At 67.1% G+C, this 56,896-nt stretch carries 52 protein-coding genes and 1 pseudogene (1 of these 53 only partly in view); 13 read left to right on the forward strand and 40 right to left on the reverse strand.

Annotation, left to right across the window (positions count from 1 at the left end):
- Positions 1–200, forward strand: the final stretch of a protein-coding gene (locus tag F7Q96_RS13315) for a FadR/GntR family transcriptional regulator (RefSeq protein ID WP_053823510.1). 640 nt of this gene lie to the left of the window's left edge; only the last 200 of its 840 coding nucleotides appear in the window; its start codon lies beyond the left edge, outside the window; the stop codon is at positions 198–200.
- A gap of 26 nt (positions 201–226) precedes the next feature.
- Here the strand turns inward: F7Q96_RS13315 and F7Q96_RS27485 are convergent, their stop codons facing one another.
- The gene (locus tag F7Q96_RS27485; protein WP_236902095.1) at positions 227–367 is read right to left on the reverse strand and encodes a hypothetical protein; all 141 of its coding nucleotides are present in this window, start codon (positions 365–367) and stop codon (positions 227–229) included.
- A 77-nt stretch (positions 368–444) separates the two neighbouring features.
- Positions 445–1,413, reverse strand: a complete 969-nt coding sequence (locus F7Q96_RS13325) for an Rpn family recombination-promoting nuclease/putative transposase (RefSeq protein WP_053823509.1) — start codon at positions 1,411–1,413, stop codon at positions 445–447.
- Positions 1,414–1,679: 266 nt separating this feature from the next.
- Here F7Q96_RS13325 and F7Q96_RS13330 point away from each other — a divergent pair, with 266 nt between their 5' ends.
- The gene (locus F7Q96_RS13330; protein ID WP_053823508.1) at positions 1,680–2,408 is read left to right on the forward strand and encodes an SDR family oxidoreductase; all 729 of its coding nucleotides are present in this window, start codon (positions 1,680–1,682) and stop codon (positions 2,406–2,408) included.
- Positions 2,409–2,536: 128 nt separating this feature from the next.
- Here F7Q96_RS13330 and F7Q96_RS13335 read toward each other — a convergent pair whose 3' ends face one another.
- The 3 genes from F7Q96_RS13335 to F7Q96_RS13345 form a co-directional block, all read right to left on the reverse strand.
- Positions 2,537–3,520, reverse strand: a complete 984-nt coding sequence (locus tag F7Q96_RS13335) for an NAD(P)H-dependent flavin oxidoreductase (RefSeq protein WP_151022816.1) — start codon at positions 3,518–3,520, stop codon at positions 2,537–2,539.
- A 41-nt stretch (positions 3,521–3,561) separates the two neighbouring features.
- Positions 3,562–4,179: a 2-hydroxychromene-2-carboxylate isomerase gene (locus F7Q96_RS13340; protein WP_053823507.1), complete on the reverse strand. Its 618-nt coding sequence runs from the start codon at positions 4,177–4,179 to the stop codon at positions 3,562–3,564.
- A gap of 147 nt (positions 4,180–4,326) precedes the next feature.
- Positions 4,327–4,776, reverse strand: coding sequence for an Lrp/AsnC family transcriptional regulator (locus tag F7Q96_RS13345; protein WP_053823506.1), 450 nt, complete (start codon positions 4,774–4,776; stop codon positions 4,327–4,329).
- A 162-nt stretch (positions 4,777–4,938) separates the two neighbouring features.
- Here F7Q96_RS13345 and F7Q96_RS13350 point away from each other — a divergent pair, with 162 nt between their 5' ends.
- A complete protein-coding gene (locus F7Q96_RS13350) occupies positions 4,939–5,808 on the forward strand; it encodes a DMT family transporter (RefSeq protein ID WP_053823505.1) in 870 nt (289 codons plus the stop codon).
- Positions 5,809–6,096: 288 nt separating this feature from the next.
- Positions 6,097–7,335 carry a Na+/H+ antiporter NhaA gene (gene nhaA, locus F7Q96_RS13355; RefSeq protein ID WP_053823504.1) on the forward strand — a complete coding sequence of 413 codons (1,239 nt, stop codon included), beginning with the start codon at positions 6,097–6,099 and terminating at the stop codon, positions 7,333–7,335.
- Between the two features lie 173 nt (positions 7,336–7,508).
- Here nhaA and F7Q96_RS13360 read toward each other — a convergent pair whose 3' ends face one another.
- On the reverse strand, positions 7,509–8,033 hold the full coding sequence (locus F7Q96_RS13360) for a carboxymuconolactone decarboxylase family protein (RefSeq protein WP_053823503.1): 525 nt from the start codon (positions 8,031–8,033) through the stop codon (positions 7,509–7,511).
- Positions 8,034–8,082: 49 nt separating this feature from the next.
- On the opposite strand from F7Q96_RS13360, the gene F7Q96_RS13365 reads away from it, so the two are divergent.
- A complete protein-coding gene (locus F7Q96_RS13365; protein WP_174780590.1) occupies positions 8,083–8,220 on the forward strand; it encodes a hypothetical protein in 138 nt (45 codons plus the stop codon).
- Between the two features lie 19 nt (positions 8,221–8,239).
- Here F7Q96_RS13365 and F7Q96_RS13370 read toward each other — a convergent pair whose 3' ends face one another.
- The 6 genes from F7Q96_RS13370 to F7Q96_RS13395 form a co-directional block, all read right to left on the reverse strand.
- Positions 8,240–9,292, reverse strand: a complete 1,053-nt coding sequence (locus tag F7Q96_RS13370) for an asparaginase (RefSeq protein ID WP_053823502.1) — start codon at positions 9,290–9,292, stop codon at positions 8,240–8,242.
- 157 nt (positions 9,293–9,449) lie between these two features.
- Positions 9,450–10,004 (reverse strand): thioredoxin family protein, encoded by a 555-nt coding sequence (locus F7Q96_RS13375; protein ID WP_144425925.1) that lies wholly within the window; start codon positions 10,002–10,004, stop codon positions 9,450–9,452.
- Between the two features lie 100 nt (positions 10,005–10,104).
- Positions 10,105–10,539 carry an organic hydroperoxide resistance protein gene (locus tag F7Q96_RS13380; RefSeq protein WP_053824546.1) on the reverse strand — a complete coding sequence of 145 codons (435 nt, stop codon included), beginning with the start codon at positions 10,537–10,539 and terminating at the stop codon, positions 10,105–10,107.
- 66 nt (positions 10,540–10,605) lie between these two features.
- Positions 10,606–10,956, reverse strand: coding sequence for a hypothetical protein (locus F7Q96_RS13385; RefSeq protein WP_053823501.1), 351 nt, complete (start codon positions 10,954–10,956; stop codon positions 10,606–10,608).
- 284 nt (positions 10,957–11,240) lie between these two features.
- Complete coding sequence (locus F7Q96_RS13390) at positions 11,241–12,542, reverse strand: sensor histidine kinase (RefSeq protein WP_151022818.1); 1,302 nt, start codon at positions 12,540–12,542, stop codon at positions 11,241–11,243.
- The gene (locus tag F7Q96_RS13395; protein WP_053823500.1) at positions 12,539–13,282 is read right to left on the reverse strand and encodes a response regulator; all 744 of its coding nucleotides are present in this window, start codon (positions 13,280–13,282) and stop codon (positions 12,539–12,541) included. The genes F7Q96_RS13390 and F7Q96_RS13395 overlap by 4 nt, the downstream gene beginning before the upstream one ends.
- Positions 13,283–13,508: 226 nt before the next feature.
- Between F7Q96_RS13395 and F7Q96_RS13400 the strand changes: the two are divergent.
- Positions 13,509–14,243, forward strand: a pseudogene (locus F7Q96_RS13400) (cytochrome c biogenesis CcdA family protein); the annotation flags it as partial.
- A 91-nt stretch (positions 14,244–14,334) separates the two neighbouring features.
- Here the strand turns inward: F7Q96_RS13400 and F7Q96_RS13405 are convergent.
- The 9 genes from F7Q96_RS13405 to F7Q96_RS13445 form a co-directional block, all read right to left on the reverse strand.
- Positions 14,335–15,015, reverse strand: a complete 681-nt coding sequence (locus tag F7Q96_RS13405) for a DUF3299 domain-containing protein (RefSeq protein WP_249041678.1) — start codon at positions 15,013–15,015, stop codon at positions 14,335–14,337.
- A gap of 3 nt (positions 15,016–15,018) precedes the next feature.
- The gene (locus F7Q96_RS13410; protein WP_053823498.1) at positions 15,019–16,302 is read right to left on the reverse strand and encodes an ABC transporter permease; all 1,284 of its coding nucleotides are present in this window, start codon (positions 16,300–16,302) and stop codon (positions 15,019–15,021) included.
- A complete protein-coding gene (locus tag F7Q96_RS13415) occupies positions 16,299–17,027 on the reverse strand; it encodes an ABC transporter ATP-binding protein (RefSeq protein WP_053823497.1) in 729 nt (242 codons plus the stop codon). Before F7Q96_RS13415 ends, F7Q96_RS13410 begins: the two co-directional genes overlap by 4 nt.
- 5 nt (positions 17,028–17,032) lie before the next feature.
- The gene (locus F7Q96_RS26825) at positions 17,033–17,566 is read right to left on the reverse strand and encodes a DUF2796 domain-containing protein (RefSeq protein ID WP_158507278.1); all 534 of its coding nucleotides are present in this window, start codon (positions 17,564–17,566) and stop codon (positions 17,033–17,035) included.
- A gap of 161 nt (positions 17,567–17,727) precedes the next feature.
- Entirely contained in the window at positions 17,728–18,819 is a 1,092-nt protein-coding gene (locus F7Q96_RS13425; RefSeq protein ID WP_053823495.1) for an alpha-hydroxy acid oxidase, read from the reverse strand.
- Complete coding sequence (locus tag F7Q96_RS13430) at positions 18,816–19,502, reverse strand: Fe2+-dependent dioxygenase (protein WP_053823494.1); 687 nt, start codon at positions 19,500–19,502, stop codon at positions 18,816–18,818. Before F7Q96_RS13430 ends, F7Q96_RS13425 begins: the two co-directional genes overlap by 4 nt.
- Positions 19,503–19,604: 102 nt before the next feature.
- Complete coding sequence (locus F7Q96_RS13435; RefSeq protein WP_226995022.1) at positions 19,605–21,809, reverse strand: TonB-dependent receptor; 2,205 nt, start codon at positions 21,807–21,809, stop codon at positions 19,605–19,607.
- A 342-nt stretch (positions 21,810–22,151) separates the two neighbouring features.
- Positions 22,152–23,525, reverse strand: coding sequence for an ATP-binding protein (locus F7Q96_RS13440; protein WP_151022820.1), 1,374 nt, complete (start codon positions 23,523–23,525; stop codon positions 22,152–22,154).
- Positions 23,522–24,259: a response regulator gene (locus F7Q96_RS13445; RefSeq protein WP_053823491.1), complete on the reverse strand. Its 738-nt coding sequence runs from the start codon at positions 24,257–24,259 to the stop codon at positions 23,522–23,524. Before F7Q96_RS13445 ends, F7Q96_RS13440 begins: the two co-directional genes overlap by 4 nt.
- 211 nt (positions 24,260–24,470) lie before the next feature.
- On the opposite strand from F7Q96_RS13445, the gene F7Q96_RS13450 reads away from it, so the two are divergent.
- The 4 genes from F7Q96_RS13450 (at position 24,471) to F7Q96_RS13465 (ending at position 28,519) form a co-directional block, all read left to right on the forward strand.
- Positions 24,471–25,067: a GbsR/MarR family transcriptional regulator gene (locus tag F7Q96_RS13450; protein WP_053823490.1), complete on the forward strand. Its 597-nt coding sequence runs from the start codon at positions 24,471–24,473 to the stop codon at positions 25,065–25,067.
- Positions 25,068–25,073: 6 nt separating this feature from the next.
- Entirely contained in the window at positions 25,074–26,453 is a 1,380-nt protein-coding gene (locus F7Q96_RS13455; protein ID WP_151022822.1) for a cytochrome ubiquinol oxidase subunit I, read from the forward strand.
- Positions 26,450–27,472: a cytochrome d ubiquinol oxidase subunit II gene (locus F7Q96_RS13460; RefSeq protein ID WP_151022824.1), complete on the forward strand. Its 1,023-nt coding sequence runs from the start codon at positions 26,450–26,452 to the stop codon at positions 27,470–27,472. Before F7Q96_RS13455 ends, F7Q96_RS13460 begins: the two co-directional genes overlap by 4 nt.
- A gap of 99 nt (positions 27,473–27,571) precedes the next feature.
- Positions 27,572–28,519 (forward strand): oxygenase MpaB family protein, encoded by a 948-nt coding sequence (locus tag F7Q96_RS13465; protein WP_151022826.1) that lies wholly within the window; start codon positions 27,572–27,574, stop codon positions 28,517–28,519.
- A 282-nt stretch (positions 28,520–28,801) separates the two neighbouring features.
- On the opposite strand, the gene F7Q96_RS13475 is transcribed toward F7Q96_RS13465, so the two are convergent.
- Positions 28,802–29,602, reverse strand: coding sequence for an AraC family transcriptional regulator (locus F7Q96_RS13475; protein WP_053823488.1), 801 nt, complete (start codon positions 29,600–29,602; stop codon positions 28,802–28,804).
- A gap of 67 nt (positions 29,603–29,669) precedes the next feature.
- Between F7Q96_RS13475 and F7Q96_RS13480 the strand changes: the two genes are divergently transcribed.
- Positions 29,670–30,374 (forward strand): class I SAM-dependent methyltransferase, encoded by a 705-nt coding sequence (locus F7Q96_RS13480; protein WP_053823487.1) that lies wholly within the window; start codon positions 29,670–29,672, stop codon positions 30,372–30,374.
- Between the two features lie 24 nt (positions 30,375–30,398).
- Here the strand turns inward: F7Q96_RS13480 and F7Q96_RS13485 are convergent, their stop codons facing one another.
- The 14 genes from F7Q96_RS13485 to F7Q96_RS13550 form a co-directional block, all read right to left on the reverse strand.
- Positions 30,399–31,385 carry a Bug family tripartite tricarboxylate transporter substrate binding protein gene (locus F7Q96_RS13485; protein ID WP_053823486.1) on the reverse strand — a complete coding sequence of 329 codons (987 nt, stop codon included), beginning with the start codon at positions 31,383–31,385 and terminating at the stop codon, positions 30,399–30,401.
- Between the two features lie 223 nt (positions 31,386–31,608).
- A complete protein-coding gene (locus F7Q96_RS13490; RefSeq protein WP_053823485.1) occupies positions 31,609–33,114 on the reverse strand; it encodes an aldehyde dehydrogenase in 1,506 nt (501 codons plus the stop codon).
- Positions 33,111–34,043: a DMT family transporter gene (locus F7Q96_RS13495; protein ID WP_151022828.1), complete on the reverse strand. Its 933-nt coding sequence runs from the start codon at positions 34,041–34,043 to the stop codon at positions 33,111–33,113. Before F7Q96_RS13495 ends, F7Q96_RS13490 begins: the two co-directional genes overlap by 4 nt.
- A complete protein-coding gene (locus tag F7Q96_RS13500; protein ID WP_053823484.1) occupies positions 34,040–35,284 on the reverse strand; it encodes a Zn-dependent hydrolase in 1,245 nt (414 codons plus the stop codon). The genes F7Q96_RS13495 and F7Q96_RS13500 overlap by 4 nt, the downstream gene beginning before the upstream one ends.
- Positions 35,285–35,308: 24 nt before the next feature.
- The gene (locus F7Q96_RS13505) at positions 35,309–36,379 is read right to left on the reverse strand and encodes a histone deacetylase family protein (protein WP_053823483.1); all 1,071 of its coding nucleotides are present in this window, start codon (positions 36,377–36,379) and stop codon (positions 35,309–35,311) included.
- A gap of 57 nt (positions 36,380–36,436) precedes the next feature.
- Positions 36,437–38,179: a thiamine pyrophosphate-binding protein gene (locus F7Q96_RS13510; RefSeq protein ID WP_053823482.1), complete on the reverse strand. Its 1,743-nt coding sequence runs from the start codon at positions 38,177–38,179 to the stop codon at positions 36,437–36,439.
- Complete coding sequence (locus F7Q96_RS13515; RefSeq protein ID WP_053823481.1) at positions 38,176–38,514, reverse strand: cupin domain-containing protein; 339 nt, start codon at positions 38,512–38,514, stop codon at positions 38,176–38,178. The genes F7Q96_RS13510 and F7Q96_RS13515 overlap by 4 nt, the downstream gene beginning before the upstream one ends.
- Positions 38,515–38,580: 66 nt before the next feature.
- Positions 38,581–40,038, reverse strand: a complete 1,458-nt coding sequence (gene gabD / locus F7Q96_RS13520) for an NADP-dependent succinate-semialdehyde dehydrogenase (protein ID WP_053823480.1) — start codon at positions 40,036–40,038, stop codon at positions 38,581–38,583.
- A 33-nt stretch (positions 40,039–40,071) separates the two neighbouring features.
- Positions 40,072–41,334 (reverse strand): 4-aminobutyrate--2-oxoglutarate transaminase, encoded by a 1,263-nt coding sequence (gene gabT, locus F7Q96_RS13525; RefSeq protein ID WP_053824544.1) that lies wholly within the window; start codon positions 41,332–41,334, stop codon positions 40,072–40,074.
- A 79-nt stretch (positions 41,335–41,413) separates the two neighbouring features.
- On the reverse strand, positions 41,414–43,078 hold the full coding sequence (locus tag F7Q96_RS13530; RefSeq protein ID WP_170265848.1) for an ABC transporter ATP-binding protein: 1,665 nt from the start codon (positions 43,076–43,078) through the stop codon (positions 41,414–41,416).
- Positions 43,079–43,089: 11 nt separating this feature from the next.
- Entirely contained in the window at positions 43,090–43,929 is an 840-nt protein-coding gene (locus F7Q96_RS13535; RefSeq protein ID WP_053823479.1) for an ABC transporter permease, read from the reverse strand.
- Positions 43,926–44,930, reverse strand: a complete 1,005-nt coding sequence (locus tag F7Q96_RS13540) for an ABC transporter permease (RefSeq protein WP_053823478.1) — start codon at positions 44,928–44,930, stop codon at positions 43,926–43,928. Before F7Q96_RS13540 ends, F7Q96_RS13535 begins: the two co-directional genes overlap by 4 nt.
- 95 nt (positions 44,931–45,025) lie before the next feature.
- On the reverse strand, positions 45,026–46,630 hold the full coding sequence (locus tag F7Q96_RS13545; protein ID WP_082371680.1) for an ABC transporter substrate-binding protein: 1,605 nt from the start codon (positions 46,628–46,630) through the stop codon (positions 45,026–45,028).
- 144 nt (positions 46,631–46,774) lie between these two features.
- Positions 46,775–48,094 carry an ArgE/DapE family deacylase gene (locus F7Q96_RS13550; protein ID WP_053823477.1) on the reverse strand — a complete coding sequence of 440 codons (1,320 nt, stop codon included), beginning with the start codon at positions 48,092–48,094 and terminating at the stop codon, positions 46,775–46,777.
- A 135-nt stretch (positions 48,095–48,229) separates the two neighbouring features.
- Here F7Q96_RS13550 and pdxR point away from each other — a divergent pair, with 135 nt between their 5' ends.
- Positions 48,230–49,825, forward strand: coding sequence for a MocR-like pyridoxine biosynthesis transcription factor PdxR (gene pdxR / locus F7Q96_RS13555; RefSeq protein ID WP_170265847.1), 1,596 nt, complete (start codon positions 48,230–48,232; stop codon positions 49,823–49,825).
- A 62-nt stretch (positions 49,826–49,887) separates the two neighbouring features.
- Positions 49,888–51,330, forward strand: coding sequence for an FAD-binding oxidoreductase (locus F7Q96_RS13560; protein ID WP_053823476.1), 1,443 nt, complete (start codon positions 49,888–49,890; stop codon positions 51,328–51,330).
- Positions 51,331–51,429: 99 nt separating this feature from the next.
- Here the strand turns inward: F7Q96_RS13560 and F7Q96_RS13565 are convergent, their stop codons facing one another.
- From F7Q96_RS13565 to F7Q96_RS13580, 4 genes are all read right to left on the reverse strand, one after another.
- Complete coding sequence (locus F7Q96_RS13565; protein WP_151022830.1) at positions 51,430–52,914, reverse strand: MDR family MFS transporter; 1,485 nt, start codon at positions 52,912–52,914, stop codon at positions 51,430–51,432.
- A 274-nt stretch (positions 52,915–53,188) separates the two neighbouring features.
- On the reverse strand, positions 53,189–53,863 hold the full coding sequence (locus F7Q96_RS13570) for a nucleotidyl transferase AbiEii/AbiGii toxin family protein (RefSeq protein WP_053824540.1): 675 nt from the start codon (positions 53,861–53,863) through the stop codon (positions 53,189–53,191).
- A complete protein-coding gene (locus F7Q96_RS13575) occupies positions 53,860–54,354 on the reverse strand; it encodes a helix-turn-helix transcriptional regulator (RefSeq protein WP_006577177.1) in 495 nt (164 codons plus the stop codon). Before F7Q96_RS13575 ends, F7Q96_RS13570 begins: the two co-directional genes overlap by 4 nt.
- A gap of 113 nt (positions 54,355–54,467) precedes the next feature.
- Positions 54,468–56,309, reverse strand: coding sequence for a methyl-accepting chemotaxis protein (locus tag F7Q96_RS13580; RefSeq protein WP_053823475.1), 1,842 nt, complete (start codon positions 56,307–56,309; stop codon positions 54,468–54,470).
- Between the last annotated feature and the right edge of the window lie 587 nt (positions 56,310–56,896).

Raw genomic sequence — 56,896 nt, forward strand, 5'->3', positions numbered from 1 at the left:
ACAAGAAGATCGTCGCGGCGGCGCGCGCGCGCGATGCCGAGCAGGTGCGCAAGCTGATGGCAGCGCATATGCAGGACTGCACGCGCCATATCACGCGGATGAACGGCCGAGTGCATGGCCGGCTGGTGCTCGACTCGGAATTGCCGCGCCGTTCGCTGGTGGTGCGCCCGCGCGATCGCGAGCCCGAGCAGGCCGGTTGAAGGCGCGGTCGGCCCGCGCCGCAGCGCTAGTCGGCCTTGATGCCGGTTGCGCGGATCAGCTCGCCCCAGCTCGCGGTTTCTCCCCGGATCCGCGTCGCCAGCGCTTCGGGCGTGCTGGCCCGCGGCGCCAGCATCGCGTACCACGAACTGACCTCGATACCGGCCATGCCCTGCTCCGCCATCGAGGGAATATTCGGCGCGGCCGGCGAGCGTTTGGCGGGGCCTGTGTGAAAAAGCCGGGCGCTCATGCCGGGTTGTCTTCGAATACTTCGGCCAGGGTTTCGGCGCGAAGCAATCGCGTTGACCAGTGATCGAGCTGCTCTTCCGTTGCGCACTGAATCCTGGCTACCGCATATTCCGGCAACGTTCCGAAGCGAATGGTAAGCTGCCGCTGCAGTATCCGGGCCTCGCCCTCCAGCCGTCCCTCAAGCCGGCCTTCGGCCTTCCCCTGTTCAATGTACTGACGCTCCCACACCTTGAAGCTCTGACTCAGTTTCATATTCATCTCCTTAAAATCGTTGACCACCGCTATGTCCAGCGTGTTGCCACTACGCCGGCCAATGAGCTCCGGCAACACGTTAAGGAAGATTCGCTGCAGCTCCGCGTCGCCCTTCACGATGTCGGCGAGTTTGTCGACCAATTCGCCGACCTCCTGCGGGGTTTCCGCCTCTTCCAGCTGCATCAGTACCGCAACCGGGTTGCGCATCGCGCGCAACTTTTCCTTGCTGATACGTCCACTATCCAACAGCAGGTATTTAAGCTTGGGCAGGTAGTCACCGACAAGTCCAAGCATCTCCGGCAGCATCTCCGCAATGTCGGTCGGCGCATCCCATGGCGTTTCGCCGTTGTAAAGCACAATCGGCAACACCGGCGGGATGCCAAGCCGAGGCTTGACGTATTCCTTGCGGATCAGACTTTGATAGAGCAGTCCAAGATAGGACATGATCCGCACCGGCATGCCGTAATCGACTGTGCTCTGGAACTCCATCATCAGATAAAGGTAGACCCAATCGTCATTGGCGCGAAGCCGCCAGACGATGTCATTGGCCCGCTGGCGCAGATCGTCTGCGACATAGTGGCAAGGGATACTTTCTAGCGTGCCGAAGTCGAGCCTGCGGAGCCATGGATCTGGAATGAATCCCGAGACCAGGTTGCGGACCATCGATGGAGAGGAGAACAACTGCTTGTAGCTGGCGTCTTCGAGTTGGACCATGGTTGGCATCGAGGAGTATCGAGGCCGACAGCATCCTGCGCGCGGGCTCTCGATGCTTCACAGAAGGACACGCATTTTGCGTTTCATGCCACCGTCGGCCGACATTGAGAATCGTCTTAGCGATGGGCGCGCCGTGGCCCATCAGGCTGACCTGGCCGCCAGCAGCCTTCGGCAAAATCGCGGACACTATCCGGCGTTGCAAATACAACTCGATCGGCTTGCCGCCGGGATGAACGGCGGTGCCAGGCCGCCCCGAAGGAGACACCATGCCCCAAAAGAAGGCCATCCTTGTCATCGGCGCCGGCGATGCGACCGGCGGTGCAATTGCGCGGCGCTTCGCCCGCGAAGGCTATATCGCCTGCGTGACCCGGCGCAACGCCGACAAGCTGGCGCCGCTGGTCGCGCAGATCGAAGCCGAGGGCGGCATCGCCCATGCCTTCGGCTCGGACGCCCGCAAGGAAGAGGAAATGACGAGCCTCGTCCAGCGCATCGAGGCGGAGATCGCGCCGATCGAGGTGGCGGTGTTCAACATCGGCGCGAACGTCCGCTTCGACGTGCTGGACACGACGGCCCGCGTCTACTTCAAGGTCTGGGAGATGGCCTGCTTCGCGGGCTTCCTGATGGGACGCGAGACGGCGCGGGTGATGGTGCCGCGCGGCCGCGGTTCGATCTTCTTTACGGGAGCGACCGCCAGCCTGCGCGGACGCGCCGGATTCGCGGCGTTTGCGGGCGCCAAGCACGGCCTGCGCGCGTTGGCGCAGTCGATGGCGAAGGAGCTGGGACCGCAGGGCATCCATGTTGCCCATCCGATCATCGACGGCGCGATCGACACCGCGTTCATCCGCGAGAACTTCCCCGAGCGCTATGCGCTGAAGGATCGCGACGGCATCCTGAATCCCGAGCACATCGCCGACGCCTACTGGATGCTGCACCAGCAGCCGCGCGACGCGTGGACGCACGAGCTCGATCTGCGGCCCTGGATCGAAGGCTGGTAACGGACTGAGTCGCTCGGTCCCGGCGCTGGCGGGAACGATAGCGACGCTTGCACGAGGCGAGCTACGTCGCCCCGCGCACGCGGAAACCCAGTGGCCTGGACGCCTGGATACCCGCAGCCGCCTGCCGCTCAGCGCCCGCTATCGAACATCCCCGCCAGCCGCTGGAACGTCAGCTGCTCGGCCTCGTTGACGATCCGGTCGATCAGCGTCTTGACGCTCGGGATGTCGTGGATCAGCCCGGCCACCATGCCGCAGCTCCAGGCCCCCGCCTCGACATCGCCCTCCACCATGACCTTCGGATAGATACCGGCGACCTGGTCGTAGATATCCGAGATCTTGAGGTCGGCGCCCTTCTCGCGCTCGATCTGCAGCAGCCGCTCGACGCCGCCATTGTTCAGCACCCGCTCGGTATTGCGCAGCGCCCGCATGATCAGCCGCGTATCGAGCTCGCTCGCTTCGACGATCGCCTGCTTGACGTTCGCATGCACCGGCGCTTCCTCGGTAGCCAGGAAGCGCGTGCCCATGTTGATGCCGTCCGCGCCCAGCGCCAGCGCGGCCACCAGGCTGCGGCCGTCGGCCATGCCGCCCGACGCGACGAACGGAATCTTCAGTGCTTCGGCGGCCCGTGGCAGCAGGATCATGTTCGGCACGTCGTCCTCGCCCGGATGGCCGCCGCACTCGAAGCCGTCGACGCTGGCCGCATCGCAGCCGATCTTCTCCGCCTTCAGCGCGTGACGCACCGACGTGCATTTGTGAATCACCTTGATGCCGGCCGCCTTCAACGCCGGCATGTACTGTTCGGGACTGCGGCCCGCGGTCTCGACGATACGCACGCCACCTTCGGCGATGGCCGCAATGTACTCCGCGTAGGGGGGCTCCGAGAACGTCGGCAGAAAGGTCAGGTTGACGCCAAACGGCTGGTCCGTCATCTCGCGGCAGCGCGCGATCTCCCTGGCCAGCAGCTCGGGCGTGCGCTGCGTCAGCGCGGTGATGATGCCCAGGCCGCCGGCATTGGAGACGGCCGCCGCCAGATCGGCAAGGCCGACGAAATGCATGCCGCCCTGGATGATCGGATAGCGGATCGCGAACAGTTCAGTGATGCGTGTTTTCATGGGCAGGAAGCCTCCGAACGGGTGGAAAGGCAGGGCGCGAATCAGGCGGCGCGCACGCGGATGATTTCCTCTTCGACATCGCGCAGGCTGTCCTTGCCGAAGAAGATCTCGTCGCCGACGAAGAAGGTCGGCGCGCCAAATGCCCCACGCTCGAATGCGCGCTGCGTATTGCCGAGCAGCGTTTCCTTGACGGCCGGCTGAGTGATCGCCTCCAGCAACAGGGCACCATTCAGTCCGGCTTCGTTCAGCACGGATTCGATCACGGCTGGATCGTCCATTTTCAATCCACGCTCCCACATCGCGCTGAAGACCGCATCGACATAGCGCGCAAAGCTGCCATCGCGATTTGCCGCGATTGCGCCTCGCATGATCTGCAGCGTGTTGACCGGAAAGTGGGGATTCATTCGAAACGCGGTCAGGCCATGTCGCCGGATAAAGCGCTGCATTTCCAGCTGCCCGTATTCCGGCTTGTTCCTGATGCCGGCAAACGCCTCCATCGGAGAACGGTTGCCGGTCAGCCGAAACAGGCCACCGAGCAGAATCGGCACGTATTCGAAGGTCACCCCGGTGCGCGCTTCCATGGCCGGAAGGACCTTGTGCGCCAGATAGGCGTTGGGACTGCCGAAATCGAACAGGAACTGTGCGTTGACGGTACGCATTGCTTGTCTCCATCTCCGATGGTGGTTCTTTTGCCGATCGGCTTCGCCGGCTCGTTCTCCGCCAACAATGTACCGTCGTGCGGGTGTTTGGCAAGGCTTTCCGCGTCCGTTCCACCATGCAGTCCGGGCGCACCAGCCGCGCAGGCGTCAGCCGCGGCTCTCCCCGATCGGCGCGCCGCGCTTGGGCACCACCTTGGCCTTGACCACCGAGGTATTGGTCTCGGCCATTTGCGCGACCCGATCCAGCAGACCATCCAGTTCCTCGATTGAACGCACATACAGGCGGGCAACAAAGCAATCCTCGCCGGTCACCTTGTCGCATTCGCCGATCTCCGGAATGTCGGCGATCAGCTTTTGCACGATATGGAGCTTGCCGGGCAGCGGGCGGATACGAACGATCGCCTGCAGCGGATAACCAAGCGCGGCCGGATCGATATCGATGGTGAAGGCACGAATGACCTTGCGTTCTTCCAGGCGTTTGAGCCGTTCCGAAGTGCTCGGCGAAGACAGCCCGACACGGGCGGCCAGTTCCTTCAGTGAAATCCGGGCGTCCTCTGCCAGCACGGCAAGGATGCGCCGATCGACATCGTCGAGCATTTTTATCTTCCTTAGGCGATCAGGCGATATGCCTTCCAAATACAGGAATGGACCCCATCCAGCCTAACAAACCATATAGAATCGCGGCCCTCCTCATGCGATTCTAAACACCATTCAGCCTTCAGGAGAAAGACGGTGAATTCCCTACGCGGCACTGCCGAAATGACGGCCTCGATGGTGTTGTCCGGCACCATCGGCTGGTTCGTGGTCGAGTCCGGACAGCCGATCCGCGACGTCGTGTTCTGGCGCTGCCTGTTCGGCGCGCTGACGCTGCTGGCGGTCTGCGCCGCGCTGGGCATGCTGCGTCAGCTGACCTGGCGCACGCTGGGCCTGGCGGCACTGGGCGGCGTGGCCATCGTGATGAACTGGCTGCTGCTCTTTGCGGCCTATCCGCGCGCATCGATTTCGATCGCGACGGCGGTCTACAACACGCAGCCGTTCATGCTGGTGGCATTGGGCGCGCTGCTGTTTTCCGAGCGCATCACGCTGACCAAGCTGGCCTGGCTGCTGATCGCCTTCTCGGGCGTGCTGATGATCGTCCAGGCCAAGCCGGACCACGGCCATGGTGCCACCGACTATCTCGGAGGCATCGCGCTGGCGCTGGGAGCGGCCTTCTTCTACGCGGTGGCGGCCATCATCACGAAGCGCCTGTCCGGCGTGCCGCCGCATCTGATCGCGCTGATCCAGGCCTGCGTCGGCATGGCGATGCTGGCACCGTTCGCCAATCTGTCGGACCTGGCGGCCTATGACGGTTCGTGGCCGATGCTGGCGACGATCGGCGTGGTCCATACCGGGCTCGTCTATATCCTGCTGTATGGCGCAATCCAGAAGCTGTCGACGGCGATGACGGCGGCGCTGTCCTTCGTCTATCCCGTGGTCGCGATCGTCGTCGACATGGTCGCCTTCGGTCTGCGCCTCGATTGGGCGCAGTGGGCCGGTGCGGCGGCGATCCTGATCGCGGCCGCGGGCATGACGCTGGGATGGCGGCTGCCGTTTGCCGGCAAGCGCGGCGCCGCCGCGGCCAAGGGCTGATCCCTTCGGCGACGCCTCTGCCCTCCTGCCACCCCGTTCCGGTATACTTCGGCCCGGGTGCTCACCCCACGGGGTGGCAGGATTAGCGTCGGTCGGGCCGCCACGCGGCTTTTCCGCGACCGATGCATGCACCACCCTCATCCGGACCATTCCCCTGGTCGACTCACCGCTCCCACGCGCTGTCACGTAACGCCGCCTTCCGCGCCTCCCGGCAACGGAAGCCGCGGCGTCTGCGCGCGCGCAATCCCATTCGCTTCCATCCCGGTATAGCTTCCCAAGAGAGGTCCCATGGCAATCGTACAAAGACGACTCTCCAATACGTTCCAGCGCTTTTTCGAGTCCGAGAAGGCGGGCGGCATCCTGCTGATCGCCTGCACCGTCGTTTCGCTGATACTGGCCAATTCGCCGGTCGGCGATCAGTACCTCCACCTGTGGCATGTGAAAGTCGCGGGCCTCAGCGTCGAGCACTGGATCAATGACGCGCTGATGGCCATTTTCTTCCTGCTGATCGGCCTCGAACTCGAACGCGAGCTGTACAACGGCGAACTGTCCAGCCTCCGCAATGCCCTGCTGCCCATCGTCGCGGCGGCCGGCGGCATAGCGGTTCCCGCACTGATCCACTTCGGATTCAACGGCGGCACGCCGACGCAGGCTGGCATCGGCATTCCGATGGCGACCGACATCGCGTTCGCGCTCGGCGTGCTGGCGCTGCTCGGCAGCCGCGTGCCCGCGTCGCTGAAGATATTCCTGACCGCGCTCGCCGTGATGGACGACCTCGGCGCCATCATCGTGATCGCGCTGTTCTACACGGCCGAGCTGGCATTCGTCTATCTGGCCGGCGCCCTTGCGGTATTCGGCGCGCTGCTGTTCATGAATCGCGTGCTGCGCGTGATGTCGCTGATTCCCTATCTGCTGGGCGGCGTGCTGATGTGGTTCCTGATGCTGAAGTCCGGCGTGCACGCGACGATTGCCGGCGTGCTGCTGGCCTTCGCGATTCCGTTCTCCGGCCGCCAGGACGACGCCGCATCGCCATCGCATCGGCTCGAGCATTTCCTGCACCGGCCGGTGGCCTTCGTGATCCTGCCGATCTTCGCGTTGGCGAATACCGGCATCGTGATCGGCGGCGACTGGGCGCAGGAGCTGGCCTCGTCGAACAGCCTGGGCATCCTGGCCGGACTGATGGTCGGCAAACCGCTGGGCATCACGATCCTGAGCTTCGTCGCGGTGGCCGTCGGCATCTGCAAGCTGCCGCTGGACCTGCGCTGGCGGCATGTCTTCGGCGCGGGCCTGCTGGGCGGTATCGGCTTCACGATGTCGATCTTCATCACCAACCTGGCCTTTACCGGCGAGCCGGGCGTGATCAATGCATCGAAGATGGCGATCCTGCTGGCATCGCTGAGCGCGGGCGTGCTGGGCTTCGTCTGGCTGAAGCTGTTCGGCAAGCCGGTGGCGTCCGATGTCGATATGGATACGATGGACTTCGAGGCCGATCCGGTATCGCAGCCGGACGCCCCCTCGGGGCGCTGAGCCCCAGAGGGGTTGTTCCGCCCTGCCCACTGCGGCCCCTCTCCCGATTGCGGGAGAGGAAGGCCGCGCAGCGGCGGAGCGGCACCCTTGTCCCATGAGTGTGCTCGAGGTTTTCTCACCTCTCCCGCTCGCGGGAGACGGGCGGGGGGAGAGGGCAGCCCCCAGGCACAACGCTACCTCTCGTCGTGCGAATGCACCTGCAGCGCCTCCAGGAAGCGCGACACCATGTTGTACGCCGCGATGGTCGCGGTCAGCTCGACCACATGCCGGTGCGAGAAGTGCCGCGCGATCTCCGCAAACACAGCCGGCTCGACACGAATGTCGCGCGTCATCGCGTCGGTGTAGGCGAGCACCGCGCGCTCGACATCGGCGAACAGCGTGCTGTCGCGCCAGGCGGGCAACGCATCGAGCTGGGCTTGCGTCATACCCTCCTTCAGCGCGATCGGCGCATGCTGGTCGGCCTCGTACGACGCGCCGTTCAGGATCGCCACGCGCATGATCACCATTTCGCGCAGCGCGCCGGGCAAGCTCGATTTCTGGCGGATCGCGGTCAGATAGGTCAGCCAGCCTTCGGCCACCGGCGGCGCGTGCAGCAGCATCTGATAAAGATGCAGCACGCTGCCACGCTCGGCGGCAATCCGCTCGGCCAGCGGCTGGATGTCGGGCGCCGACAGATCGGCGTAGGGAATGGCGGCCATATTGATGTTCGTAGTGGCGTAGTGAAATGGCGAAGCTTGAGACCGACCGGTGCGGTCCGTTGGCCTGGTCAGCCGCAAGACCTCGCCGCCGTCGGAAATTGCGGCGCAGGCCATGGTGGAGGTCGGCATCGTCGCCGACCGGCTGAAGCGGCGGTGGCCGGGATGGATCTGGCCACCGGCCGCGTAGCGTTGCTGCGGTCCTGCCCTTACCGGCTGAACGCCGCCTGCAGGTCGGCCTGGCTGGTCACGCCTCGTTGCAACAGCAGCATCAGCAGGATGCGCGCCTTGGCCGGCTTCAGATCGTCGGCCATTACTGCGCCGGCGTCGAAGCTGGTCTTGCCGCCGCCGACGAAGCCGTAGTTCGGCAGGACGCGTCCGTTGTGCACGCGGGTCGAGATCACGACCGGCACCTTCTTCGACAGCGCGTATTTGACGGCTTCGAACATCGGCTGATTCATGTTGCCCATGCCGAGCGCCTGCACCACGATGCCCTTGACGCCACGGTCGACGGCGTTGCGCAGCGCCGCGCCATCGGCACCGCCGTACATCGCGACGATTTCGACTTCGGGCATCTTGTCGGTCTGGATCGGAATATGCTGGCGGCGCGATGGCGTGCTGCTGTAGATGACCCGATCGGGATACACCTCGCCGATAAAGCCGAAGTCGCCCGAGTTGAACGTCTCGACGTTCGCGGTGTGGGTCTTGGTGACGTAACGGGCGGCATTGATCTGGTTGTTCATCGCCAGCATCACGCCCTTGCCCTTCGATTGCTCGTCGACGGCGATGCGCGCGGCGTTGAGCAGATTGCGCGGCCCATCGAAGTCGGGCGACGAGGCATTGCGTTGCGCGCCGATCAGCACGACGGGCTTGTCCGAGCGCACGGTCAGGTCAAGCCAGTATGCGGTTTCTTCCAGCGTATCGGTGCCGTGCGACACGATGACGCCGGCCACGTCCGGCCGATCCAGCGAAGCCTGCACGGCCCTGGTCAGCGCGATCCAGCGCGGCGGATCCATGTAGTCGGACGGCACGTTGGACAGATTGTTGACCTGGATGGTGGCGTACTTGCCGATGTCGGGCACCGTGGCCAGCAGGTCGTCGCCCGAGATCGCGGGTACCGGTGCATTCTTGACCGGGTCGATCTTCATCGCGATGGTGCCGCCGGTGGCGATGAACTGCACGACCGGCTTGTTCTGCGCGAACGAAGTGGTAGTGGCTGACGCAAACAGCAGCATGCTGAGCAGGGCGCGGCTTGGCTTCATTCGAAGTCTCCTGGGATGTGATTATCGGAACCCGGCTCAGTCCCTTGGGGGACGGACGGGTTCGCTTGCATTGGGCCACATCTTGCCGCCCCGCGCCATCCGGGCGACTCCCCGGATTCCCGGGGCGCTGCTCGACGCCCCGGCGGGGACAGGACCGCTATTGCTTGCGCTGCGCCAGCGCATTGCGGATCGCCGCCTCCGTTTCCGCGTACTGCCCCTCGCCGAAATGCTGGTAGACGATCTTGCCTTCCGCATCGACGAGATAGAGCGCGGGCCAGTACCGGTTGTGATAAGCCGACCATGTCGCATAGCCATTGTCCTGAGCGACCGGATAGCGGATATCGAAGCGCTTGATCGCGGCCTGGACGTTGGCGGTCGACTTTTCGAACGGAAACTCGGGCGTATGCACGCCGACCACGACCAGCCCCTGGTCCTTGTACTTGTCGTGCCACTGCTTGATGTAGGGCAGCGTGTTGATGCAGTTGATGCAGGAATAGGTCCAGAAGTCGACCAGCACGACCTTGCCGCGCAGGCCCTCCATCGACAGCGGCGGCGAGTTCAGCCAGCGGTCGATGCCGACGAATTCGGGCGCCCTGGTTTGATGGGGAATAGTGGCGCCACCGGTGGAACCCACGGCGTTGGCGCCATTGCCGATGAAACAGACCGCGGCGATGCCGGCGGCGGCCAATGTGGAAGCGAGGAGCGTGCGCATGATATGTCGGACGGATCGAAATGGATGAGAGGAGGCGGGTTGCGGACTGGGCTGGCAGGCCACTGCCGGTCAGTTGACCGGCAGGAAGGCCGTTACACGCTCAAACCAGCACGGTCTCCACGTGGATGTTTCCGCGCGTTGCCTTCGAGTACGGGCAGATGCCGTGCGCCGTCTCTACCAGAGCCCGCGCCATGCCGCTGTCGACGCCGGGGATATGGACGTGCAGACGGGCCTGCAGCAGGAAGGCCTCGCCGGCCATGGCCAGGTCGACCTCGGCGTCGACCGACGGTGCGGACGGCAGCGCGACGTTCAGCTTGCCGGCGGCCTTGCCCAACGCGCCGATGAAGCAGGCGGACCAGCCTGCGGCGAACAACTGCTCCGGGTTGGTGCCGGCGCCCTTGCTTCCCGGCGGCGACAGCTTGATGCTCAGCCGGCCGTCGTCGCTGTGTGCCTCGCCGTCGCGTCCGCCGGTGGTGCGGGTCTTGCCGGTGTACAGCACCTTGTCGATCGGGGCTGCGTGGGTCGTCTGGGTCATTTCGGTTTCCTCGCTGGTTCGATCCATGGGTTGCGTTCGATGATGGTGATTTCGCTTGCCGGACGGTCAGGCGTAGGCGCCGTCCAGATACGGATCGACACTGCGCGCAGGTTCGGCCGAGACGCCGGTGCGGTCCTGTCCGGCCAGCGTACGGGCACCGTCGGTGTACAGGTCGAACTGACGGGCACCGTCGCTGTACGGGTCGGTCTGGCGCGCGCCGTCGCTGTAGACGCTGCGCGGCTCCTGCGCCGAGCGGGCGCCGCTGCTGTACGGGTCGCGTGCATCGGCCACCGAACGGGCGCCTTCGGTGTACGGGTCCCGAGCACCGGGCTGGGCGAAGCCGGCGGCTTGCGCGCCGACGGCAGCGGCGGCGAGCGACAGGGCGAGAACAAGGCGCTTGGCGAATTGGGCGGTCATGATGGTTTCCTTTGAAAGAGAGATTGCGTTGAGGCTTGGTATCGCGCGGTCCGGATCGCTTCGTTGTCGTTCAGCGCCGGGCCACGGATGTCATTCAAGGCGACCCACGTATCGCGCCCGTAGCGGGCAAGGGCCGTTTTTGTCTGGGTGCGTATCGCCGCGCAGGCGAGATACAAAAGCATACAAAGCGGGCAAAAAAATCGGCCCCGAAGGGCCGATCGAATTGCCTGCGCTCTTGGTCGTTCCCGCGTTCGCGGGAATGACGGGTGAGACGGGCCAGGGCGTCAGCCCAGCCTGACTTCGGCCGCCAGGCCGCCCCCCTCGCGATTGCGCAGCGTCAGCGTGCCGCCGATGGCGGCAGTCAGCTCGTGGGCGATCGCCAGACCCAGGCCGGTACCGCCGGTTTCGCGGCTGCGGGACTGTTCCAGGCGCACGAAGGGCTTGAGCACGGCCTCGAGCTGGTCGTCGGGGATGCCGGTACCGCGATCGAGCACCTCGATGGCCACGCGGTCCCCGTCCCGGCGCACGCTCAATTCCGCCGACCCGCCGAACTTCAGCGCGTTGTCGATCAGATTGGTCAGCACGCGCCGCAATGCATGCGGGCGCGTGACGATGGCCCCGCCGGCGTTCTGCAGCACCGTGACGGCCTTGCCGGTGTCCTGGTAATCGTAGGCCAGGCTCTCGACAAACGAGCCCAGGTCGAGCCGCGACGGCTTCTCGCCGTCGCCATGCGCGCTGCGGGCATACGCCAGCCCTTCCTGGACCAGCGTCTGGATCTCGGACAAGTCGTTCAGCATCTTGCGCTTGTCGTCCGAATCATCGGCCATCTCGGCACGCAGCTTCATCCGCGTGATCGGCGTCTGCAGATCATGCGAGATCGCGGCGAGAATCTGCACCCGTTCCTCGACAAAGCGCGCGATGCGGCCGCGCATCGCGTTGAACGCGCGCGCGGCGCGGGCCAATTCCGTGGGGCCGGTCTCGTCGAGCGGCGCCGGCTGGGTGTTCGGATCGAGGGCGTCGGCGGCATCGGCCAGCGCGACCAGCGGCCGGATCGCCAGCCGCACGGCGAACCAGCAGCACAGGATCAGCAACAGCAACTGCAGCACCAGCACATAAGGCAGCCATTGCGCGATCGGCGTCATGCGCGGATGCACGTCGATGGTCAACGGGCTGCCGTCGCTCAGCGTCAGATGGGCCTGCACGCGCTTGCCGTCGCCGGGAATCGATTCCACCCGCACCGGAAAGCGGCCTCCGCTTGCTTCGGTGATCCGCTCGGCGATATCCCTGCCGCGCGCGGTCATCTCGGGCACGCCCGGCAGCCCGGTGCCAAGGATGTACTGATAGTTGCCGCGATTGACGCGGGGCAGCCACTGGGGCCGCTCCGCCGCCGGCACCCGGTCGAGGATCGCGATCGACGTCGCGACATCGGTCTCCAGCGTGCCGAGCATCACCTGCCGCGCCGACATATAGCGCTCGGAGAACAGCACGGCGAACGACAGGCCGTGGGCGACCACCAGGCCGGCCAGCAGGATCAGGAAAAGCCGCGATCGCAGCGTGCGCGGCCACGCCCAGCGGGGCGCGCTCACTGCCGGGCCTCGCGGATCTCCACCGGCGAGGCAAAGACATAGCCCTCGCTGCGCACCGTCTTGATATAGCTCGGCTCGCGCGCATCGTCGTTCAGGCGCTGGCGCAGCCGGCTGACCAGCAGGTCGATCGAACGCTCGAACATCTCCGCCTCCCGGCCCTGCGTCAGATTGAGCAGCTGGTCGCGATTGAGCACGCGCTGCGGATGGTCGACGAACACGCGCAGCAGCCGGTATTCCGCGCCGCTCAACGCGACGATCGTGCCCTCGGCGTCGATCAGGTGGCGCGCGGTGGTATCGAGCTGCCACGTGCCGAAGGCGAGGATCTGTCCTGCCTCGGTGATCTGCAGATTGGGCGGCAGCATGCGGGTACGGCGCAGCACCGCCTTGATGCGGGCCAGCAGCTCGCGTGCGGCGAACGGCTTGGCGAGGTAATCGTCGGCGCCCATTTCGAGACCGACGATGCGGTCGGTCTCGTCGTCGCGCGCGGTCAGCATCAGCACCGGCGTGGCCTTGTGCTTGCCGGCGCGCAGCTCGCGGCATAGCACCAGGCCGTCGTCGCCCGGCAGCATCACGTCGAGCACGATCAGGTCGACCGTGTTGGCATCCAGGAAGGCACGCATATGGCGGCCGTCGGGCGCCACGGTCACGCGCAGACCGTTCTTGGTCAGATACGTCGAGACCAGTTCCCGGATTTCCCGGTCGTCATCGACGATGAGGATATGGTCGACGTGAGCGTCCATTGTTGTCACCGGCAGATTGAAGGAGAGCGAGCTGTGCGCGACCGGCGTGCCGCCATGCCTGCCGCCCCGGCATTGTATGGGGACGGCAAATCCGCGTGTATCGCAATGTATCCGGCCGGCGTGGCCTCACACTGCGGTACAAACTCGCCGCTTCACGACACATCGCAGCGACGCGGGCCGGGTCTGATCGAGGGCAAGCCAACCCCTTTTTCCTGGAGATACGATCATGACCCTGCTGATTCTCGCCTACCTTGGCGGCGCCCTGACCATCCTCAGTCCCTGCATCCTGCCGGTGCTGCCCTTTGTGCTGAGCCGGTCCGGACAGCCCTTTCTGCGCGGCACGCTGCCGATGCTGGCCGGCATGGCACTGACCTTCGCCGCCGTGGTGTCGCTGGCGTCGGCCGGCGGCGCCTGGGTCGTTCAGGCCAACGAATACGGACGCATCGCCGCGCTGGTACTGCTGGCGGTCTTCGGGCTGGCGCTGCTGCTGCCCCGGCTGGCGGATGCGCTGGCGCATCCGCTGGTGGCGCTCGGCAACCGCCTGGCCGACGGCAGTGGCGCTGGCAGCGGCAGGGGTGGTGGTGGCAGTGCCGGCACCATATGGGGCTCGCTGGGCCTTGGCGCCGCCACCGGCATGCTGTGGGCCCCGTGCGCGGGCCCGATCCTCGGGCTGGTACTGACCGGCGCCGCGCTGAACGGCGCCAGCGTATCGACGTCGCTGGCGTTGCTGGCCTACGCCGCCGGGGCCGCGACCTCGCTGGCCGCGGCGCTGGGCATCGGCGGCCGCGTGCTGGCGGCAATGAAGCGTTCGATGGGCGCCACCGAATGGCTGCGCCGCGTGCTGGGCCTGGCCGTGCTGGGCGGCGTGCTGGCAATCGGCACCGGGGCGGACACGGGCTTGCTCGCCCGCCTGTCCACCAACGGGCCGGCGTGGCTGGAACAGGTGTTGGTCGATGCGGTCGGGCTGCCGGCCGGTGCGCACTAGCGCTTGACCAGGGAACGAGGCCCAGTGGCGCCCAACGAGGTCCGCCCCTTGGGCGATCGACCTCCGATCAGGGCCGCTCGCGCCTCGGTTCCAGGTACGGCTCCACCCGCGCGTCGCGCATCGCGTAGCCGCTGTCGCCCATTGCCGTCTCGGCGCGCTCGACGCGCAGCAGGCCCTCGATCCACACGGTGTCCATCGTGCGGATACCCTGCAGCGGCGCCTTCGCCTGGACGTGGACGACCTGATTGGCGGGCGGCGGCGGCACGTGGATGCAGGCGCCGAAGTACGGCACCAGCAGGAATTCGCGGATCGCCTCGCCCTCGCCGCCCAGCGACACCACAAAGCCGGGCAGGCGCACCGGCGATCCATCGAGGGAAGGTTCGACCGGCGCTTCCTGCCAGTATTGTTTGGCCTTCTCCAGCGCTGCCTGCGCCCGCGGATCGCCATCTTCCATCTGTGCCAGATCGAGGCCCTTCAGCGGCGCCAGCGGGTCCCAGCCCTTCGGCAGCAGGGCGTCCCATTCGATTTCGCGATAGGTCGTGGGCGCGGGCGTCGTGGGCGGCGGCTCGCGGTGCAGCGTTTCGCCGATCGCGTATTTCCGCTGCGCCGCAGACGGCGGCCCGGCCGAATCGCCGCGGCCGCGGATCGACCAGAGCCCCGCGGCGCTCAGGCCCGCCACCCCCGCCACGCCGCCTGCCGCGAGCAGCCACTTGCGGCGCCGCGGATTGCCTGGCGTTTGCCCTGTCATCTTTTATGTCCTCGGATTGAGCCCGTCCGCCAGGCTCAGGCGGTAGGCCCGCCATGCCGGCAGCAGGCTTGCTGCAAACCCGGCCACGACCAGCGCGGCCAGCAGCGGCAATTCCGCCAGGCTGGGCCACGATACCGGCAGCGCCACGCCCAGGCGCGCCTCGAGCCAACCGGCCAGCAGCGCGCTGGTCAGCGACAGCAGCGCCACGCCCGCGGCGACGCCGGCCAGCATCAGCATCATGCCCTCGATGGCGAGCAATGCCAGGATATCGCGCGGCCGCGCCCCGGCCGCCCGCAGGATTGCCAGCTCGCGCCGCCGCTCGCCCAGCGCGGCCAGGATCGACGAGGCCAGTCCGGCCAGTCCGATCACCGCGACCATCGCCGACACGGCGCGCAGCGCATTGCCGGCGATATCGACGAGGTCCCACAGCGCGTCGAGCGCCACGCCGGGCAGCACCGCCATCAATGGCTCGCGCGTGTCCTGGGCGATCTCCCGCTGCAGCGCGAAGACGCGCGAGCGCAGCTTCAGGCCGACCAGCACCGCGGTGACGCTGTCGGGCGTCAGATCGAAGCGGCGCAGGTGTTCCGGAGCGATCGCCGCGCCGGGCACCCGTGTGCCGCCCTGGAAATCGAGATGGATCGCCTGCATCGCCTCCAGGCCGATATGGATGGTGCGATCGACCGGCGTTCCGGTTGGCGCCAGGATACCGACCACGGTAAAGGGCTTGTCCTCGTGCTCGAGGCGCAGCGCGCCCGGGGCGGCCGCATCGCCATGGGTCAGCACGATCTTTTCTCCGATACGATAGCCCAGCCGACGGGCAACCTCGGCGCCGAGCACCGCGTCGAACATGCCATCGAGGCGGTCGTCGAAGGGCCGGCCCCGCGCGAGCCGCAACGCGCGGCCGTCGCCATGGCGGAAATGCTCGAAATACCCGGCCGTGGTCGCCAGCACCGGAAAGCCGCGATGCGAATCGCCAAGTGAAAGCGGGATCGTCCATGCGACCTGCGGGTGGGCGGCAAGGCGTCGCACGCTGTCCCAACCGATGTTGTTGGTCGCGCCGCCGAGCCGGAAGACCGCGTACAGCACCAGCTGGATCGGACTGGTGCGGGCGCCGACGATCAGGTCCGTGCCCGACACCGACTGCGCGAAGCTCGCGCGCACCTGATGCCGGACCCGCTCGATGCCGAGCAGCAGCGCGGTCGACAAGGCGATCGCGATCACCATCCAGACCAGGTTGGCGCGGCGGTTCCAGGCGCTGCGCGCGGCGATCGACATCAGCGCGATCATGCCGGCTCCTCTTCGCGCGCCGCCGGCATCGCGAAGCGCCGGTCGAAGCCGGACGCCAGCCGGTCATCGTGGCTGACCATCACCAGCCCCGCGCCGGACGCACGACACTCCCGCTGCAGCAGCGTCATGAAGGCGGCCTGCCGGGCGGCATCCAGCGACGACGTGGGCTCGTCGGCCAGGATCAGCGCGGGCCGGCCCAGCAGCGCGCGCGCCGCGGCGACGCGCTGCTGCTGCCCCACCGACAGCTGTGCGGCGGGACGCCGCCACAAGCGGGCCGGCATATCGAGCCGTTGCAGCAGCATGCCGGCCGCCTCGGTCGCGCCACCGGCCTGCTCGCGGGCGCGCGCTTCGCGGCTCGCGGAGAAGCGGCACGGCAGCAGCACGTTGTCGAGCACGGACAGATAGGGCAGCAGGTTCAGCTGCTGAAAGACGATGCCGATGTGGTCGGCGCGAAAGCGGTCGCGCCCGGCCGCCGGCAGCGCCGCCAGGTCGATTCCGGCGACGCGGATGATGCCCTGGCGTGGCGACACCACCCCGGCCAGCAGCGACAGCAGCGTGGTCTTGCCGCTGCCGCTGGGGCCGGACACGAACAGATGCTCGCCGTGGGCCAGTTCGAAGGCAGGCAGCGACAGCGCGCCGCCTTCGCGCCCGGGCCAGCGAAAGACCACGTTCTCGGCCACCACAAGCGGCTCGCCGTGCTGCGCGTGCGCGATCGCTTCAGCCATGGCCCTCACCAGCGCAGGCGCGGCTGTGCCGGCGTCAGCGTCGCGCCCGACTGACGCGTCTCGGCGGCAAGCTGGGCGGCAATCCGGCTGACGCCTGGAAACAGGCGGAACACGCGCACCTCAAGCGAGCGCAGTGCCTCGGGCCGCGCGCAGCGGAAGCGGTAATCCGCATCGAGATCCGCATGCTGGTGCCCCGCCTGCGGCTGTCCGTGTGGGGCTTCCCCCTCGCCGGTCAGGCCGTGATGCAGCTTGCCGAAATGGACCTGCGCGGCCTCAAGGCGACAGTCGGCCTCGGGAGAAGGCCGGAACAACGCCGCGCCGTCGCGCAGGGTCGCGGTTGCCTGACGGACCTTCGCCCGCTCGGCGTCGGTGCGCGGCAGGCGCTCGAAGCCGAACACATTGTCCAGCGGCGATGCCAGCGCGATCGACAGCACCGGCCCTTCCACCGCGACATCAAGCGTGGCCTGCCCATGAACATGCGGCTCGGCGGCGTGCGCGTGGCCGGCCAAGGTCGTCGCGACGAGCGCGATGGCGGACAACAAGCGCGGGAGTAGCGAATACACGTGTCGATCGTCCTTCTGCGAAACCCGTCCATCGGCCGGGTGGGAGAAATGCGTGCACGCGTTGGGCTGCGTACACCGATCGATTAATGATAACTTATTATCAGTAGAGTTCCCGTGCCGGCCCCCGCCTCGCACCACTAGCGCGGCGGCGCCAGCACGGATGCATCGATCGCGTCCAGCGTGGGCCGGCCCGTCAGCGCCATCGCGACTTCGAGCTCGGCCTGCAGCAACGTCAGCATATGCGCGACGCCCGGCATGCCGCCCACCGCCAGGGCATGGAGCACCGGTTGGCCGACCATCACGGCCGTCGCGCCCAGGGCGATCGCCTTGACGATATCCGTGCCGCGCCGGATGCCGCCATCCAGCAGCAGGGGCACCCTGCCCCGGACTTGCGCGGCGATGGCCGGAAGGCAATCGACCGTCGCCGGCACCGTGTCCAGCGTACGGCCGCCATGGTTCGAGACGACGATGCCGGCAACCCCGGCGTTCAGGGCCGGCTCCACATCCCGCGGGTTGAGCAGACCCTTGACCAGCACCGGCAGCGAGGTCTGCCGGCACAGCGCCTCGATGTCCCGCCATGTCGGCGCGCTCTTCAGCATGCCGCGGAAGACGGGGCTGCCGTTGCTGGCGCTGACCGGCTCGGCCGGCGCATAGCCCGCCAGATTGACGGCCCCGACATCGCCCGGCAGGCGGAAGCCCGCGCGCTGCTCGATATTGCGGATGCCGCTGACGACGGCATCGATGGTCACGACGATGGCCCTGTATCCGGCCTGTTCGGCCCGGCGCACCAGATCGGCCGTATCCTGCGGCCGCGGCTGGAAATACAGCTGGAACCACAGCGGCACCGTCGAGGCCCGCGCAATCGCCTCGAGCGTGACGCTGGCCTGCGTGCTGACCGTCATCCACGTGCGCGTCAGCGATGCGGCCTGCACCGTCGCCAGTTCGCCTTCCGGATGCACCAGCCGATGGAAGGCCGTCGGCGCGATCAGGATCGGGTAGTCGAGCGCCTCGCCGAACAGCGTACGGCGTGCCGATGCCTGCGACATATCGACCAGCGCGCTCGGCATCAGCCGCAGCCGCTCGAACGCGGCGCCGTTCTCGTGCTGCGTGATGCCGTCCGCGGCGGCGCCCGCGACATAGGCGCGCACGCCCGGCTCCACCCGTTCGTGGAAGCGCCGCTCGTAATCGCGCAGCGAGACGGTGTCGGCGGGGATCTGCCAGCGCGTCACAGCTCGGCCCAGCGCCGCAGCAGGTTGTGATAGTGATTGACGAGGGCCAGCACGGCGTCCTTGTCATCGCCCAGCTGCTTGCGGATCTCGATGATCGCGAGATCGAGCTCGTACAGCATGCGCCGCTGGCCGTCGTCCTTGACCATCGACTGCGCCCAGAAGAACGAAGCCCAGCGCGTCCCGCTGGTGACCGGCGTGACCGCGTGCAACGACGAGGCGGGATAGACGACCAGATGGCCAGCCGGCAGCTTGACGGTGTGCGAACCGTAGAGGTCCTGGATCACCAGCTCGCCGCCTTCGTATTCGTCGGGATCGGACAGGAACAGCGTGCTGGAGACATCCGCGCGAATGCGCATGCCGCCCGTTCCCGGAACGGTGCGGATCGCGTTGTCCACGTGCGTGCCGAAGTTCATCGCGCTGTCGTAGCGATTGAACATCGGCGGCATGACGCGCAGCGGCAACGCGGCCGAATGATAGGTGGGATTGCGGCCCAATGCGGTCAGCACCAGCTCGCCCAGCTCGCGCGCCTCGGCGCTGTCGACCGGAATCTGCAGGTTGTGCTTCGATTGCGCCGCCAGGTCGCCGGCGGTCACGCGTCCATCGACCCATTGCGAGCGCTCGAGGCGTTGCCGGCAGTACCGGATTTCTTCGGGGGTCAGGACGTCGGGGATCTGGACCAGCATGGCAGCGTTGGCGGGAGGAAAGGCGGGGCGGCGGAAGCCCCGATTCTAGCGGCTTCCCGGAAAGCCGAAGGGGCCGCAGACAGCCGGCCCCTTCGTCTCCGCTTAGAACGTCATGCCGACGTTCAGCAGGAACGTCCTGCGCGAGGTGGGCACCGCGCGCACGGCGCCGAACGAGGACTGGTAGTTCAGATGGTCCGTCAGGTTGTAGCCGTTCAGCGAGATCCGGTACTTGCCGACCTTGTACGCGATCATCGCGTCCAGCGAGAAGTTGTCCGGCATCTTCGCGGTGTTCGCCGAATCGGCCCAGTAGCCGGTGGCGTACTGCAGGCCGCCGCCAATGGTCAGCTTGCCCGGCACGGGCAGCAGCGTGTGCGGGATGTCATAGGCTGTCCACAGCGTGACGTTGTGGCGCGACACGCCCGGCGCCGCATTGCCGACGATGGCGCCGTTGGTGGCCGAGGTCACCTCGCCGCTCAGGTAGGCATAGGCGACATTGGCGGTCCAGCCGCCGACGATGCGGCCGCTCAAGCCCACCTCGACGCCGCGGATCTTGCGGCCCTCGCCCGAATCGGAGAAGCCGTTGGTGATGTCGCCGGTCACCGGATCGACCGTGTAGGCGTTGGCCTTCTTCGTCTGGAAGATCGCGCCGGTCAGGCCCAGACGCTTGTCGAGGAAGTCCACCTTGGCACCGACCTCGATGGTGTCCGAACGCTCGGGCTCGTTGCCGACGCCGTTCTGCGGCACTTCCGATGCCACGCCGCCGACCGCCACCGCGATATCGGTACCCACCGGCCGGTAGGTGCGCGAGAACGAGGTGTAGAACATCGCGTCCCTGGTCGGCTCCCAGATCGCGCTGATCGACGGGCTCAGCTTCTTCGAGTCGGCCTTGCCGCCCAGCGTCGAGGCGCTGGTCGAGAATTCGCTCTGGAAGTAGTCCCAGCGCAGGCTGCCCAGCAGCGAGAACTTGTCGTTGAGCCAGACGCGGTCGTTCATGAACACGCCGACATTGGTCGCATTGGCGTCGCGCGTATTGCCGTACGCGACCGTCGCGTTCGGGCTGTTGTCGAACACCGGATTGACGACGGTCTGGTTGTTGTTGCGGCCGGTCCACGTGCCCAGGCTGCGATGGTCGCGCTGGTAGATCGTGTCGAGGCCGACCATCGCCTTGTGGCGCAGGCTGCCGGTCATGAACTCGCCACGGGCGCTCAGCACGTTCTGGACACCCCAGCCGCGCTGCAGATAGGTCATGCCGCCGCCGGCGCCGTATGACAGCGCGACGTTCTGCCCGGCCAGCAGCCGCTGCAGGTTGGCGGCATTGATGCCGGCGGGATTGGTCGCCGAGAAGTCGCGTTCGTAGTAGCTGAAGCGGGTGTCGTTGCTGATCGTGATGCCGTTGTCGAGCTTCGTCTTGAAGTTGGACGACACCACATGCGCATCGGTCCGGTCGCGGTCGGTATTGCGCACGTACGAGGTCGACGAGGAAATGCCCGGCACGCCGTACTCGGTCAGCGGACGGTAGATGCCATCGGCGCCCTGCGCGACGGGCACGCCGAAGTCCGGCGCGCCGGTGCGGCGCAGGTACGAATAGTTCAGGTGCCATTCGGTGCTGGTACCCAGGCCCGTGCCGAAATCGATCGCCAGGCCGCGGCGGTCGTCGCCGACGTGGGCGCGGTCGGCCACGCGGCCGTTCTGGAACATGCCGTTGATGCGCAGCGCCGACGTGTCGTTCAGGCGGAAGTTGCTGTCGACGGTGGTGCGGTAGGTGTCTTCGGTGGCAAAGCCCTGATCGATGCTGGTGCTGGTATGCAGGTTCGCCTTCTTGGTGGTCTGGTTGATCAGGCCACCGACGTTGCCGACGCCGAAGCTTTCGCCGGACGGTCCCTTGATCACCTCGACGCTTTCCGTATTGAACGCATCGCGCTTGTAGGCGCCGAAATCGCGCAGACCGTCGACATAGATGTCGCCCTTGGCGGACAGGCCGCGAATGCGGAACTGGTCGCCGTTCTGGCCGCCGTTGCCCTCGCCGGTCGAGATCGTGATGCCGGGCACGTTCTTCAGGATCTGTTCGAGCGAGGTGGCGTGCTGCTGCTCGATGACCTCCTGCGGCACCACGTTGATCGTCTTCGGCGTTTCCCGAACCGTTTCCGGCAGGCGCGAGATGCCAAGCGGCGCGTCATTGGTGTTCTGGATCGCGTCGCCGGAGACCGTCACCTGGGGCAGCACGTTGCCGCCGGTGTCGGCGCGTCGGCCGGCCGCGTCCTCACCAGCGCCCGCCTGCGCGTGGGCGACGAGCGGGATCGTCGACACCGAAATCACCAGACCCGCGGATGCGCCTGAAACCAACAGACGGATGGCGTTCGCTATTTTTCTTTGCTGCACGGAGGACTCCAGAGAAGGACAACGGACATGACGCTGCCGAGCCTCCGCTGGAAACCATGCGCACCCTCCCCGTCAAAGAGGTGAACACTGCATTTCGGCGCTGCCGCAACGGCAGGCATTCAGCAACAATCAAAATGCGAATCATTACCATTTGATGTTGCCGGCGTTTGTTGATTTGTGGCGAACGATGGCAGCCAGGACGAGTTGACACAATTCGCCACAATTGAACCGTACCGGCCTCAAGGGCGGGCGCCCCTGGTGACTGCCGCCTCAGTTCGGCAGCTCGATCACGGCCCGCAGGCCGCCTTCGGCACGGTTGTGCAGCGTAACGTCGCCGCCGTGGGCGCGGATGCACGAACGGGCGATGGCCAGGCCCAGGCCAAGCCCGCCGGTATCGGCGCTGCGCGCGGAGTCAAGCCGCGTGAACGGCTCGAACACCCGCTCCAGATGCTCGGGGTCGATGCCCGGCCCCTTGTCGTCGACCTCGATGCGAAGCGTGTGCCCGATCTTGTCGGCCACCACGCGAATGCCGACCTCGCCGTAGCGCGCGGCATTGTCGATGATGTTGCTCAGCCCGCGCTTCAGATGGACGGGGCGGCAACGATAGAACAGGCCCGGATCGGGCCGCGTTTCGCAGCGCACCGCGCGCCCCTGGATCGTCTGCTGATCGACGATTTCCTGGATCAGTTCATCGAAGCGAACGTCCTGGGTCGGCTCCTGAAGCGCATCGTCGCGCGCGAACTGCAGCGCGCCTTCGACCATCACGCTCATGTCGTCCAGCGTCTTGACCATCGCGTCGCGCAGCTCGCCGTCATCGATCAGCTCGGCCCGGATCCGCAGCGAGGTCAGCGGCGTGCGCAAGTCATGCCCGATGGCCGCGAACATCTGGGTCCGCCCGTTGACGAAGCGAGCCAGGCTCTCCTGCATGTCGTTGAATGCGCGGGTAATCTCGCGCACGCCGCTGAGCCCGTCCGGTGCGGGGAGGATGACCCGCTCGCCGCGGCTGACGCGCTTCGAGGCCTCGGTCAGCAACCGCAGCGGACGCATGATCCGCCGCCCGAACAGCAGCGCGATCAGCGCCGTCGGCAGCATGCCGACCAGCAGCGAGAAACTGAGCACGCGCGACCAGTGTGCCGGCACCATCGTCGGCCAGTGCCGGCTGCGCAGCCAGCGTCCATTGGGCAGCTGGACCTCGACGTCCAGCGCCAGCGCGTGGGTTCTGCTGAACGCCTGTTCCAGCCAGTTGCCGCCGCGTTGCCCGCCCCGCTCGGGTTCGGCCTGCTGCAGGCGCACGTGGACCGGTACGTTGTCCGCCACGTCGAGCAGGCCGCGCAGGCGCTGCGCGATCGCCCGCTCCTGCTCGCCCATCCCGTACGGGTCCGGCAAGGCGTGCGCGGCCAGGCCGAACGTCGAATCCGGCAGGCTGATGTCCGCGAGCAAGGCATCGGCATCGGCGGATCGGCTGGCCAGCCGGTAGGCCGAAAGGATCCGCGTCTCGATGGTCCGCACCGACAACGGATGCAGCGTGACATTGTCGGCGCGCCACCACGACAGCGCGACCACGGCGAACACATGGGCGGCCAGCATCGCCAGCAGCCACAGGGCCACGAGCTGGCCCGACAGGCTGCGCGGGAACCATTTCATGAGGGCAGCACCGACACCTTGGTCGCCAGCAGATAGCCGTCGCCGCGCACCGTCTTCAGCATGCCGGGATGCCGCGGATCGGGTTCGAGCTTCTTGCGCAGGCGGCTGACCTGGCTGTCGATGCTGCGGTCGAACGTCATCGTGCCCGAGCGCTGCGTCATGTCGAGCAGCTGGCTGCGGCTCAGCACGCGGTTGGCGTTCTCGATCAGCGCCCGCAGCAGATGAAATTCGGCGGTGCTGAGCGGAACCTCCTCGTCGCTGGGATTGCGCAGCGCCCGCGTCCTCGTATCGAAGGTCCAGCCGCAGAACGTGAAACGGTATTCCCGGGGCGCGGGCGCATCGCTCGCGTCGCGCGCCTCCGGCACGCGGTTGCGTCGCAGCACGCTGCGGATGCGGGCCACCAGCTCGCGCGGATCGAAGGGCTTGACCACATAGTCCGCCGCGCCGATCTCCAGACCGGCGATCCGGTCGGCCTGCTCCGTCATCGCGGTCAACAGGATCACCGGCGTTCCCACATGCTCGGACACGTAACGGCACAGCGACAGCCCGTCCTCGCCGGGCAGCATGATGTCCAGGATGATCAGGCTGTAACGGCGCGCTTCGAGCCGCTGGCGCATCGCCTTGCCGTCGGCCACGGCCTCTACGTCAAAATCGAAGCGCCTGATGTAAGTCGACAAGGGATCACGTATGTCCTTGTGATCGTCGACGATCAGGATGCTGGGACGGGGGTCCATTGTGCTCACACTGCTATCAATAAACGAGAATCGTTATCGCATTTTACCGTGAGGTGGCCTGGCGGCTCGGCAACCGGCCGGGGCACCCGGCTGCGGCACGCGGTTCGGCAACGACTGCGACACCCGGTCGCACTGCCGCGGCCTCGCTTGCCCAGCATCGACGTTCCGTTCTAAACTTTCAGAAATTACTGAAAATTCAAAACAGACAAACATGCAACTCTCGCCCCTGGTCCAGCGCTTCGTTCTGCATTTCGGCGAAATGGGAAGCCGCTGGGGCATCAATCGCACCGTCGGCCAGATCTACGCGCTGCTGTTTACCGCGGCGCGCCCGCTCAATGCCGACGAGATTGCCGAGTCGCTCGGTTTCTCACGCTCCAACGTCAGCATTGGCCTGAAGGTACTGGAGTCGTGGAACCTGGTACGGCTTTCGCACCAGCCGGGCGACCGGCGCGAGTACTTCTCGGCCCCGGACGATGTCTGGGCCATTTTCCGGACCCTGGCCGAAGAACGCCGCCGCCGGGAGATCGACCCGACTTTGTCGATGTTGCGGGAAGTTCAACTCGAAACGCCGTCCGATCCAGACGACAAGCACGCCCAGCGGCGCATGCAGGAGATGTACGAGCTGATCCTGCTGGTGACGGGCTGGTTCAACGATATGCAAAAGCTTGATATCGCCACTTTGGAAAAATTAATGCGACTGGGCTCCCGCGTGACTAAGCTGCTGGAAGTGAAGGACAAGCTATCCGGGGCCGTCGGCGGCAAACCCGCCGAAGGCAAGCGCAAGCCGGCTCGCACCAAGAAGGAGTAGTGCCCCATGTTGTCGTCGCTCGACCCGATCCTGCTGGCGCGGATCCAGTTCGCCGCCAATATCACCTTCCACATCCTGTTCCCCACCATCAGCATCGCGCTCGGCTGGGTGCTGCTGTTCTTCAAGCTGCGCTACGGCAAGACGGGCGACGAACGCTGGATGGCGGCCTACCGCTTCTGGGTCAAGGTGTTCGCGCTGACCTTCGCGCTGGGCGTGGTCAGCGGCATCACGATGAGCTTTCAGTTCGGCACCAACTGGCCGGGCTATATGGAGACGGTCGGCAACATCGCCGGACCGCTGCTCGCCTACGAGGTGCTGACCGCGTTCTTCCTGGAAGCGACCTTCCTCGGCATCATGCTGTTCGGCATGCGCCGGGTCAGCAATCGCACTCATACCATCGCCACGCTGCTGGTCGCCGGCGGCACCACGCTGTCGGCGTTCTGGATCCTGGCGCTGAACTCGTGGATGCAGACGCCCGCCGGCTTCGAGATGATCGACGGCAAGGCCCACGTGGTCAGCTGGCTGCAGGTGATCTTCAACCCATCGTTCCCGTTCCGCCTGACCCATATGCTGATCGCCTCGGGCCTGACGGTGTCGTTCCTGCTGGCGGGCATCTCGGCCTACCGCTGGCTGCGCAACGACCGCTCGCCCGAGGTCCGCTCGACCATGCGCACCGGCGTGATGGTCGCGGCGGTGCTGATCCCGCTGCAGATCGTCGTCGGCGACCTGCATGGCCTCAATACGCTGGAACACCAGCCGGCCAAGATCGCGGCGATGGAAGGCATCTGGACCACGGGCACCAGCGTCCCGGCCGTGCTGTTCGGCTGGCCCAATGCGGTGACCCAGAGCACCGACTGGGAAATCTCGATCCCGAAGCTGGCGTCCTTCTACCTGACCCACACCTTCGACGGCGAGGTCAAGGGCATCGACGCGTTCCCCGGCAAGCATCCGCCCGTGGCGCCGGTGTTCTTCGCCTTCCGCATCATGGTCGGCGTCGGCATGCTGATGCTGCTGGTCTCCTGGCTGGCGGCCTGGCAGTTCAGGCGGCGCGGCGAGCCGTCCAGGGGCGTGGCCCGCATGCTGCTGGCGATGACCTTCTCCGGCTGGGTCGCGCTGGTGGCCGGCTGGTATGTCACCGAGATCGGCCGCCAGCCCTACCTGGTCTACGGCGTGCTGACCACCGCCGAGGCCGCCTCGAAGGTGCCGGCGACGATGGTCGGCTCGACGCTGGTGATGTACCTGTCGCTGTACCTGCTGCTGATCGCGGCCTATGTCTCGGTGGTGTTCTATCTGGCCCGCCGCGCCGGCACCGATCCGGCCATCGACGAGCCGGAAATCGAAACCCCTCAACCCGTCATCGGCGGCAAGCCACGGAGCGCGCAATGACCGACCTGTCCCAACCCGCCGGCTGGATGCCGCTGGTCTTCCTGGCCCTGATGGGGCTGTCGATGCTGATCTACGTGATCCTGGACGGCTACGACCTCGGTGTCGGCGTGCTGCTGCGGCGCGCCGACGACGCGGACAAGGACACGATGATCGCGTCGATCGGCCCGTTCTGGGATGCCAACGAAACCTGGCGCGTGCTCGGCGTCGGCCTGCTGCTGACGGCCTTCCCGATGGCGCACGGCGTGATCCTGACCAATCTGTACCTGCCGGTCGCGCTGATGCTGGCCGGCCTGATCCTGCGCGGCGTGGCCTTCGACTTCCGCGTCAAGGCGCGCGCCCACCACAAGCCGTGGTGGAACTGGGCCTTCTACGGCGGCTCGCTGCTGGCCTCGTTCTCGCAGGGCCTGATGCTCGGCCTCTATATCACCGGCTTCGAGTACGGCTGGCTCGACCTGCTGTTCGCGGTGGTGGTCGGCCTGTGCCTGGTCGCGGGCTACTGCCTGCTTGGCGCCAGCTGGCTGATCATGAAGACCACCGGCAGCCTGCAGGCGCGGGCAATCTACTGGGCCCGGCGCAGCCTGTGGCTGACCGGTGTGGGCGTGGCCGCCATCTCGGTGGTGACGCCGCTGGTCAGCGAGCGGATCTTCGACAAGTGGTTCTCGCTGCCGAACATCATCCTGCTGGCGCCGATTCCCCTTATCACGATCGCGCTGTTCGTGGTGATCGACCGGCTGCTGCGGCGGATGGGCCCGCTGCAGAAGGCCGGGAACGACCGCCTGGCCTGGGTACCCTTCGTCGGCACCGCGGTGATCTTCCTGATGGCGTTCAACGGCCTGGCCTACAGCCTGTTCCCCTACCTGGTGGTCGACCAGCTCGACATCTGGCAGGCCGCCAGCGCGCCGGAATCGCTGGCGGTGATCCTGATCGGCGCGGTCATCGTGCTGCCCACCATCCTCGGCTACACGATCTACGCGTATCGCGTGTTCTGGGGCAAGGCCACCGACCTTCGTTACTATTAGGCTGATTCAGGAGGCTGATTCAGGAGGCTGTTTCAGGCTGATTCAGGCCGATTCAGGCGAGTTGGCCTTTCACCGAAGGCGGTACGAGATCAGGCAGGCATGAAGGGCAGTGAAGGAAGCAGGCAAGGGCTGAACACCGCGGCATCGCGCCCGGGCGGTGTGGTCCGCCGCGTGCGCGAACAGGCCGGCGCGCATGTTCGCGCGCTGACCCGCAGCAACTCCGGCCTGACGCTGGACTACGACAATCCCCCCGGCGATCCGGGCCTGTTCGGGCCCGATGCGGTCTGCTGGCGCGTGCATGGCGACTTTCCCGCGATGCTGGCCGGCGGCGTCAGCGCGCTGCTGATGCAGACGATGCACCCGCTGGCGCTGGCCGGGGTCTGGGATCACTCGAGCTTCCGTACCGACATGCAGGGGCGGCTGGGCCGCACGGCCCAGTTCATTGCCGGCACCACCTATGGCAACCGCGCCGACGCGATGCGCCTGATCGAACGGGTGCGCCGCATCCACACTGGCGTCACCGGCACCGCGCCCGACGGCCGCGCCTATGCGGCCAGCGATCCCGAACTGCTGACCTGGGTCCACGTGGCCGAGGTCTCCAGCTTCCTCGCCGCCTATCTGCGCTATGTCCGTCCGCTGTCCGCCGCCGAGCAGGATCGCTATTACGACGAGGTGGCGCTGGTCGCCGAACTGCTGGGCGCCACCGAAGTGCCGCGTTCGCGCGACCAGATCGCGGCGTACCTGCGGAAGATGCGACCGCAATTGCTGGTGACCGAGCGGACCCATGAGGTCGTGCGGCTGGTGATGCAGATGCCGGTGGCCAATCCGCTGCTGGTGCCTGCGGTACGGATCATGGCCGATGCCGGCATCGCGCTGCTGCCGGACTGGGTGCGGCGCGAGCTCGGGCTGGCGGGCGCCAGCGCCAGCGCGCTGCGGCGGCCGCTGTCGCTCGCCGGCATGCGGGTATTGGCACCCACGCTGCGCTGGTCGCTCGGCGGCGGGCTGGCAGCGCGTGCCCGCCGGCGGGCCACTGCGGCGCCGCGCTAGACAAGTGCTGATCGGCTCAGGCGCCCAGCTCCACGGCAGGCGTCGAGCGGGCCTGCCGCATCCCTGCTGCGGCGCGACGCCCTGCCCGCTTGCGGGCCCAGAGCGCCACGCCCGTTACGCACAGCATCGCCACCACCAGCCCCATCGCCGAAATCAGCGGATGGCGGCGGCAAGGCCGAACCAGCGGTGCAGCCGGACAAGAAGAGCGCGCATGGGTCAAAGGAGGGACATGATTCCTCTGACATTGACGAATCACGGCGCGGCATCGGAACCGGGACGCGTTCAATCGGCCTGCGCGCTTGCCTTGACGGTGACCGGCGCATACCCGTACTGACGGGAAAAGGCGCGCGAAAACGCGGCGGCGCTGCCGAATCCGGCTCGGCTGGCGACCGCCTTGACGCTGTGTCCCATGGCGAGCTGGGCCCTGCCGAACGCCAGGCGCCACGAAGTCAGATAATCGGCCGGCGTGGTGCCCACCGTCCGGGCGAACTGCGCGACGAAATGGCTGCGCGACATGCCGGCGATACGAGCCAGATCGTCGGTGCGCCACGGCCGCGCTGGCTCGTCATGCATGGCGACCAGGCATGGATGGAGCCTCGGGTGCGCCAGGCCGGCCAGCAGGCCCGCATTGACGGTGCCCATCGCGATCGCACGGCGCACCGCGAGCACCACGATGATTTCGCAAAGCCGGTCCTTGACGGTCGGACTGCCGCATCTGCAGTCCTCGACCTCGGCGACGAACAGCTCCGCCAGGCCCCGCATCTCCGGGCGCTCGGCCAGCGGGAACACCAGTTCGTCGGGCAAGGCCCCGACCAGGGGATTGGCGGCGCCGCCGAAATCCACGGCCGCCGCGGTCAGAACCGCGCCACCGGCATGGCAAGGCGTTCCGCCCGAGGCACGGAACACGAGATGCGTGAGAACGCCGATACCGCCGTCGGGATCGTCGGCATCGCCGATGACATACAGCATGGCGAGCGCCCCACCTCTCCCCGCATCGGCGCTCGCGACGGCCCGCAGGCCGAACGCCCGCAGGAAGGCAGCCAACCGATCATGTTTTGCTTCGCGCACCGGCATTTCGATCATCTCTTTGTCCGAAAGGATGATCGATCTTATGCCAGACTTGGCCGATCGCAATACAGGAACAAGAACGATGACTGCCGACACCGCCGCCAAATTCGATCCCTTGCGCGCTGCCGAATACGAGAAACAGAGCCGGATCGCGCTCGCCGGCTACGACGCCTGCCATGAACTGGCCGCCTGCATGCTGACCGCCGCGCTTGGCCCCGGGTCGAGCGCCACCGTGCTGGTGGCGGGCGCCGGCGGTACCGGCAACGAGATCGTGGTCGCTGGCGCGCTCGAGCCGAACTGGCGCTTCGTCGCGGTCGATCCCTCGCAGCCGATGCTGGAGCTCGCGCTGGCCCGAATCCGCGAGGCGGGCCTGCTGGGGCGTACCGAGCCGGTGCTTGGCGTGGTCGCCGACCTGCCGGACGAGGTCCGCTTCGACGCCGCGACGCTGGTCGGGGTGCTGCACCACTTGCCGGGCGACGCAGCCAAGCAGGCGATTCTCCGCGACATTGCCCAGCGCCTGAAGCCGGGCGCGCCGCTGGTCCTTGCCGGCAATCGCTACGCCTATGCCTCGCGGCCGGTGCTGATGGCCGCGTGGGCGCAGCGCTGGCGCATGAATGGCGCCAGCGAGGAAGAGGTCCGTATCAAGCAGGGCAAGATCCTGCAGGGCGCGGATCCGCCGGAATCCGATGAGGCCGTCGCCACCTTGCTGACCGATGCCGGCTTCGAGAAGCCCGAGCCGTTCTTCTCGAGCCTGTTTTGGGGAGCCTGGATGGCGCGACGGGCCTGACGCCGCTGGCGGCAACGCGGTGCCTTACTGCAGCGTCAGCCCCGACTGCCTGACCAGCTTCTCGGTACGCGGAATCTCCGCATCGACCATCGCGCGGAAATCGGCCACGCTGCCGCCGCGCGGCTCGGCGCCCGTCGCGGCCAGCTTGTCGCGGAAGGCAGGGTCCAGCAAATGCCGGTTGATCGAGGCATTGAGCTTGCCCACGATGTCCGCCGGCGTTCCCTTGGGCGCGACGATGCCGTACCACGGCGCGATGTCATAGCCGGGATAGCCCTGCTCCGCGATGGTCGGCACATCGGGCGCCATCGCCGAGCGTTTGGCGTTCGACACGCCGAGCGCCCGGAGTTTCCCGGCCTTGACGTAGGGCAGCCCCGTCATGATGGTGTCGAAGTACATCGACACCTGACCCGACAGCAGGGCCGGAATCGCTTCCCCCGCGCCCTTGTACGGCACATGCACGATGTCGATGCCGGCCATCGCCTTGAGCATTTCGCCGGCCATGTGCGAGGTGGTGCCCGCGCCGAACGACGCATAGGTCAGCTTGCCCGGATTGGCCTTGGCGTAGGCCACCATGTCGGACAGCGTGCTGAACGGCAGCGACGGATGCGACAGCAGGATATTGGGCGTGTAGGCCACCACCGCCACCTTCTCGAAGGCATCCGGGTCGTAGCTCAACTTCTTGTAGAGAAAGCGGTTGGTCACCATCGAGGCGGGGCCCGACATCAGCAGCGTATAGCCGTCGCCCGGCGCGCGGGCCACCGCCTCGCTGCCGATCATCGCGGCGGCTCCCGGCTTGTTCTCGATCACGAAGCTCTGGCCGTACTCTCTGGCCAGGGCCTGACCCAGCTGGCGCGTGATCAGGTCGGTAGCGGCACCGGGGTTGAACGGCACCACAATCTTGACCGGCTGCCTGGGCCATGCAGAATCGGCATGGCTCCACGACGATGCGGCAAGGATGGCCGGCGCGGCGACGGCAAGGCAAGCGCGAAGAAGACGGGAACGTAGTGGCATCGACAGACCTTTTTGAGCGAAGGGGATGCGCCGGCGCAGCGGCTGGCGACGCGCAGTCCATCGCAACTGCCGTGCCCGCGGGAAACCGTGCGAAATACGCCGAAAACCACCGGATGCGGACGCACGTCTCCCGCCGGCGCCATCGGCATGACGCCAGTCCCCTTGTTGCAACACGGTGCACCAATCCGGTCGATGCGGGCTCACCGCCCGGGGGCAATCGCCACTAGGCCAGGCTGATCCAGGTCGTCTTCAGGTCGGTGTATTTGTCCAGCGCATGCAGCGATTTGTCTCGCCCCGAGCCGGACTGCTTGACGCCGCCGAACGGCACCGTGATATCGCCGTCCATATAGCAGTTGACCCATACCAGCCCCGCCCGCAGCTGGCGCGACACGCGATGCGCGCGGGCCAGGTTGGCCGTCCACAGGCCGGAGCCGAGACCATAGGGCGAATCGTTGGCCATGCGCAGCGCCTCTTCCTCGGTGTCGAACACGGTGACCGCCAGCACCGGCCCGAAAATTTCCTCGCGCACGATCGACAGCGATTGCGCCGGACACTCGAAGATCGTCGGCTGCAGGAAGTAGCCGCCGGTTTCCGCCCGCACGCGTTGGCCGCCCAGCCTCAACCGTGCCCCTTCGCGCTGGCCCGCCGCCACATACGACATCACGCGATCGAGCTGGCGCGCATCGACGATCGCGCCCATCGCGGACGCCGGGTCGAGCGGATCGCCGGGCTGCATGTTGGCGGCGCAGGCCTCGAGCTTCGTCATGAACGCGTCGTAGATGCCGCGCTGCACGTAGAGACGCGAGCCGGCGATGCAGATCTCGCCCTGGTTGTTGAAGATACCGATCGCGGCGGCCTGCGCCGCGCGGTCCAGGTCCGGGCAATCGTCGAAGACGATGTGCGGCGACTTGCCGCCGCATTCGAGCCAGACCCGCTTCAGGTTCGACTGGCCCGCATACTCCATGAAGCGCTTGCCGGTGGCGGTCGAGCCGGTAAACGCAATGCAATCCACGTCGGGATGCCGGCCCAGTGCCTGCCCCGCCTGAGCGCCCAGTCCCGGCACCACGTTGAACACGCCGGCTGGAATGCCGGCCTCCTCGGCGAGTGCGGCCAGGCGCAGCGCGCTCAGGGGCGACTGCTCGGCGGGCTTGAGCACCACGCTGTTGCCGGCGGCCAGCGCGGGCGCGACCTTCCAGCTTGCCATCAGCAGCGGATAGTTCCACGGCACCACGGCCGCGACCACGCCCAGCGGCTCGCGCGTGATGGTGGCCAGCACGTTGGCATCGGTCGGCGCGATCTCGTCGTAGATCTTGTCGATCGCTTCGGCGTACCACGCGTAGGTGCGCGCCGATTCGGGGATGTCGTACAGCAACGTGTCGGCAATCGGCTTGCCCATGTCCAGCGTTTCGAGCAGCGCCAGTTCCTCGCGATGCGCATCGATCAGCGCCGCCAGCCGCAGCAGCGTGGCCTTGCGCTCGCGCCGCGGCATGGCCGCCCAGAGGCCTTGCTCGAAGGCCCTGCGGGCCGCGGCGACCGCGCGGTCCACATCGGCGTCGCCGCATGCAGCCACCTTCGCCAGCACGTTGCCGGTGGCCGGATCGATGCTGTCGAAGGTGGCGCCATCGGCGGCGTCGGTCCATCGGCCGTCGATATAGGCCTGTCCGCGCAGGTTCGGGACGATCGACTGCGCGCGTTGGCGCCAATAAGCCGGGTCGTGAAGCTCGCTCATGAAGGTTGCCTCGAATCAATTGAGGAAGGAGAAACCGCCGCTGCCGCGGGTCGCCCCGGCAGCGTCAATGACAGCCCCGCGGCGACGATCAGCGCAATGCCGCCCATTGCCAGCGCGTCCGGCCAGCGGCCGAACCACCAGGCGCTGTAGACCAGCGCGAGCAGCAGATGGCAATAGTTCAGCGGTGCCAGCGTGGAAGCCGGCGCGCGCTGCAGCGCCAGGATCAGCAGCACCTGGGCCAGCGCGCTCATGAAGCCCATGGCGAGGATCGTCAGCCAGTCGACGAGGTCCGGCCACACCGCGGGCAGGAAGAACGGCGCCGGCAAGCCGGTGGCGATCATGCAGATGATCGCCGCGAAGCCGTACTGCACCGTCGCATCGACCTTGCCCGCCATGCGCCGGGTCAGCAGTTGCAGCAGCGCGTAGCCAAGCATCGCCGCCACCATCAGCGCCGTGCCGATCCACGACAACTGGCCGCCGGGGCGCACGATCAACAGCATGCCGGCGAATCCCGTTGCCACCGCCAGCCACTGACGCGCGCCGACGCGCTCGGCCAGCAACCACGGCGACAGCGCCACCACGACCAGCGGCGCCATGAAATAGATCGCGGTCGCTTCGGCCAGCGGCATCCACAGCAGCGCGGTCATGAAGCAGGTACCCATGACCGCCAGCATCAGGCCCCGCAACACCAGCAAGCCGCGATGGGGCGTGCGCCAGAAGCGCAGACGGCCCGCGTTCGCCAGCATCGCGATGGCAACGGTGCAGGTGGCCGCATAACGCACCGCATTGAGGAAGGGCGCCGGATAGCGCCCCACCAGGTGCTTGGCGGTCGCATCGACGGTGGCGAACAACATCACCACGCACAGGAACAGCAGGCCCCCGCGCCACCAGCCGGCGCCGTTGCCGGGGACCGGCGCGGCGGCGCTCACGTGCCCGCCCGCGCCACCATCGCGCCGAGCAGCACGTTGGCTCCCGCCTCCAGATGCTCCGGCCTGGCGTCCTCGATCTCGTTGTGGCTGATGCCGTCCTTGCAGGGCACGAAGATCATCGCCGTCGGCGCGACGCTGGCCATGTAGACCGCGTCATGGCCCGCGCCCGTGACGATGTCCTGATGGCGATAGCCGCGCGCCTCGGCTTCGTTGCGCACGTCGGCGATCAGCTCCGCGGCGAACGGCGTGGGCGGGAAATACTGCACGTCACGCACATCGACCTCCAGTGCCGTGCCCGTGGTGGTACCGGCGGCCAGCGACGCGCAAGCCGCGCGAAAGCGCGCATCCATCTCGGCCAGCCGGGCCGCATCCTCGTGGCGCAGGTCCACCGTGAACGTCACGGCGCCGGGAATCACGTTGCGCGAGGCCGGATGGGCATGGACCACGCCGACGGTGCCGCGGCCGTGCGGCGCGAAATCGTTGGCGATGCGCACGACTTCCTGCATCAGGAAGGTGGCGCCATACAGCGCATCGCGCCGCAGCGGCATCGGCGTGGGGCCGGCATGGGCTTCCATGCCGGTCACCGTCACGTCGTACCAGCGCAGGCCCAGCGAGCCGGTTACCACGCCGATCACGTTGTCCGCGGCCTCCAGGATCGGGCCTTGCTCGATATGCGCCTCGAAATAGGCGCCGACCTTGCGGCCTCCGACCTCGGCGCTGCCGGCATAGCCGATCGCCCGCAATTCGTCCTCGACCCGCTTGCCGTCGCGGTCGGTAGCGTCCAGCGCCATCTGCAACGGGAAGATGCCGGCGAACACGCCGGAGCCCATCATCACCGGCACGAAGCGCGTGCCTTCCTCGTTGGTCCAGATCGCCACCTCGAGCGGGGCCTCGGTCTGGATGCCGCGATCGTTGAGCGTGCGTATCACCTCCAGCCCGGCCAGCACGCCGAAACACCCGTCGAACTTGCCGCCGGTCGGCTGCGTGTCGATATGGCTGCCGGTCATCACCGGTGGCAGCGCGTCGTTGCGGCCTGCGCGTCGGCCAAATATATTGCCGACCTTGTCTACCGTCACGGTCAGGCCGGCTTCGCGCATCCAGCCGGTCACCAGGTCGCGCCCCTGACCGTCCAGCTCGGTCAGCGCCAGCCGCGCGTTGCCTCCCCTGGGCGTCGCGCCGATGCGCGCCAGCGCCATTAGCGAATCCCACAGCCGCTGGCCGTCGATCTTCAGTGTCGTCATCGTGTTCTCCTCGGGAGGCGGTGCTCAGGCCATCGCCGGCGCGAAGCCCGACAGGAAGGCATCCAGCGCGGGGCCGATGGCCTCGACCTCGTAGCCGCCCTCCTGCACCACGACCGTCGGCACGCCGAGCGCATGGATGCGTTCGCCGATGCCGCGGTAGCCGTCCATGCCGACGGCCAGCACGCTGATGGGGTCGTCCACATAGGTATCGAAGCCAAGCGACAGCACCAGCGCCTGCGGCCGGTAGTCGCGCAGCGCGTCGAGCGCGCTGTCGAGCGCGGCCAGGAAGCCGGCGTCGCCGGTGCCGTGCGGCAGCGGGAAGTTCAGGTTGTAGCCATAGCCCGCGCCGTAGCCGCGCTCGTTGGCATAGCCGGTATAGAACGGGTAGTAGCCGGCCGGGTCGGCATGCAGCGAGATCGTCATCACGTCCGAGCGCTGGTAGAAGATCTGCTGCGTGCCGTCGCCGTGATGCGCGTCGACATCGAGCACCGCGACCTTGCCGAAGCGCTTGAGCAGCCCCTGCGCGGCAATCGCGGCGTTGTTGACGTAGCAGAAGCCGCCGGCTCGGTCGCTGTGCGCGTGATGGCCGGAGGGCCGGCAAAGCGCGTACGCCATGCCGCCATCGGGCTGTTCGCAGACATAGTCCGCCGCCGCCACCGCGCTGTGGGCCGAGCGCAGGATCGACAGCCAGCTGTGCGGGCCGAGCGGGCAGCTCAGGTCGCCCAGGTAATACCCCGCCTGCGCGATCACCGAGTCGGTCGGGCAATCGGGCCGGCGGCTCTGGTCCAGCTTGCCGTTGTGGTACGGCGAAAGGTTGGGCAGCACTTCGATGCCAGGTTCGAAGCCGGGGCGCGCCAGCGCCTGCCAACGCTCGTAGGCCTGACACAGGAAATCGAGATAGGCGGCGCTGTGCACCGCTTCCAGCGGCGCGCGGCCGTAGTCCGGCGCGACGGCCAGATCGATGCCGCGCGCGGCAAGCGCGGCCTGCAGCGCGGCCGCGCGTGCGGGCACGTCGGTCGGCTCGCACAGCCGGCCCGCGCGCATGAACTGGCGGGGCTGATGGAGCAACTGGTCATCCGAGAAGAAAGCACGCATATCGTAGGTGTGGGTTGTCGAGCGGCGGTCGAGGGTGGCGCGCGCAGCGCGACGCGATCAGGCGGCCGCCTCCGCCTGGCGCGCCAGCGCCGCTGCGCGAATCTGCGACAACGTCATGCCGGGCGCGATGCCGTCGGGGTCGTAGCGCAGTTCGAGCAGCGCGGGCAGACGCTGCGTATGGGCAAAGTCGAGCGCCCTCGCCAACGCCGGGCCGAACTCGGCGTCGCTTTGCACCACCTCGCCGTGGCCGCGATAGGCGCGCACCAGCTCGCTGAAGTCCGGGTTGTCGAAGCCGAGCGCGATGGTGCGGCCGGGGAACTCGCGCTCCTGGTGCGCGCGGATGGTTCCCCACATGCCGTTGTTGAATACCAGCACGACGATGCCGAGCCGGTACTGCATCGCCACGCCGAGCTCCTGCAGGTTCATCTGGAAGCAGCCGTCGCCGGCGTAGCACACCACGGTGCGGTCCGGATATTCGAGCTTGGCCGAGATCGCGGCCGGCAGCCCGTACCCCATCGATCCCACGGTCGGCGCGAGGCTGGTGCCAACGCCCTGAAAGCGGTGGTAGGCATGCGCGAACAGCGCGTAGTTGCCGGCGCCCACCGTGATGCAGGCGTCAAGGGGCACGTGGTCGCGCACATGGCAGGCGACGGCATTCAGGTTCAGCGGACCGGGTGCGGATGCCGGCTCCTGCTGCGCCAGGTAGTCGCCGCGCGCCGCGCGGGTCTGGCTGGCCCACGCCGGTTCGGCTGCGGGCCGCAGCGTGTCGACGGCCTGTGCGAACGACACGACGTCGGCGACGATCGGCAGCGCAGGCTGGAATACGCGCCCGAGCTCGTTGGCGTCGGGATAGACATGCACCAGCCGCTGGCGCGGCAGCGGGCTCTCCACCAGCGTGTAGCCTTCGGTGGTCGCCTCGCCCATCCGCGTGTTCACCGCGATCAGCAGATCGGCATCGCGGATGCGCGCGCGCAGCGCCTCGCCCATGCCCCAGCCGACATGGCCGACAAAATTCGGATGATGGTTGTCGAAGCACTCCAGCCGGCGCCAGGCCGCGCCGACCGGCAAGGCAAAGCGCTCGGCGAAGCCTTCGATCTGGCGCATCGCTTGCGGCGTCCAGCCGGAGCCGCCAACCAGCAGGAACGGCCGCCGCGCCTGCGTCAGCAGCGTGCCGAGCGACGCCAGTGCCGCCGGGGTCGGTGCTGCATACGAACGCTGGTAGCGCGGCAGATCGGGCACCGTGGCCTTGCCCCACAGCGTATCCTCCGGCAGCGCCAGCACCACAGGCCCGGGCCGGCCGCTGGTCGCCACCGCAAAGGCGCGCGCGATGAACTCCGGGATACGGTCGGTGCGGTCGATCTGCGCGACCCACTTCGCCATCTCGCCGAACATGCGGCGATAGTCGATCTCCTGGAACGCCTCGCGCTCGATGAAGTCGTTGCCGACCTGGCCGACGAACAGGATCATCGGCGTCGAGTCCTGATAGGCGGTGTGCACCGCGATGCTGGCATTGGTCGCGCCAGGACCGCGGGTCACGAAGCAGATGCCGGGCTCCCCGGTCAGCTTGCCGTAGGCCTCGGCCATATAGCCCGCGCCGCTTTCCTGGCGGCAGACCACCGGCTGGATCGCGTCCTGATGGTCGTAGAGCGCATCGATGCAAGGCAGATAGCTTTCGCCGGGCACCAGGAACACGCGCTTGACGCCATGGATGCGCAGCTGCTGGACCAGGATCTGGCCGCCATTGCGCTCGCGCAGCGGTTGGCCGTCCACGGGGCGGCTCTGTGTGGACGCTTCGGTCATGGATTGGCTCCGTGTGCAACCGTGCAAGGCGGCGATGCCGCGCCCGCCGCCGTCTTGATCTCGATCTCGACGAACACGCATTCGCCTTCGTGCGCGTTGATCACGTTGTGTTCGACGCCGGCCGGCCGCGAATACGCGCGTCCGGCCACCAGCTGGCTGGTGACCTCGCCTTCCGGCGTCTGCAGCAGCAGCGGGCCGGTCGTCATCGGCACCACCACGTAGTCGTAGCCATGCCGGTGAAAACCGGTCTCCGCGCCGGGCGCGAAGCGCCATTCGGTGACGATCACACGCTCGTTGTCGACCTGCACGGTCGGCACTGCCTGAGGTCTGCTCATGTTGGGGCTCGCATTGGGGTTCGGTGGTGCGGCGGCTGCCGGCTATCGGCTATCGGCTGTCGGCTCTCAGCGGTCGATGCCGCCCATGCACAGGTACTTGATTTCGAGATAGTCCTCGATGCCGTATCGCGAACCCTCCCGGCCCAGGCCCGATTGCTTGACCCCACCGAACGGTGCGACCTCGTTCGAGATCAGGCCGGTGTTGATGCCGACCATGCCGTACTCCAGCGCTTCGGCGACGCGCCAGATGCGGCCGATATCGCGGCTGTAGAAGTACGAGGCCAGACCGAATTCGGTGTCGTTGGCCATGCCGACCACCTCGTCGTCGGTATGGAAACGGAACAGCGGCGCCAGCGGGCCGAACGTTTCCTCCTTTGCGACGCGCATCGCCGGTGTCACGTCGGCCAGCACGGTCGGCTCGAAGAAGGTACCGCCGATCGAATGCCGCTTGCCGCCCGCCAGCACGCGCGCGCCCTTGTCCAGCGCATCGGCGATATGCGACTCGACCTTGGCGACCGCGTCCTCGTTGATCAGCGGACCCTGCAGCACGCCGGGCTCGACGCCATTGCCGACCTTGAGCTGCGCGACCGCGGCCACCAGCTTGCGGGCGAAGGCGTCATAGACCTTGTCGTGCACGTACAGCCGGTTCGCGCAGACGCAGGTCTGTCCGGCGTTGCGATACTTCGATGCAATGGCGCCCTCCACCGCCGCGTCGAGATCGGCATCGTCGAACACGATGAACGGCGCATTGCCGCCGAGCTCCAGCGACAGCTTTTTGATGGTGTCGGCGGACTGGCGCATCAGGATGCGGCCGACCTCGGTCGAGCCGGTGAAGGTCAGCTTGCGCACCACCGGATTGGCGGTCAGCTCGCCGCCGATCGCGACAGCGTCGCCGGTCACCACGCTGAACACGCCCGCCGGCACACCGGCGCGCTCGGCCAGCACCGCGAGGGCGAGCGCCGACAGCGGCGTATCCTCGGCTGGCTTGAGCACCATCGTGCAGCCGGCCGCCAGCGCAGGGCCGACCTTGCGCGTGATCATCGCCAGCGGGAAATTCCACGGCGTGATGGCCGCGCAGACGCCGACCGGCTCCTTGACCACCACCAGCCGGCGGTCCGCCATCGGCGATGCCAGCACATCGCCGCAGACGCGCTTGCCTTCCTCGGCAAACCACTCGAGGAACGAGGCGGCGTAGACCACTTCGCCCCTGGCCTCGGCCAGCGGCTTGCCCTGCTCGGTGGTCATCAGCAGCGCGAGGTCGTCGGCGTGCGCCAGCATCAGTTCATGCCACTTGCGCAGGATCTGGCTGCGCTCGCGCGCGGTGCGGCGCCGCCAGTCGATCTGCGCGACGCGCGCGGCCTCGATGGCGCGCCGCGTCTCGGCGGCGCCCATCATCGGCACCTTGCCGATCGGCGCACCGGTGGCGGGGTTCGTGACGACGAAGGACTCGCCGCGGTCGGCGTCGATCCAGGCGCCGCCAACCAGGGCCTGCGCACGCAGCAGGCCGGTATCGTTCAGTTGCATCAATCGCTCCGGAAATTGGGCCGCGGATGTCGATCAGCGGGCCAGCACGTCGGCCAGGATGTCCAGCCCTTCGTCCATCACCGCATCGGGAATGGTCAGCGGGAACAGGAAGCGGATCACGTTGCCGTGCACGCCGCACGACAGCAGCAGCAGGCCCTTCTGCAGCGCGCGGTTCTGTACCTCGCGCGTGAACTCGGCATCGGGACTGCCGTCGGCCTGCTGGAACTCCACCGCGACCATCGCGCCGAGCCCTCGCACTTGCGCGATCTGCGGCACGCGCGGGCGCAGGCTGTGCAGCCGGTCCATCAGCCGCTGGCCGAGGGCGGCGCCGCGCGCGATCAGGTTCTCCTCTTCCAGCACCTCGAGCACCGCCAGGGCCGAGGCGACGGCCAGCGGATTGCCTGCATAGGTGCCGCCGAGCCCGCCCGGCGCCGGCGCGTCCATGATCTCGGCGCGGCCACACACCGCCGACAGCGGCATGCCGCCGGCCAGGCTCTTGGCCATCGTGGTCAGATCCGGCGCCACGCCGTAATGCTCCATCGCAAACAGCTTGCCGGTGCGGCCGAAACCGGTCTGCACTTCGTCGGCGATCAGCAGGATGCCGTGCTCGTCGCAGAGCGCGCGCAGCGCCTTGACGAAGGCGGCGGGCGCGACATTGAAGCCGCCCTCGCCCTGCACCGGCTCGAAGATGATGGCGGCGACCCGTTTCGGATCGACGTCGGCCTTGAACAGGACTTGCAGCGCCTTCAGCGAGTCGTCGACCGACACGCCGTGCAGCTCGCATGGGTAAGGCGCGTGATAGACCTCGCCCGGGAACGGACCGAAGCCGACCTTGTAGGGCACGACCTTGCCGGTCAGCGCCATGCCCATCATCGTGCGGCCATGAAAGCCGCCGGAAAATGCGATCACCGCGGGTCGCCCGGTGGCGGAGCGGGCGATCTTGATGGCGTTCTCGACCGCCTCGGCGCCGGTGGTGAAGAACGCGGTCTTCTTGGCCCACTGGCCCGGCGCGCGCTGGTTGATCTTCTCGGCGAGTTCGATATAGCTGGCATAGGGCACGATCTGGTAAGCGGTATGGGTGAACCGTTCCAGCTGCTTCTGCACGGCTGCCACCAGCCGCGGGTGGCGGTGGCCGGTGTTCAGCACCGCGATGCCGGCCGCGAAGTCGATAAAACGGCGGCCTTCGACATCCCAGATCTCCGAATTCTCGGCCCGTTCGGCGTAGAAATTGCACATCACGCCCACGCCGCGGGGCGTGGCGGCATCCTTGCGGCGGACCAGTTCGGCATTCTTCATCGTGTTCTCCATGGGGCTTCGGGTTGGGCGCACGGACGGCATCCGGGCATGCGGGCTTGCCGGCCGGGCCAATGCGTTGTCAGGCGGCGGCGCGGATCGCCTTCGGATCCCACTCCTTGCCGGGAATCGCCGCGATCAGGCGCTGCGTGTAGTCGTGGCGCGGCGCGTCGAAGATCTGGGCCGGCGGCCCTGACTCGACCACCTTGCCCTTGTGCATGACGATCACGTGGTGGCAGATCTGCGCCGCCACGCGCAGGTCGTGCGTGATGAAGATCAGGCCGATGTCGAGCCGCTTCTGCAGCGTGGCCAGCAGCTCCAGCACCTGCGCCTGCACCGAGACGTCGAGCGCGGACACGGACTCGTCGGCCACCAGCAGCTTCGGCTCGAGCGCCAGCGCGCGAGCAATGCCGATGCGCTGGCGCTGCCCGCCGGAAAACTGGTTCGGATAGCGGTCGAACGCCGAGTCCTCCAACCCGACCAGCTGCAGCAGCTCGCGCGCGCGCGCCTCCGCCTGCTGGCGCGGCACGCCATTGGCGATCGGCCCGTCGCTGACGATCCGGCCTACGGTATGGCGCGGATTGAGCGAGGCGAAGGGGTCCTGGAAGATCATCTGCACATCCTTGCGCAGCGGGCGAAAGCGCCGTTCTGGCATCCGCGCAATGTCCTGGCCCTGGAACAGCAAGGTGCCGCCGTCGATGTCGGTCAGCCGCAGCAGGCATTTGCCGATGGTCGACTTGCCCGAGCCCGACTCGCCGACGATGCCCAGCGTCTCGCCGCGCCGCACGGCAAAGCTGACGCCGTCGACCGCATGCACCACGCGCTTGCGCGAGAACAGCCCGCCGCCAGACACATAGGTCTTGCGCAGGTCGCGCACGTCCAGCACCGTCTCCGCCGCCTGGCCGTCGGCTTCGCCGCAGCGGCCGTGCGGCACCGCGCCGATCAGCCGGCGCGTATAGGGATGCTGGGGGTGGTTCAGCACCTGCTGTGCGCTGCCCATCTCGACCAGCACGCCCTTCTCCATCACGGCGACCCGGTCGGCAATCTCCGCCACTACGCCGAAATCGTGGGTCACGAACATCACGCCCATGCCCTTTTCGGCCTGGATCCGCTTGATCAAGGCGAGGATCTGTGCCTGCGTGGTGACGTCCAGCGCGGTGGTCGGCTCGTCGGCGATCAGCAGCGCGGGCTCCAGCGCCAGCGCCATCGCGATCACCACGCGCTGCCGCTGGCCGCCCGACAGCCGGAACGGATAGCTGTGCACCAGCGTGGCTGGATCGGGCAGGCCGACGAAATCGAGCAGTTCCAGCACGCGGCGCATGCGCGCCTCGCCCGGATAGGCGTGGTGCACGCGCATGACCTCCGCAATCTGGTCGCCGACCGTCATCACCGGATTCAGCGCGGACAGCGGCTCCTGGAATACCATCGCCATGTCCTTGCCGCGCATCGCCAGCAAGGTGGCTTCGTCCTGCGCGAGCAGGTCCTTGCCGCGGAACAGGATGCGGCCGCCCTGCGGCTTCAGGTAGGGCGGCAGCAAGCCCATGATGGCGTTGGCGCTCATCGACTTGCCCGAGCCGGATTCGCCGACGATGCAGAGGATCTCGCCGGCGTGCAGGTCATAGGAGATGTCGCGCACCGCGTAGGGGCGGTCGCCGCCCTTGGGCAGGGCAATGGTCAGGTCGCGAATCGACAGCAGCGGCGCGGCGACAGACTGGTTCTGGGGGTGCGGCATCGATTGAACGGTCATGGCTCGCTCCCTCATTCGCCGCGGCGGCGCAGCTGCGGATTCATGGCGTCGTTCAAGCCTTCTCCGATCAGGTTGATGGACAGTACCGTCAGCAGGATCGCCACGCCGGGCCACACGCTCATCCACCAGGCTTCGCGGATCATCGTGCGGGCCGCGCCGATCATGAAGCCCCAGCTCATCATGTTGCGGTCGCCCAGTCCCAGGAAGGACAGCGCGGACTCGGTCAGGATGGCGGTCGCGACCATGAACGAGGCCGACACGATGATCGGCGACATCGCATTGGGCAGGATCTGCGTGGCGATGATGCGCAGCGGCTTCTGGCCGATCACCACCGCGGCCTGCACGAACTCGCGCTGCTTCAGCGACAGGAATTCGCTGCGCACCAGGCGCGCCACCGGCGGCCAGGACACCACCGAAATGGCGCCGACGATCGAATAGATCGACGGATTGAAGATCGCGACGATCACCACCGCCATCGCCAGTTGCGGAATGGTCTGGAAGAACTCGGTGAAGCGCATCAGCGCGTCGTCGATGCGGCCGCCGCAGTAGCCGGCCACCGCGCCGATCAGGATGCCGAACAGCAGCGCCACCGCGGTGGAGATCACGCCGACCAGCAGCGACACGCGCGCGCCGTACAGCATGCCCGCGGTGATGTCGCGGCCCAGCATGTCGGTGCCGAACGGATAGGCCGGATCGGCGAACGGCTGCACCAGCGGATCGGCCACCATCAGCCAGGGCGATTCCTCGTACAGCACCGGGGCGAACAGCGCAAACGCGATCACGGCGAGCAGCACCAGCGCGCCGATCACCGCGCCGTAGTTGCGGCAATAGCGTTGCAGGAAGGCTTTCATGCGGTGACTCCCTTGCCGGCGACCGAGATGCGCGGATCGATGAAGCGATACAGCACGTCGGTCAGCAGGTTGAAGAAGACGACGAGGGCCGACGTCACGAAGAAGATGCCCAGCAGCAGCTGGTAGTCGCGCTGCAGCAGCGCGTCGAACATCAGGCGGCCGATGCCGGGCCACGAGAACACCGTCTCGGTCAGCACCGCGCCGCCGGCCATCTGGCCGAGCTGGATGCCGGCGAAGGTGATCACCGGCAGCAGCGCGTTGCGCAGCACGTGCACGCGGATCACCCGGCTGGCCGGCACGCCCTTGGCGCGCGCGGTCTTGACGTAATCCATGCCCATCACCTCCAGCATCGAGGCGCGGGTCAGCCGCACATAGACCGCCATGAAGAAGCAGCCCAGCGAGATCGTCGGCAGGATCATGTGCAGCGCCACGTCCTTGACACGCGCCATGCCGGTGTAGCCCGCGCCGATGGTTTCCATGCCGAAGGCCGGCAGCCAGCCGAGCACCACCGAGAACAGGATGATCGCCATCAGCGACAGCCAGAACAGCGGCGTCGCGTACAGCAGCAGCGCGCCGGACATCACCGCGCTGTCGATCCAGCGGCGGCGGTTCTCGTAGCGCGTCCGCGCGGCGATCACGCCGAGCAGCACGCCCAGCACGATCGAGAAGACAAAGGCGCCGCTCATCAGCAGGAAGGTCGCCGGCAGGCGGTCCAGGATCAGGTCCAGCACCGGCAGATGGTTGCGGTACGAGTAGCCCAGGTCGAGCTGGGCCACGCCCTTCAGATAGATGCCGAGCTGCGTCAGCAGCGGCTTGTCGAGGCCGAACTGCTCGCGCAGCTGGCCGACGAACGCGGCATCGCCGGCGCCGGCCTCGCCCGCCATCACGGTCGCGGGATCGCCCGGCGCGAGGCGGATCAGGAAGAAGTTGATGATGACGACGCCGAGCACGACCACGACGGCCTTGCCAAGACGCGATATCAGGAAGGAAAGGAAATTCACGGCAGGCTCCACTGACTTCGTGGTGGCGGTCACGCTGTCCCCTGCCCTCTCCCGCAGGCGCGAGAGGGCAGAAAACAAGGGGCGACGAACGCGGCTCAGTTCTTCTCGATCGAGACGTTGTCGAACGACTCGTTCAGGCCGATCGCCGTGGTCACCAGGTTCTTCACGTTCTTGCGGTAGAGCGTCGGGAACTCCAGCTCGAACAGGTTGGCGTTGGCGACGTCGTTGACCAGGATCCGCTGCACCTCGCTATAGAGCTTCTGGCGCTCGGCCGGATCCATGGTCGCGCCCGCCTTGGTCCACAGCTCGTCGGCCTTCGGATTGTTGTAGCCCTGCACGTTGGCGAACGGCGTGCCCTTGACGATATTGCGCGCCACGTACAGCCGCTCCACGCCCAGCGCCGGATCGCCGTACTGGTAGGTGTAGGTGGTGGTCAGGTCGAAATCCCAGTTGCTGACCCGCGCGGCCCAGGTGCCGGCGTCGGCCGATTCGATGCTGACCTTGAAGCCCAGCTGCTCGAGCATCTGCTTGGTGTACTCGTCCAGCCGATCCCAGTTGGCCCCGTACGAGGTCGCCAGGATCTTGATCGGGTACTGGCCGACATTGACGCCCGACTCCTTGATCAGGTCGCGTGCCTTCTTCAGGTTGAAGTCCATGCTCGGCATGTTCTTGTCGAAGAACAGCGTGGTCGACGCGAACGGGCTGACCGCCGGCTTGCCCATGCCGAAGAAGATGTTGTTGACGATCATCTTGCGGTTCAGCGCATGCATCACCGCCTGGCGGACCTTGACGTTGTCGAACGGCGGCTTGCGCTGGTTCATCAGCATGCTGGCCATCGGCGAGAACAGCTCCCAACCCTTGGTGGTGTATTCCACGTTAGGCAACGCGCGCAGGCGCTTGACGTCGACGTTGTCGACATCGCCGCCGCGCAGCACCTGTACGTCGCCCTTTTCGAACGCCACCGCGCGGGAGGCCGAATCGGGAATCACGTAGAAGACCAGCTCGTCCAGATATGGCTTGCCCTTCTTCCAGTAGTTCGGGTTCCTCGCCAGCTTGATGTAGGCACCCTTCTTCCACTCCTTGAACATGAAGGGGCCGGTGCCGACCGGCTTCTGGTTGGCCGGGTTGTTGCGGTAGTCGGTGCCCTCGTACAGATGCCTGGGCATCATCGGCATGGTGCCGGTCTCGAACATCGAGATGAACGGCGGGAACGGTTCCTTCAGCTTGATTTCGACCGTGGTGTCGTTGACTGCGCGAATCGACGCCATGTACTTGTTCAGCACGGCGCGCGTGCGCACATGGACCTCGCGCAGCAGCTTGTCGATCGAGAACACCACGTCGGCCGAGGTGAACGGCTTGCCGTCGTGCCACTTGACGCCGCTCTGCAGCTCGAAGGTATAGGTCAGGCCGTCGGGCGAGATCTTCCACGACTTGGCCAGCTCGGGCTGGGGCTTCAGGTCCGGCGTGTAGGTCAGCAGGCCCTGATAGATCTTGCCGGCGATGTACTGCGTCGGCGCCTGCGAATTGAGGGCGCTGACCAGGATCGGCGGCTCGGGCTGCACGATGCCGGACAGCGTGCCGCCGGTGGTCTGGGCGGCGGCGTTGCCGGCCGGCAGCGCCAGCGGCAACAGGGACAGGCCTGCCGCCGCGATCGCCAGCGAAGCCAGGCGCTGTTGAAAGCGCGTCGTAACTCGTTTCATCGGCTCGTTTCCTTGTCGTTGTGAACAGCGGGTACTGATGGCACCTACGGAGTCGCAAACTGAGGCGCAAACTGAAGCGCAAGCTGAGGCACTGCTTTGCATGGATCGCGTCCCGTCACGCCGTGACGGGGCGCATGGCCGGCGTCATGCCCTGGCAATCGGCTCCACACCGCACCAGTCGTGCAGGAACTGCGCCAACGTGGTGGTCACCCGCACCATGCTGTCGAGCGACACGGATTCGTCGATGCCGTGGATGTTGCGGGCGATGGGCCCGTAGCACGTCACCGGGGTATCGAGCATCAGGCGGAAATGGCGCGCATCGGTGGTCGCGGTCGTGGCCTCGCGCTTGACCGGCTCGCCGTGGACCTTGCGATGGGCCTCGGCCAGCGCCTGCATGCTGGGCACGTCGAGATCGAACTCGCAGCCCGGCGCATGAAAGCCCTCGTAGCGGATATTCAGTTCGAGATTGCTCTCCAGCCGCGCGACGGTGGCGCGGATGCGCGCCTCGACGATGGCCTTCGTCTCGTCGATGTCCATATGCGGATAGAAGCCGATGCGCACGCCCAGCGTGCAGGTGCACGGCACCGAGGAATTCCATTCGCCGCCGTGGATCTGCCCGAGATTGAAGTTGATCGGGTGGGCATGTTCGCGGTACACCGGCGGGCGGTTCTCCGGCCGGTTCCATTCGGCCTCGAGCTCGCGCAGGTCTTCCATCACCGCGACGCCCGCCTCGACCGGATTGACGCCCGACGTCATGTACGCCGCGTGGGCCGGCTTTCCGGTCAGTTCGATGAACATCCAGTAGACGCCGACCTGCGCGCTCATCAGCCCCTCGCCGAGCGGCTCGGGAATGATCACGGTATCGAAGGCGGCCAGCTTGCCGGCGCCCACCGCGCTGCGCAGCGCCGCCACGGTGGCCAGCGCGCCGTTGCCGGTGTTCTCTTCCTCGAGTACCGCGTTGAACCCCACCGCACCGGCCGGCTGCACGCCCAGCGCGCGCAGCGCCTTGAACGCGGCCAGCGCGCAGACGATGCCCGCCTTCATGTCGCCGGCGCCGCGGCCATAGAGCCAGCCGTCCTCGACCACCGGCATGTACGGCGGATTGCGCCACATCGATTCGGGGCCGGTGGGCACCACGTCGAGATGGCCGTTGAACAGTACCGAGCGGCCACCCTTCGCGGCAGGCCGATGCGTGGCCAGCAGGTTGTAGCGGCCGCCGTCCGGACAGCACGGCGGCGAGAACAGCGGCAGATGCCTGATGGCATCGGCGCGCAGCTCGATGCGCTCCGATGCGAGTCCCAGATCGCGCAAGGCCGCCTCGATGAATTCCGCCGCGGGCTGCTCCTGCCCCGAGGGGCTGGCCGCGGCGACAAAGCCCGACAGCGTCTCGACCATATAGGGCAACAGCGAGCGCACGGCGCCGGCGATGTCGGTGGTACTGAGGTGGCTTGCCGAATCTTGCATGAGGGCTCCTTGGAACACCGGGCTGCGAGGCTCGCCGATGTGAAAACTGCTTGCACCGGCACGCGATGGGTGGGAAATTAGCGCACAGTTGGCACCATAGATAGGTCCATATTTGCCGTTTTTGCTGGAGCCATTTTGAAAGAGTCCATTCTGTCCGAGCTGCTGCTGCAACGGCTGGAACGGCCGGCCGACGGCAGCGCCGACAAGGCCGGCATGCACATGAACCGGCAGGTCTACCAGATCATTCGCCAGGAAATCCTTGCGGGTACGATCCCCGCGGGCTGCAAGCTGCCCGCTTCGCGGATGCTGGCGAAAGAGGTCGGGGTGTCGCGCAACACGGTGCTGTACGCCTACGAGCAGTTGTTGGCCGAGGGCTATGTCACGGCGTCGACGGGAAGTGGCACCTTTGTGTCGCACACCTTTCCCGACCATAGTGCATTGCACAAGGTTGGCGCCGGCAATGGCACCATCACCGTGCCTGCAGCGCAGCAAAACCCGAACCGCTTTGCGTTGTCGCGGCGCGGCCAGCATCTGGTGTCGCATGCCGGTGCGTCAGATCGCCAATGGGGCGCGTTCATGGCCGGCGTGCCCGACGTCTCGCTGTTCCCGCGCGCGGTATGGACCCGGCTGCTGAACAAGCATTGGCGCGAGCCGCGTCCAGAGCTGCTGACCTATGCGCACAACGGCGGCTATCTGCCGCTGCGCCGCGTCCTCGCGGAGCATCTGCGCCTGGCCCGCGGCGTCCGTTGCGATGCCGAACAGATCATCATGACGACGGGCATCCATCAGGCGATCGACCTGATCGCGCGCCTGCTGGCCGATCCCGGCGACAAGGCCTGGATGGAAGACCCGGGCTACTGGGGCACGCGCAGCCTGCTGTCGAACTCGGGCGTGGAGCCGATCCCGGTCCCGGTCGATGGCGAAGGCATCGCACCGGACGCCGCCACGCTGCAGAATCCGCCCCGCTTCATCTTTGCGACGCCGTCGCATCAGTACCCGCTCGGCACCGTGATGAGCCTGTCGCGCCGGCGCATGCTGCTCGAATACGCGCGCCAGCGCGGCGTCTGGATCGTCGAGGACGACTACGACAGCGAATTCCGCTTCGAGGGCCGCCCACTCGCTTCGCTGCAAGGGCTCGACGAGCACGATCGCGTGATCTACATGGGCACGTTTTCGAAGACGCTGTTTCCCGGCATCCGCATGGGCTTCATGGTGTTGCCCAAACCGCTGGCCCCGCATTTCGCCATCGGCCTGTCCGAGCTGTTCCGCGAGGGACAGCTGATCCAGCAGGCCGTGCTGGCCGACTTCATCGAGGAAGGGCACTACGCCACCCACATCCGGCGCATGCGCTTGCGTTATGCGCAGCGGCAGAGCCTGCTGCGCGAAGCCATCGCCGAGCGCTTCGGCGCGGACTGGCCCACGTCGACGCACGAGGCCGGGCTGCACCTGGTCATGCATCTGCCGCCCGGCGCCGACGACCTTGGCATCAGCATGGCGGCACGCACGCAGGGCCTGAGCGCGCGGCCGCTGTCGCGCTATTACTGCGACGAGACGCAGGCGCGGCAGGGACTGCTGATGGGCTATGCCTGCGTGCCCGAGGAAGAGATCGGACCGGCGTTCCGCAAGCTCGCCGAGGTCATCGAGCCGGCCATGGAGCATCTGGCCCGCAAGCAGGAACCGCGACGCGAGTCGCCGGTGAAGATCAACCGCGAGGCGTGGAGCGGCGCGTGACCGCACCGCGCAATGCCGCGCCCTTTTCCCCTACCCCTTCGCTCCCGCTACAAGACTCGTTCATGGCAATCTCCAACACCCAAACCCCATCCGCGCCGGCGAACCGCGACGCCCTGCTGTCCGAACTGGCCGCCGCGCTCGATGCCGCCGGCCTGCAGACCGGCGACGACATCGAAACGCGCTTTCGCAAGGACTGGTACGCCCCGCTCGATCCGGAGCCGCCGATCGCCGTGGCGCGGCCGCGCAATACCGCCGAGGTGTCCGCGGTGCTGGCGATCTGCCATCGCCATCGGCAAGCGGTTGTGCCGCAGGGTGGCCTGACGGGACTGGCCGGTGCCGCGACGCCGGCCGGCGGCGAACTGGTGCTGTCGCTGGAACGGATGCGCGGCGTCGAGGAGATCGACGATCAGGCGGGCACGATGACCGTGATGGCCGGCACCACGCTGCAGGCCGCGCAGGAGGCGGCGCGCGCGGCGCACTGGCTGCTGCCGGTCGACCTGGGTGCGCGCGGCAGCTGCCAGATCGGCGGCAATATCGCGACCAACGCCGGCGGCAATCGCGTGATCCGTTACGGCATGATGCGCGACCAGGTGCTGGGACTCGAAGCGGTGCTGGCCGACGGCACCGTGCTGACGTCGCTGAACAAGATGCTGAAGAACAACGCCGGCTACGACCTGCGCCAGCTGTTCATCGGCAGCGAAGGGACGCTCGGCGTGATCACGCGCGCCGTGTTGAAGCTGGCGCCGCTGCCCGCCAGTACGCAGACCGCGCTGTGCGCCTTGTCCCGCTACGAGGACGTGGTGCAGCTGCTGCGCCATGCGCAGCGCAAGCTGGCTGGGAGGCTGTCCGCGTTCGAGGTGATGTGGGCCGATTTCTACGAGCTGGTGACCACGCGCGTGTCCGGCGTGCGTGCGCCGCTGCCCGCGGGCCATCCGTTCTACGTGCTGCTCGACCTGCAGGGCGACGACGCCGGCCAGGACGGGCCCGTCTTCGAGTCGATGCTGGAAACCGCGATGGAGGCGGGGCTGATCCAGGACGCCGCGGTCGCGACCAGCGACAAGGAGGCGCAGCGCTTCTGGCAGTTGCGCGACGCCGTCGCCGAGTTTCCCGTGATGTGGGCGCCCAACGCCGCGTTCGACGTCAGCCTGCCGATCGGCCGCATCGGCGAGTTCGCGCAGGCCTTGCGCGCCGCCGTGCTGGACCGATGGTCCGAGGCCGAGCTGGTGAACTTCGGCCACGTCGGCGACAGCAATCTGCATGTCAGCGTCTATCTGCCCAACGTTGCGCTGCCCGACTTTCCGGAGCACGAGATCAGCGAAGTGGTCTATCGCGTCGTGCAGGAATTCGGCGGCAGCATCTCGGCCGAACACGGGATCGGCACGCACAAGAAGCCGTTCCTCGGATGTTCGCGTACGCCCGAGGAACTGGCGGTCATGCGTCTGCTGAAGCGGACGCTCGACCCGCACCACATCCTGTGCCCGGGCCGGGTCGTCGATCTGGAGTAAATCGCCGAGCGGGCGCCGCATCGCATGAGGCCGCACGCCTCGACGGTTCGGCCGCTATTCGGCCGCTATTCGGCAGCTATTCGACCGTTTATTCGCCCATTATTCGACGGTCGCCGCGGCCTTGACCGGACTGCCGCGCAGCGTCGCCTCGCGCAGCCGCACGACCAGCAGCGGCGCCAGCAGCGAGACCGCGGCGCTGGCGAGGAACAGCGCGCGGAACGAACGTTCCGCGGTCTGCCGCACCGCCGCCGCCTCGGCGCCATCGCCCAGCGACAGCACCTCGCGGAACAGATGCATCAGCACGTCCTCCCCACCGGGCAGCGGGCTGACCGCCATGCCGCTATGGCGCAGCAGCGCGATCAGCACCGTAGTCAGCACCGCGACCCCGACCGCGCCGCCCAGCATCCGCGAGAACGCCGTCAGCGCGGTGGCAACGCCGACCTGCTGCGGCGGCACCGCGTTCTGCGTCGCCACCAGCGCGCTGGGCAATTGCAGGCCGATCGCGAGGCCGAGCGCCACCATCACGATGCCGGTCAGCACGACGGCACGCGGGTCCACGAAGGCCAGCGCCGCAATCGCCAGCGGGGCGGCGGCGGCGCCGATCAGTTGCAAGGGCTTGTAGCGGCCGCTCCAGGTCATCAGCCGGCCCGCGATGAAGGCACCGAACGGGATCGCCAGCGTCAGCGGCACCAGCCGCAACGCCGCGCTGTCCGCCTGCGCGCCGCCGACCACCTGGAAGCGCAGCGGCAACAGCACCGACATCGCGATCAACTGGAAGAAACACAGGAACAGCGTGATGCAGCAGATCGCCACCGTCGGCACGCGCAGCATTGCCAACGGAATCACCGGATCCGCCGCGCGGCGCTCCTGCCAGACGAACACCAGCAGCGCCGCCACGCCGCCGCCGAGCAGAGTCAGCGAGTCGGCGCGCCAGACATCGTGGCCCTGGCCCAGCCGCGTCAGGAACACCAGCACGCCGGTCAGTCCGCCGCCGAACAGCAGCGCGCCGAGATAGTCGATCCGATGCTTGCGGCCGCCGGCCGCAGGCAGATGGCGCAGCGCACGGCGCACCGTAAATAGCGCCAGCAGGGCCAGCGGCAGGTTGATCCAGAAGATCCAGCGCCACGACAGATAGTGGGCCAGGTAGCCGCCGATCACCGGTCCCGCCATGCTGGCGACCGCCCACACGCCGCTGACATAGCCCTGATAACGGCCGCGCTCGCGCAGCGGCACCACGTCGGCAATCGCCGCCTGCGACACCGAGATCAGCCCCCCGCCGCCGAGCCCCTGCAGGATGCGCGCGACGATCAGCTGCGGCATCGTCTGCGCCAGCGCGCACGCGATCGAGGCCAGCAGGAACAGCACGATCGCGAACGACAGCACCGAGCGCCGGCCGAGCACGTCGGACAGCTTGCCGTAGATCGGCGTGGCCACCGTCGACGCGATCAGGTAGGCCGACACGACCCAGGCCATCACATCGAATCCGTTCAGGCGTAGAGCGATCTCGGGCAAGACCACGGCCACGATCGACTGCTCGAGCGCACCGAGCAGGATTGCCAGCATCAGGCCGAAGATGACCTGCATCACCGGCACCGGCGGGGACCCGGTCGGCTCGCCCGACTGAACAGGCTTTGGCGGAATGGAGGGGACCGCAGGCGAGGCCGGCGACCCAGCGGAAGCCGCAACGGAAGCAGCCGCGCCGGCAAGGCGCAGGCCAGAACGAAGGGGAGCGATCATCGGGCGGGCAAGGAGAAACAACATAGCCGATGCACGACCGCGCTGGCCGGACCGGCTTTTCTAATGAAGGACAGACGGCTATTGTAGGCGCTTGCTTAAAAGTGTGCCTTTCGGCGCGCTTTTACTCGCCCCTGCGGCCTTTGGTGCTGTCCAACGTGGCAAACAAGTCTTTTGCCAGGGCTACACAGTCGTCGTAGCTCCGGGCGAATTGCCGCCGCTCGATCTGCGCGAATTGCTTTTCAAGGATCGGGCGCCGTCCAACGACCTGGTCCATGAACGCGGCTGCGTGTCGTAGCAAGAACGGCGCTGCGCCCTCGAGCGCGTCGCGATCCTGTTCGACAACAACAGCCAAGTCGAACAGGTCGCGTGCGGTCGCCCGGTCGCCTCGGTGGTACAGCTTCTTTGCAACGATCTCGGTCGCGGTTTCGACGCGAACCGGCCGCCCCATGATTTCCCAGACCTCAAATGGATCGTCGGTCAGGTTTGGGGAAGCCACAAAGTCGACCTCCCCGGAATCCAGGACGAGTTTGACGAAGTTTCCCTGCTCCACATAGTCGGAGGTAATGGCCTCTGCCACATCGCTTAGACGTGGTGTCACAAAGCCGAGGTACTGCGGATCAGGGACGAAGATATCGATGTCCTTCGACATGCGATGGTCGTAACGCAGCATCAATACCGTGCCACCGCCAAACGTCCAGAGCGGCTCGATGCCTCCATGCGTCTTCACTTCCTCCATCAGCGTTAGCGCATGCGGAAATAGGGCCTCCCAAGGGTCGCCGCGGAGTTTCACCGTCATGCCCATAGGCCACCCCGCGTCGCCGTCAGCTCACGCGCCATCCGGCGCAGGTTCTTCCAGATTTCGGTGGGCTTCCGATCGTGGCGCGTGGCCACTTCCGCCACCATCTTCGTCACCAACTGCAGCGGCGCCTCATCCAGGATTTGGGCGACTTGGGGCTGCAGTTCGTCGGGAACTTGTCCGCTGATCAGCGCCTGCTCCAGTGCCATTGGCGTCAGCTCACCGGAATAGCTGGTATTGGCACCCTTCGCCGCCATCCATACCGCCCGCGCGGGGCGACCCCGCTTCTGTTCAGGGTCCGCAACTTCCAACGTCAGCCCCAGAACGTCCAGAAGACGGCCAAGCGTGTCTACGGTGACGTTGACATGGCCGTGCTCGATGCCGTTCAAGGTTTGCCGCGACAGCACCGCCATATCTGCCAGTTGCTGCTGGGTCAGGCCCAGTTGGATTCGTTTGCGGCGAATGGCGTTGCCAAGTAGAGCGACGTTCATTTGGCGCCTCCAGTTTTTGTCAATTATAGACGACAAAAACGGAGCGCCAAATCGCCCTTCCTGGCTCCGGTCGACCACGCAAATTGGGACGCGGTCTACGTCCCAACTACGTTTCAGAAACTCTGCCAGTCATCTGCGCCAGCAGCCGGCGCTCCCGCAGCGGCCAGAGCGGCGGGCCGCACCGGCGTGCCACGGGACTTCGCGCCTGCTGCGGCAGCACCGTCGGCGCGAGAGACCGCCGGTGTCTTGGGAGTGGGTGCGGTCGTGGCCGCACGCAGCGAGGCGGGGCTTGCGGCCGATGCAACCTTGGCACCCGGCGCAGCTTTGGCAATCGGCGCCGCCACGGCGAGCATCGGTTCCCGAGCCGGGTCCGTGGCTCGCGACAACGCCACCGTCGCCTCCTCGACACGGAACTTCGCCGCGTCCTGCACCAGCCCCGCAGCCTGCTGCTGCAGGCTTTCGGCGGCGGCCGCGGCCTGTTCGACCAGCGCGGCGTTCTGCTGGGTCACGCTCTCCATCTGCGCGATCGCGCGGTTGACCTGCTCGATGCCGGTCGACTGCTCGGCGCTGGCGGCAGAGATCTCGCCCATGATGTCGGTCACGCGGCGGACCGCCTCGACGATGCCGTCCATGGTGCCGCCGGCCTGCTCGACCTGGCGGGCGCCGACTTCGACCTGCTCGACCGAGCGGTTGATCAGCTCGCCGATCTCCTTGGCCGCCGCCGCGCTGCGCTGCGCGAGGCTGCGCACCTCCGCCGCGACCACGCTGAAACCGCGCCCCTGTTCGCCGGCGCGCGCGGCCTCGACCGCGGCGTTCAGCGCCAGGATATTGGTCTGGAAGGCGATGCCCTCGATCACGCCGATGATCTCGGCGACCTTGGCCGACGACTGCGAGATGCCCTGCATCGTCTCGACCACGCTGCGCACCGTACGTCCGCCCTCGGCGGCCACCGCCGAGGCGTTGACCGCGAGCTGGTTGGCCTGGCGGGCGTTATCGGCGTTCTGGCGCACGGTCGAGGTCAGCTGCTCCATCGACGCGGCGGTCTGCTCGAGCGAGGCCGCCTGCTCCTCGGTGCGTTGGGACAGATCGGTGTTGCCCTTGGCAATCTCGCGCGTGGCGCCGTCGATCGCGCCCGAGGCGCCCTGGATGCCGCGCACCAGTACCGACAGTTCGGCGAAAGCGCGCTGCATCGCCTTCAGCATCCGGCCCATCTCGTCGTCGCCCTTGGCGCGGATGGCGAAGGCCAGATCGCCTTGCGCCAGCGCTTCCGCCGCGGCCAGCGCCTGCCGCGCCGGTCCGGCGATCGAGCGGGTGATCGCCACGGCCAGGCCGACGGCCAGCAGCGCGGATACCGCGCCGAGCGCGAGCAGCAGATTGCGCGTGAACAGATAGTCGGCCTGGGCCTGCTGCACGGCCTCGGTGGCCATCTTGCGGCCCGAGGCGATCAGCGTGTCCAGGCGTTCGAAGTACGCTGCCTGCGCGGCCGGCAGCGTGACGATCAGACCGGCACGCGCGGCGACAAACTCGCCTGCCTGCAGCTGCGTCAGCAACTGATCGAGCTGGGTGTTATAGGCGGCGCGATGCTTGCCAAGCTCGTCGAACACCTGCTTGAGGCCGGGATTGTCGGAGGCGGCAATCAGCCTGGAGAGATCGTCGAGCGTGGCGCTCATCTGCTTGCGGCGCTCGTTGACACGGCCGACGTTCTGCTGGACCACGGCCGGGTCCTCGGTCAGCACCGCGTCCCGCACCATGATGCCGATGGCCTGCGCGCCCTCCTTGACGCCGTCCAGTTCCATCACCTTCAACAGACGCTGCTCGACGGTCGTCCGCATCGAGGCATTCATATCGCCCAGCGCGAGCAGGCCGAAACCCGCCACCACGGCCAGCAACGCCACCATCGCGGCAAAGGCTGCCGCCAGGCGCGCGCCAATGCCGAAATGCTTCCACCCTCCCATACCGCCCCCTCTTCTCGTAGTCGGCGCCGCGCGCGTGTGCGCGGCGGTGCTTCGCTAACGGCAAGAAGAAACGCTTTCTTGATGGCAGCCGATACGGCCCCGTATGGCTATCGGCGGTCAGAGGTCAGGAAAAACGAGCGGCAAGCGCGGGGCCATGGCGAAATGGCAAACAAGGGGCAAAAACCCCCTCAACTCCATCGATTGCCCGGAACAGGACGGGTGTCCAATTGACACCGAGCATCCGGTATTCCGCCCGAGGCGGGCGAAGACGTCCGGCATTGCACAGGACGCGGGCAAAAAAGAAGCCCACGCGCGGGGTGCTCGTAGGCTTTCCAGGACTGCTAGAGCCGATTGGCTCGCGGCCGACTATAGCGGTGCTTAGATGAGGTGTAAATACAGTTTCCATCAGGGTAAATGCCGATAGTGGCACTTACTTTGTTTTACAAATAAAACAAGGAAAGATCGCCCCGATCGCTGCCGAAAAGCGGCGAGGTGAGTACGTACTCGGATGGGAACCCGCTTCGGCCCGCAGTTCGCTTCAAACGCTGCGCCGAGCGAAGCACTTTACGCCGAGAACAGCTGTGGTT

Source organism: Cupriavidus gilardii (assembly GCF_008801915.1).
GTDB classification, from domain to species: Bacteria; Pseudomonadota; Gammaproteobacteria; order Burkholderiales; family Burkholderiaceae; genus Cupriavidus; species Cupriavidus gilardii.

Bases quoted from the DNA above. Each gene is read 5' to 3' on its own strand.
- F7Q96_RS13505 (WP_053823483.1), bottom strand. From the start codon at position 36,379: ATGCGTGCTTTCTTCTCGGATGACCAGTTGCTCCATCAGCCCCGCCAG.
- F7Q96_RS13500 (WP_053823484.1), bottom strand. From the start codon at position 35,284: ATGACGACACTGAAGATCGACGGCCAGCGGCTGTGGGATTCGCTAATG.
- F7Q96_RS13565 (WP_151022830.1), bottom strand. From the start codon at position 52,914: ATGCAGGTCATCTTCGGCCTGATGCTGGCAATCCTGCTCGGTGCGCTC.
- F7Q96_RS13490 (WP_053823485.1), bottom strand. From the start codon at position 33,114: ATGAGCGAGCTTCACGACCCGGCTTATTGGCGCCAACGCGCGCAGTCG.
- F7Q96_RS13455 (WP_151022822.1), top strand. From the start codon at position 25,074: ATGTTGTCGTCGCTCGACCCGATCCTGCTGGCGCGGATCCAGTTCGCC.
- F7Q96_RS13380 (WP_053824546.1), bottom strand. From the start codon at position 10,539: ATGACCCAGACGACCCACGCAGCCCCGATCGACAAGGTGCTGTACACC.
- F7Q96_RS13475 (WP_053823488.1), bottom strand. From the start codon at position 29,602: ATGATCGAAATGCCGGTGCGCGAAGCAAAACATGATCGGTTGGCTGCC.
- F7Q96_RS13575 (WP_006577177.1), bottom strand. From the start codon at position 54,354: ATGAACGTCGCTCTACTTGGCAACGCCATTCGCCGCAAACGAATCCAA.
- F7Q96_RS13445 (WP_053823491.1), bottom strand. From the start codon at position 24,259: ATGGACCCCCGTCCCAGCATCCTGATCGTCGACGATCACAAGGACATA.
- F7Q96_RS13350 (WP_053823505.1), top strand. From the start codon at position 4,939: ATGACGGCCTCGATGGTGTTGTCCGGCACCATCGGCTGGTTCGTGGTC.
- nhaA (WP_053823504.1), top strand. From the start codon at position 6,097: ATGGCAATCGTACAAAGACGACTCTCCAATACGTTCCAGCGCTTTTTC.
- F7Q96_RS13415 (WP_053823497.1), bottom strand. From the start codon at position 17,027: ATGGCTGAAGCGATCGCGCACGCGCAGCACGGCGAGCCGCTTGTGGTG.
- F7Q96_RS13340 (WP_053823507.1), bottom strand. From the start codon at position 4,179: ATGCGTACCGTCAACGCACAGTTCCTGTTCGATTTCGGCAGTCCCAAC.
- F7Q96_RS13440 (WP_151022820.1), bottom strand. From the start codon at position 23,525: ATGAAATGGTTCCCGCGCAGCCTGTCGGGCCAGCTCGTGGCCCTGTGG.
- gabT (WP_053824544.1), bottom strand. From the start codon at position 41,334: ATGAAGAATGCCGAACTGGTCCGCCGCAAGGATGCCGCCACGCCCCGC.
- F7Q96_RS13580 (WP_053823475.1), bottom strand. From the start codon at position 56,309: ATGGGAGGGTGGAAGCATTTCGGCATTGGCGCGCGCCTGGCGGCAGCC.
- F7Q96_RS13515 (WP_053823481.1), bottom strand. From the start codon at position 38,514: ATGAGCAGACCTCAGGCAGTGCCGACCGTGCAGGTCGACAACGAGCGT.
- F7Q96_RS13395 (WP_053823500.1), bottom strand. From the start codon at position 13,282: ATGGACGCTCACGTCGACCATATCCTCATCGTCGATGACGACCGGGAA.
- F7Q96_RS13375 (WP_144425925.1), bottom strand. From the start codon at position 10,004: ATGCGCACGCTCCTCGCTTCCACATTGGCCGCCGCCGGCATCGCCGCG.
- F7Q96_RS13450 (WP_053823490.1), top strand. From the start codon at position 24,471: ATGCAACTCTCGCCCCTGGTCCAGCGCTTCGTTCTGCATTTCGGCGAA.
- F7Q96_RS13370 (WP_053823502.1), bottom strand. From the start codon at position 9,292: ATGAAGCCAAGCCGCGCCCTGCTCAGCATGCTGCTGTTTGCGTCAGCC.
- F7Q96_RS13405 (WP_249041678.1), bottom strand. From the start codon at position 15,015: ATGACAGGGCAAACGCCAGGCAATCCGCGGCGCCGCAAGTGGCTGCTC.
- F7Q96_RS13345 (WP_053823506.1), bottom strand. From the start codon at position 4,776: ATGCTCGACGATGTCGATCGGCGCATCCTTGCCGTGCTGGCAGAGGAC.
- F7Q96_RS13460 (WP_151022824.1), top strand. From the start codon at position 26,450: ATGACCGACCTGTCCCAACCCGCCGGCTGGATGCCGCTGGTCTTCCTG.
- F7Q96_RS13485 (WP_053823486.1), bottom strand. From the start codon at position 31,385: ATGCCACTACGTTCCCGTCTTCTTCGCGCTTGCCTTGCCGTCGCCGCG.
- F7Q96_RS13535 (WP_053823479.1), bottom strand. From the start codon at position 43,929: ATGAAAGCCTTCCTGCAACGCTATTGCCGCAACTACGGCGCGGTGATC.
- F7Q96_RS13545 (WP_082371680.1), bottom strand. From the start codon at position 46,630: ATGAAACGAGTTACGACGCGCTTTCAACAGCGCCTGGCTTCGCTGGCG.
- F7Q96_RS13335 (WP_151022816.1), bottom strand. From the start codon at position 3,520: ATGAAAACACGCATCACTGAACTGTTCGCGATCCGCTATCCGATCATC.
- F7Q96_RS13385 (WP_053823501.1), bottom strand. From the start codon at position 10,956: ATGACCGCCCAATTCGCCAAGCGCCTTGTTCTCGCCCTGTCGCTCGCC.
- F7Q96_RS13360 (WP_053823503.1), bottom strand. From the start codon at position 8,033: ATGGCCGCCATTCCCTACGCCGATCTGTCGGCGCCCGACATCCAGCCG.
- F7Q96_RS13410 (WP_053823498.1), bottom strand. From the start codon at position 16,302: ATGATCGCGCTGATGTCGATCGCCGCGCGCAGCGCCTGGAACCGCCGC.
- F7Q96_RS27485 (WP_236902095.1), bottom strand. From the start codon at position 367: ATGGCCGGTATCGAGGTCAGTTCGTGGTACGCGATGCTGGCGCCGCGG.
- F7Q96_RS13530 (WP_170265848.1), bottom strand. From the start codon at position 43,078: ATGACCGTTCAATCGATGCCGCACCCCCAGAACCAGTCTGTCGCCGCG.
- gabD (WP_053823480.1), bottom strand. From the start codon at position 40,038: ATGCAACTGAACGATACCGGCCTGCTGCGTGCGCAGGCCCTGGTTGGC.
- F7Q96_RS13480 (WP_053823487.1), top strand. From the start codon at position 29,670: ATGACTGCCGACACCGCCGCCAAATTCGATCCCTTGCGCGCTGCCGAA.
- F7Q96_RS13325 (WP_053823509.1), bottom strand. From the start codon at position 1,413: ATGGTCCAACTCGAAGACGCCAGCTACAAGCAGTTGTTCTCCTCTCCA.
- F7Q96_RS13330 (WP_053823508.1), top strand. From the start codon at position 1,680: ATGCCCCAAAAGAAGGCCATCCTTGTCATCGGCGCCGGCGATGCGACC.
- F7Q96_RS13550 (WP_053823477.1), bottom strand. From the start codon at position 48,094: ATGCAAGATTCGGCAAGCCACCTCAGTACCACCGACATCGCCGGCGCC.
- F7Q96_RS13430 (WP_053823494.1), bottom strand. From the start codon at position 19,502: ATGCTGGTCCAGATCCCCGACGTCCTGACCCCCGAAGAAATCCGGTAC.
- F7Q96_RS13510 (WP_053823482.1), bottom strand. From the start codon at position 38,179: ATGACCGAAGCGTCCACACAGAGCCGCCCCGTGGACGGCCAACCGCTG.
- F7Q96_RS13570 (WP_053824540.1), bottom strand. From the start codon at position 53,863: ATGACGGTGAAACTCCGCGGCGACCCTTGGGAGGCCCTATTTCCGCAT.
- F7Q96_RS13465 (WP_151022826.1), top strand. From the start codon at position 27,572: ATGAAGGGCAGTGAAGGAAGCAGGCAAGGGCTGAACACCGCGGCATCG.
- F7Q96_RS13560 (WP_053823476.1), top strand. From the start codon at position 49,888: ATGGCAATCTCCAACACCCAAACCCCATCCGCGCCGGCGAACCGCGAC.